Source organism: Acinetobacter sp., from assembly GCF_036659555.1.
GTDB lineage: Bacteria > Pseudomonadota > Gammaproteobacteria > Pseudomonadales > Moraxellaceae > Acinetobacter.
Window position 1 is genome coordinate 1 of record NZ_JAVXCI010000005.1, and the last position, 57,671, is coordinate 57,671.

The following is a 57,671-nucleotide window of genomic DNA, read 5'->3' on the forward strand; positions in this document are numbered from 1 at the left end:
CCACTTGCTTGACCAGATAACGCCGAATAATCAAATTAATTCTTCCAAAAAAGAGAGGGAATAAAACTAGCGCTAGTTTACCCGAATGCTGAAAATATAAAACCTATACCCTTGCCGCACATTGAAACCCTATTCATTAAAATGTTTCAATGGTTTAATGGTTTGAAAATTTTAAAAGGCACGAACACCGTCTATGAAACTAACAATTAGCACGTCCTTCCAAGCGCATGCGTCCAGCCCGTATTTGCTGATACTGGCCGATTCTGAACAGGTTCAAAATGCTGCCGATTTATATCAAATCAAAAACTTAGACAGCATTATTGAGGCTGCGCAATTCAAGGCCGGCCTGAATGAAATTCTGGCGCTGCTGGATTCAGCCCCAGCCTGCCGCAGCAGCGCGCTGGCCGGCATCGGCAAGGCCGCTGAATTAAAGCCGGCGCAGCTGGCAAAAATTGCGCAAACAATTATTAAAGCCTCACAAAAAAAATTCCAGCAGATCAGCATTGATATTTCTGCGCTGCCGCAGCAGCTGCATTACTTATTTGCATTAAGCCTGACGCAGGCCGCCTACGCTTTTGATGAATACAAGTCAAAAAAGAATGAATTCGCGCTGCAGCAGGTCAATTTAATTGCCGGCCAAACCGCGCTGACTGAACAGCAGCTCAGCCTGATCACCGCCATTCAGCAGGGCCAGAACTTCGCCCGCGATCTGGGCAACCGCCCGGGCAACATCTGCTTCCCGGAATATCTGGCGGAACAGGCGCTGGCTTTAGCGGCCGAGTTTCCAGAGCTGCTGCAGGTGACGGTGCTGGATGAAGCGCAGATGGCGGAACTGGGCATGGGCGCTTTCCTTGCCGTCAGCAAAGGCTCAGCGCGTCCGGGGCGCATCATTACCCTTGAATATTCAGCCGGCCGCCAGGAAGCGCCGGTGGTGCTGGTCGGCAAAGGCGTGACTTTTGACACTGGCGGCATTTCGCTGAAGCCGGGCCTGGGCATGGATGAAATGAAATTCGACATGTGCGGCGCCGCCTCCGTGCTGGGCGCGCTGCGCGCGCTGTGCGAAGCCAAACTGCCGATTCATGTGGTGGGCGCAATTGCAGCCGCTGAAAATATGCCGTCCGGCCATGCCACCCGCCCGGGCGACATTGTAACGACCATGAGCGGGCAAACCGTTGAAATTTTAAACACCGATGCCGAAGGCCGCCTGGTGCTGTGCGACACCTTGACTTACATCAAGCGCTTCAACCCTGCGCTGGTGATTGATATTGCGACCTTGACCGGCGCCTGTGTCGTGGCTTTAGGCTCAGTGCTGACCGGCCTGTTCACCCCGGATGATGAACTGGCGGCTGAACTGGCGGCTGCCGGCCAGAGCGCTTTTGACCGCGTATGGCGCATGCCGGTGATTGACGACTATCAGGAGCAGCTGGACTCGCCATTGGCCGATATCGCCAACATCGGCGGCCCGAAAGCCGGTTCTGTAACCGCCGCCTGCTTCCTGCAGCGCTTTACCCGCGACTACCGCTGGGCGCATTTGGATATTGCCGGCACAGCATGGAACTCCGGCGCGCAGAAAGGCGCAACTGGCCGCCCAGTGCCATTATTGATGCAGTTCCTGGCCAGCCGTGTGCAAGCGAATGGCTAAGCTCAGCTTTTACCTGTTTGAAAAAAGCCCTGAGCGGCAGGCCGAAAGCGCCTGCCGCCTGTGCCGCAAAATTCTGCGCCAGCCGGAGCGCATCTGGCTGTGGTGCGGAGATGCCGGCCTGCGCCAGCAGCTGGATGAGCGCCTGTGGAGTTTTGACGCCGCGGGCTTTATCCCGCACGGCATCGACCAGCAGGATGCGCAGGTCTGCATTTCCGCGCAGCTGCCGGCAGCCGCGGATTGGATCGTGTTTAATTTTAACAATCAAGCGCTTGAACAGTATGCAAAATTTAGCCACATTATCGAAATTATTGAAAACAATGAACCGGCTAAAATCATTGGCCGTGAAAAATTCAAGCAGTACCGCCGCTGGGGCATTGAACCGCAGACGTTCAAGCTCTAGGCGCCTGATTCATACTTAAGGAGATGCCGCCGTGGCATTAAATGTTGGTCCAGACTTCAAGCAGCGCTGGCTGAACGTGCCTGACGCAGTGCGCCAGACCTTTATTGATGACCTCGGGCGCATCTGCGGGGTGCTGCAGCCGGACAGCGATATTCAGCACTGGCTGGAAACCGATCAAGAGCAGCAGCAGCTGTCTTTGCAGCGGATTGAAGCCGCCTATGCGCAGCGCAAGGCGCAGCTGATTGAAGAGGCGCGCATCCGCAGGCAGCAGGCGCTGGAGCGCTCGCTGCAGGAAAAGCGCGCGGCGCAGCAAGCCTATGCGGAACAGCTGCAGCAGGATGAGCTGCGCCGGTTTGCCGAGCAGGCGCACACCTTGGCGCTGATCCGCCAGACCGTTGAGCATGACACCCTGACCTACACCTCGCGCTACCATAAAAACCCGGAAGGCAGCCCCTTTAATTTCGCCAAAGGCTTAGCGGTCGCTGATCATGAGATGCTTTCCGAGCTGGAAAGCGTGCGCATCCGCCTGGAGCTGGAGGCGGAAACCCAGATTGAGCAGGCTGTAGCCGCTTTCCGCGCCAAGCTGCAGGCAGCGGCGCAGGAAGAAATTGACTACATCCTGAAAAATTCAGATTTTTCCAGCGAAATAGCTGAAAATAAATCATAAGCTGCAGATTTATAAGCCAATGTCATAAAAATGACATATTTTTGCAGCACGATGTTCATATCCGCCCGGCAGCGCCAAGCGCCGGGCTCTCTCCTTTACCGGCGAATGCACCGTTTTGATCAGGAAACAGCTATGGACATCTTGAACCGAATTACCCGCAAAATTGCCGCCTTGCCTGCCGGAGAAGAATGCATCATCAGCGCGCAGGAACTATGGCTCAGCCGCGCTGATTTTCAGTCAGTCTCCGCATTTTTATCCCGTGAATCGGAAAAAGGCAACTTTTCAATCGCGGCTGCGGAAGATGCGCCGGCCCGCATCGGCAGCGCTTCGCTGCTGGTGACCAAGCATTAAAGACATAAAAAATTTTTAAATATTATTTGAGGGTGAGGAAGTCCGCTGCGGCGGGCTTTTTTTATTGCGCAGGCGCCTGGATGTTCAGACCAGATCCGCCACAGCGGAAACCGTATGCCCCAGGCCGTAGCCGATGCCGAGCAGCAGGCCCAGCCAGATCAGGCCGCCCACCACATTGTAAAAAGTGAAAGTGGTGATATTCATGTGCGCGGAACCGGCGGCAAAAGGCGCAAAAGAGCGCACGAAAGGCACAAAGCGCGCCATTAAAATGGTTTTGCCGCCATGCTTGACGAAATAGGCATTGGTTTTCACCATATAGGCTGGCTTAAAATAGCGCGCATGCTGATTGAAAAATTTCAGCCCCAGCAGGCTGCCGGTATAATAATTGACGGTATAGCCCAGCACCGAAGCGGCGAACAGCAGGCTGAACATATAATGCAGATGCACAGCGTCCGTCGTGGAGCATAAAGCGCCGACGGCGATCAGCAGGCTGTCTCCGGGCAGGAAGAACATGAACACTGAGCCGGTTTCCGCAAAAATCACCAGGAATAAAATCGCGTAAATCCATACGCCGTATTGTTCCAGCAGCATGGGCAGCCATTGCTCAAGGTTCATCAGGAAATCAATCATCGGCACCGGTCCAAATCATCTGTTCAAGTTCATCACGTGCAGCATTATGACCCGAAAATAAAAAAACAGTCTAATTTTTCAACCAGACTGTCCGTTTTATGTTCACTGCCGCTTATTTCAGGAAGCCATTCTCAGCCAGAAAATCCATGCTGATTTTTGACTGCTGGGTGGCTTCAGCGGCCTTGTCGCCCAGCAATAGGCGCTCAATATAGCGCGCCAGCACGTCCACTTCCAGATTGACTTTAGTTCCGGCTTTCCAGGTGCCGATATTGGTGCGCTCTGCGGTATGCGGAATCAAGTTCAGGCTCAGCACGCTGCCGCGCAGGTGGTTGATGGTCAGGCTGATGCCGTCTACCGTTACCGAGCCTTTTTCCGCCAGATATCTGGCAATAGCAGCCGGCGCGGCCACTTCATAATAGATCGAGCGCGCATCTTCGCGCACTACGGTAATCTCCCCGACCGCATCGACATGCCCGCTGACAATATGCCCGCCAAAACGGGTGGTCGGCAGCATGGCTTTTTCCACATTCACCGGCTGGCCGACTTTCCACTGGCCTAAAGTGGTGCGGTTCAGGCTTTCGCGCGAAACATCGGCGGCGTACCAGCTGTCGCCCCACTCAATAACGGTCAGGCAGATGCCGTTGGTGGCGATGGAATCGCCCAGATGCACATCCGACATATCCAAACCGGTTTGAATGCGCAGGCGCACATCGCCGCCAACGCTTTGTATGCTTTCAACTTTGCCTAAACTTTCAATAATGCCTGTAAACATAGCGGTACTCGATAATGTATGGATTTTACCACAGCGCCAATTGCGTGCTGACACCCGTGGTGTCTACACCGCCCAGCTCTGCGAAATGATGCAGCTGGCCTAAAAGCTGGCGGATCGGCGGCCCGGATTTGGCGTGCGTATCGGTAATCACGATAAACTCCAGCACGCGCGCGCGCTCAGACTGGCGCTGCTTGCTGACCCGGTAGCGCGGCACGTCCTGCGTCAGCAGCGTTACCCTGCCGCGCTTTAAATTGGCCTGCAGCAGGTCGGCAGCTTCAATATTGCCGTCCGTAGAATAGCTGGTCAGAATAAAGCGCGCATTAATTGTTTCCAGCAATTTTTCATAAGCTTCTTTGGCATGCTTGGAGGAATTATACGGGCTTGGGCGCTCTTTGCGCCATGCGCGGTCAATCCCGCTCTTAAAGCCTTTGGTGTCCGGAGTCGGCAAATCGGCCTGATCCCACAGCGTCAAGGCATTCAATACGTGGTAGTTGCTGCTGTAGGCATGCTGGTTATACGGCGGGTCAAGATAGGCCACATCCACTTCAAAGCCGCTCATCTGATTGGCCAGATGCTGCGCATCGACACACCACATTTCAGCTGCCGGGCGCTTGGCATCGCCAATTTCACAGAAGCGGCTTGGGGTCAGCCACAGCAGCGATTCAATGCGTTCCAGCGCCGTTTGGGTTTTGCCGCCCCAGCCGTGGTGGAAGCTTTTGAATACCCCGCTGGTGTTGCTGACAAAACTGGCGGAATACAGCAGCGGCGCCAGCAGCGCGCTCATCTCGACATCATCAATCGCGCCCTGCGCCTGCCATGCGGCGATCTGCTGGCGGATCGCATCAATGCGCATGCCGTTGCGGCGCTTGAAGAACAGCCGGTCACGGGCAGGGTCATAAATTTCGTCGTTGCGCGGGCACAGATTATGCGTCACCCAGCCTTTAACTTCGGGCAGGCGGTTCAGATAATCAATGGCTTTCTGATAGCCGCCCAGTTCCTTAAATGCCGGCGCATCGGTGCAGGATAAAATCGCGCTGTTCAAGGCATGGCTGTAGGGTTCCCAGTCATTGGCAATCACCCGGTAGCCGTTTTGCCGGGCAAGGCGCGAAACCACCCCGGAGCCGGCAAAAAAATCGGCAAAAATCGGCGCGCGGCCATCTTCACGGTTCAGCGTTCCAGTGCTTTCCAGCGCCTCCAAAATCAGATGCAGCAGGCGGCGCTTGTTCCCCAAATAAGGAACCAGCTGATGGAACAGGTATTCATCGGTAGTGCGGGCCGCATGGCGGCGCTTGTGATAAACCGGCGACTCTGGATTCATAGCGTCTCTTGTGAAGGAATGAGCCTTAAGCGCACATCTTCACCCACTTGCGTGACGTCGATGAGCTTAAAGCGGAGCTGCTCTGCCATGCGGCTGAAATCCGCATTGAACATTGCGCGCGCTGAACGGCCTAAAAATACCGGCGCAACATAGCTGATTAATTCATCGGCTAAATTTTCCTGCAAAAATGCAGTCGATAATGTCGCGCCGGCTTCCACCAGCACATCATAAATCTGATGCTGCTGCGCCAAAGCCTGCAGCAGCACTTTTAAAGGCTGCACGGCAAATTGCGCAACGCCTAAATCGGCAAGCTCCTGACGGAATGGCCCCATCACCATCACCTCTTCAGGCTGCGCTAAAATTTTCGCCGTCAGCGGCAGGCGGCCTTGGCGGTCTAAAATCAGCCGTTTCGGCTGCACCGCATGCGCAGCCGATGCATGGCCTTTCAGCTGGCGCACATTCAGCCGGCAGTCATCGGCTAAAACGGTGTTGATGCCGGTAATCACCGCGCCGGAAATGGCGCGCCAGTGCTGCACATCCAGACGCGCTTCCGGGCCGGTAATCCATTTCGATTCGCCCGAAGCCATCGCCGTGCGGCCATCCAGGCTGGAGGCGATTTTCAGGCGCACATAAGGCATGCCGGCAGCCATGGCTTTGAGAAAGCCCAAATTCAGCTGATGCGCTTCTTCCCAGCAGACGCCGGATTCAACCGCAATGCCTGCGTCCCGCAGGATTTGCATGCCTTTGCCGGCCACCAAAGGGTTCGGATCCGGACAGGCCACCACGACCCGGGCGACTCCGGCCTCGACCAGGCCTTTGGCGCAGGGCGGCGTGCGGCCGTAATGCGCGCAGGGCTCTAAAGTGACATAAGCGGTCGCGCCGCGCGCCAATGCGCCGGCCTGGCGCAGGGCAAAGACTTCCGCATGCGGCTGGCCTGCTTTGGGATGAAAGCCCTCGCCAGCCAGCTGGCCGTCTTTGACAATGACGCAGCCGACATTCGGGTTGGGCTTCGTGGAATACTGCCCAAGCCGCGCCAGTTCAATGGCGCGCTTCATCCAGATTTGGTCTTGGCTTAACTCAGGCATGCAAGGCGCTCATTCGTTGAAAATTCAGTGTTCACGCTGCTGCATTTGCTCAATCTGGCGCCGGAAGGCTTCAACATCCTGAAAGTCCTGATATACCGATGCAAAACGCACATAAGCGACATGATCCAAAGCGAACAGCGACTGCATGACGATTTCGCCAATGGTGCGGGATTTGACATCGCGCTCGCCCAGGCGGCGGATCTGCAGCTGAATGTCGCTTAAAACGGTTTCAATCTGCTCCTGCGTGACCGGGCGCTTCTGCAGGGCATGCATCAGTGAGCGGCGCAGCTTGGCCTCATCAAAGGGTTCGCTTTTGCCGTCGGACTTAATCACGCGCGGCATGACGACTTCATAGCTTTCAAAAGTGGTAAACCGCTCGCCACAGCTGATGCACTCGCGGCGGCGGCGGATTTGGCAGCCTTCCGCAGCCAAACGCGAATCGATCACTTTACTGTCTGCAGCGTTGCAGAATGGACAATGCATAGCGGTTTAATTGAACAAATCCTGACGGATTCAAAGTGTAGCAAAAATTATGCGCTTTGTAGAGCATTACGCAATATATGGAAAAAAAACAGCCCTTTCGGGCTGTTTTACACAATATATTGATATTGCAGGGCGGCGGCTGCGCGGGATGCTTATTCTATGCGCTCGCCGTGCTGGCTCAAGTCCAGCCCCATGCGTTCATCATCGGAGCCGACACGGATGCCGATCGCCAGATCAATCACTTTCAGGATTACGAAAGTCAGCACAGCGGAGTAAGCGGCGGTGGCCAAAACGCCTTCCACCTGCACCCATAATTGATGCATCACATCCGTTGGCGCCTTATCGCCCATAATGAACGGGCTGGCGAAAAATGCGGTTAAGATCGCGCCGACAATGCCGCCGACACCGTGCAGGCCAAAGGCGTCTAAAGAATCATCCGCTTTCAGCGCGCGTTTCAAGGCGGTAATGCCCCAGAAGCACACCACGCCGCCAATCAGGCCCATGGCCATCGCGCCGCCGACAGTGACAAAACCGGCTGCCGGCGTAATCACCACCAGGCCTGCGACTGCGCCGGATGCGCCGCCCAATACCGATGATTTGCCGCGCACCACTTTTTCAGTAATCAGCCAGGCCGCCGCGGCTGCCGCGGCCGCCACTTGAGTCGCCACCAAAGCATAGCCTGCTGAGCCGTTTGCGCCCAGAGCTGAACCGCCGTTGAAGCCGAACCAGCCCACCCAGACCAGGCTTGCGCCAATCACGGTCAGGGTTAAGTTATGCGGCGCCATAGACTCGCGGCCCAGGCCCATGCGCTTGCCCAGCATGTAGGCAGCCACCAGGCCTGCAACGCCTGAGTTGATATGCACAACCGTGCCGCCGGCGAAGTCCAGCGCGCCGTCGCTGCCGAGCCAGCCGCCGCCCCAGACCCAGTGGGTAACCGGCGCGTACACAACGACCGACCAGACGGTAATGAAAGCCACGAAAGCGCCGAATTTCATGCGTTCCGCAATCGAACCGGTGATGATCGCCACGGTAATGATGGCAAAGGTCATTTGGAAAATAACAAACAGAATTTCAGGAATGGTTCCGGTCAGCGCATCTGTGGTAATGCCGGCCAGCATCAGCTTGTCCAGGCCGCCGATAAATGCATTGCCCTCGCCGAACGCCAGCGTATAGCCAACCGCCACCCAGGTAATGCTGACAATGGCTGCCGCTGCAAAGCTGTGCGCCATCGTGCTTAAAACGTTTTTCTTGCGCACCATGCCGCCGTAGAACAGCGCTAAGCCCGGAATGGTCATGAGCAGAACCAGCGCGGTGGAAACCAGAATCCAGGCGGTGTCGCCGCTGTCCAGTTTCGGTTCTTCCGCTGCAGGCGCTGGCGCGGCTGCAGCCGGCGCTTCCGCTGCAGGAACTAAAGCAGCGCCATCAGCCGATGCGGCAATTTCTGAAGAGGCTGGCGCTGCTGCGGCTTGTTCAGCCCACGCAGCAGAGCCGCCTAAAAGTGCGCCAGACAAACTGAGCGCAAGCAGTATTTTTTTCATTCGTATCCCCCAACCTTATTTTGTGAGTTATTAGCTACTCAGCAAACTCCGTGCCAATCTCTTAGACTGCATCAGCGCCTGTTTCACCGGTACGGATACGGATGACCTGCTCTAAATTGGTGACAAAAATTTTGCCGTCACCGATCTTGCCTGTGCTGGCGACACGGGTGATGGATTCAATTACTGAATCGACCATTTCATCGCTGATCGCAATTTCGATTTTTACTTTAGGCAGGAAGTCCACCACATATTCCGCGCCGCGGTACAGTTCCGTATGGCCTTTCTGGCGGCCAAAGCCTTTAACTTCAGTGACGGTGATCCCTTGAACACCAATTTCAGAGAGCGCTTCGCGCACGTCATCCAATTTAAAGGGTTTTACAATTGCAGTTACGAGTTTCATGTCTGTTTTCCTTCGGCTTACTTCACCTGTAAGGTTTTATGTTCAATTTTCATGCCAAAGCTGCTCAGGTCGGGGGAAATGAACCGCCATCGGCATGAGTTTTATTTATAACCTATTTTAAGCGCTGAATGCTGCTTTTACAGGCGAAAAATAGACATATTTATCATAAGTATTGCCATTGCAGCGCTGGCAAGGCGCCATAATTTTATGTCAAATGCTATAGTCTCGCGCGGGGCAATGCTACACTGCCCGCTTATCTGCATTAGATGGACATAAAAAATGATTGAAACGCTACTGCACGCCATTTTGGAACAGGTTGAGCAGCCTAAAAAAGATCTGGAGCACAACCTGCGCGCCCTGCTGAATGAAGCGGTCAGCAAAATGGATCTGGTTTCCAAAGATGAAATTGAACGCCAGCGCACCGCGCTGAATAGCGCCAATGCGCGCTTAAATGAGCTGCTGAAGCAGATTGAAGCGCTGGAACAGCAGCTTAAGAATAAAAAATAAGCACTTCTTCGGTGCAGCATAAGACGCATAATGATTAAAAAAAATGCACTATAATGGAACAACAAAATGTCTTTTGCCAAAATTTATACCCGCGGGCTATTGGGCCTGCATGCCCCGCTGATTGAAGTTGAAGTCCACCTCAGCCACGGCCTGCCCTCCTTAACCATTGTCGGCCTGGCCGAAGCGGCCGTGCGTGAAAGCAAAGACCGCGTCCGGTCGGCTATTATCAACAGCGGCTTTCAGTTTCCCGCCAAGCGCCTGACCATCAACCTTGCCCCGGCGGATTTGCCCAAAGACGGCTCGCGCCTGGACTTGCCGATTGCGCTGGGCATCCTGATCGCCTCCGGCCAGCTGCCGGAACAGGCTGCGGAACAGCTGGAATTTACCGGGGAACTGGCGCTGGATGGGCATTTGCGCCCGGTCAGCGGCACGCTGAGCATTGCGATGGCCTGCCAGCACGCGCAGCGCCAGCTGATCCTGCCCGAACAGAATGCGCAGGAAGCCGCGCAGCTGCCGGACTTTGCCGTCTTTGCCGCCCGGCACTTAAAGGAGGTCTGCGAGCATCTGCGGCAGACTGCGCCGCTGGCTCAGTATGCATCCCCCGGCCGTTCAGGCATTGCCGGCTGCAGGTTTGACCTGGCCGATGTCAAAGGCCAGCTGCGCCCGCGGCGCGCTTTGGAAATCGCCGCCGCCGGCAGCCATTCCCTGCTGTTCAGAGGCCCGCCCGGCACCGGAAAAACCCTGCTGGCCTCGCGGCTGGCCGGCATTCTGCCGCCGCTGAATCTGCAGGAAAATCTGGAAGTCGCCAGCATTTACTCCATTGCCGGCGCCAAGCATGATTTTGGCCAGCGCCCGTTCCGCGCCCCGCACCATACGGCATCCGCGATTGCGCTGGTCGGCGGCGGCTCCAATCCCAAGCCGGGAGAAATTACTTTGGCGCATTTGGGCGTGCTGTTTTTAGATGAGCTGCCGGAATTTGACCGCAAAGTGCTGGAAGTCCTGCGCCAGCCCCTGGAGGCTAAAGAAATTGTGATTTCCCGCGCCTCGCGGCAGATGACTTTTCCGGCCAATTTCCAGCTGATCGGCGCTATGAACCCCTGTCCCTGCGGCTACGCCTTTAATCAGGATGCGCGCTGCCAATGCTCGCCGGACGCCATTAAGCGCTACCAGAACCGGATTTCCGGGCCGCTGCTGGACCGCATTGACCTGCATATTGATGTGCCGCCCCTGCAGGCGTATGAACTGCAGGATGCGCAGCCGGCTGAATCATCTGGCCAAGTCCGTGAACGGGTACTGCAGGCTTATCAGCTGCAGATGGAACGGCAGCAGATGGCCAATATGGCGCTCAGCCCCAAGCAGCTGGAGCAGCATGCGGTTTTGGACAGCGCAGCCCAGAACATGCTGCATATGGCGCAGCAGCGCCTGAATCTGTCTGCCCGCGCCTACCACCGCGTGCTGCGCGTGGCCCGCACCATTGCCGATCTGGCGCAAGCTGAAAACATTCAGAACCAGCATCTTTCCGAAGCGCTCTCTTACCGCGGGCAAATGCCCTGACTGCTGTGTGTAAATCGTCTTTCGGCCAAATAAAAAAGCCTCCAGAGAACTTCTCTGGAGGCTTTTTCAGCATTCAGCAGTTTAGAAGGTTTTGGTCAAGGTAAATACCGCGCCGGTTTCTACGCCGCGGGATGTAGGCTCATAAGCGCCATCTGTATCCATATTGGTGCCCACGGCAGCCAGTTCGGCGGTTGCGCCGGGAACTGATTTAAAGCCGTAAGTCAGGCCAACTTTCCAGTCCACATAGTTATCATCGCCATTGAATGAGTATTTTGCTGCATCATCAACCGCTGTATAGCCAACATTTGCAACCCCGCCGAAACCGCTTGAGCCGAATGGAACCGAGTAGCCCACATTGATATTCCAGCTGTCTGTGCTCACGCCCCCATAATCATTGGTATAGTTCAGATTGGTCAGCAGGCTGTCGCCTTCCGCAATTGCATTGGCGAAGGTCAGTTTTCCGTACAGCTCGGCCCAGTTGAGATCGCTGGCGCTTGGATAGTTATAGTACAGCACGCCGACATCCAGCACCGGCTTGCTGCTGAAGCTTTCCAGCTTTACTGCATAGCCGATTGAAGGGTCCAGTTCCAGGCTTGGCGTGCCGCTGCCGAAATTCACATTGGAACCCCAAAGCCCAAAATATAAGCCCGAAGCATGCCCCAGCGTAAAGCCGCCCTGCAGCGCAGGATCATTTTGAGTTTGCGTTACGCCGCGGAAGCGGTAGTCTGTTGTCAGCGCAGCATTGCCGCTGAAAGACAGGCCGAACGGCAATGCCGGCGCTTCTTCAGCAAATACAGCGCCAGAGGCTGCAGTTAAAGCCGCGGCAGCAAATATTTTCTTCAACATTTCAGGATCCCCCAATAGATTTTATTGACTTAAATAGCTATATAGCTATTAGCAAGCGCTGTGCCAACTTCAATCAGCTTCTGCAAAAAAGCGCCGCAGCTTGATGGAAAATCCGCAAAATCTAAAAATAACAAATTGTTTTTAAAAAATTTAATAAACTCATGCGCCCTTTAAGCGCGCCTGTCCGCCTAAGCGCAGTCTGGGCGCGGCAAATCCGGCGCCATTCAGTTTCCGCCCCGGCGCCGGCCAGCGCCATGGATAAAAAAACGCCTCTTTTTGAGTATGTTTTTTCACCAAACCTTGAGGCGCCGCACAAAAAAAGCGCACAGCCTTGCATTGATGCATATGAGGCCGCTTAGGATCCTGAATTCTAGCGGGGGATAAGAAATTGCCGTTTAAGCCATGGCCAGCCGCAGAATTCAGCCACAATTCACATAATTCATGGCCCTCAGCCAAGCAGCAGAATACAGCCTGCTTCAAACCTGAATTTTTATACTTTTTTTTAAAATAATTTGCATCGGCTGGCTATTTTCAGGTTCATCCGCAGCTGCAGCTCATAAGCCTGGCGCATAGAGTTTATGGCGATTTAATCTTCAGCTCAGCTGCGCTGAAAGCCCCGCAGCGCAGGCTTTTGATCAGATATTCGCCATTCAGTTGCGCCTGAACAGGCGCAAAACCGGGCGATTGTCAACCAAAAGTGAAAATTATGCTTTTGTTTTTACTAAAAATTCAAAGCAATAAATTTTTTAAAAAATTTCAGCGATATAAGCATGCATGCAGTTCATCTGAAAAGCGCATAACTTTAGTGTAATAAAGTCAATAAAAATGGTATGTTTTTAATTGATACTTATACAATTCAACTGCTATTTTACTATATCTTTTTTGCATGAGGCGCTCTCCCAATGCTAAAACCGCAACAGCTTACACTCGCGTTACTGATTAACGCTGCTTTAATTTCTACTGTATATGCAAGTGAACAAAGCGAAGCTAAAGGCTTTGTTGAAGATGCTGACGGCTCCGTGCTGTTCCGCACCGGCTATATCAACCGCGATAAAAAGCAAGGGGACGACCAAAGCTCATATGCGCAAACAGCAATTGTCAAGCTTGATTCCGGTTATACCAAAGGTATTGTAGGTTTTGGCGTGGGCGCTGTCGGTGACGGCTCTTTTAAATTGGGCAGCAACAACAACCATGCCAACGAAATGATCCCTTCGCATAACGATGGCTCTGCGTATGACCATTGGGCGCGCGGCGGCGCCAATGTAAAAGCGCGCATTTCCAATACTGAAGTGCGCTACGGTACGCAGATTTTAGACTTGCCGGTTCTTGCCAGCAACACCGCACGTTTAGTGCCTGAATATTTTGAAGGCGTGCTTGCCACCAGCCGTGAAATTAACGGCCTGGAACTGACAGCCGGTAAATTTACCAAAGATCAAATGTCGCACCAGATCAATACTGACGGCAACCATTTAGACCGCGCTGTGGTTTGGGGCGCAAAATACAAATTTAGCGATACCCTGAATGCCTCTTACTATGGCCTGGACAGCAAGAATGCGCTTGAACGCCATTATGTCAATGCCAACTATAAGCAAGCTTTGGCTAACGGCAGCTCTTTAACATGGGATGTTAGCGGCTACCATACAGAATTTGATAAGGATGCAAGCACTTATTCATACACTACAGCGGCCAAACCTGAAGACCGCAAAAATAATATTTGGGCAATCTCAAGCACTTATAATCAAGGTCCGCATAATGTCATGCTGGCTTACCAGCAGAACTCAGGCAATGTCGGCTATGATTATGGCCAGAATGCCGACGGTTTCCAAAGCATCTACCTGCCAAACTCTTACCTGTCTGACTTCGTCGGCAACCATGAAAAATCAGCGCAAGTTCAATACAACTTGGATTTCGGCAAATTAGGCGTTCCGGGCCTTAACTGGACCACTGCCTTTGTATATGGCTGGGATATTAAAACCAGTGCAGACACAGAAGCGCAAGAGCGTGAATTCTTTAACCAAGTGAAATACACGGTGCAAAGCGGTTTTGCCAAAGACGCCAGCCTGCGTGTGCGCAATTCCTACTACCGCGCAAGCGACAGCTATCAGCGCAATACGTATATCGGCGACACCAATGAATGGCGCCTATTCCTTGATATCCCTGTGAAATTGTTTTAATTCCCGGTGAATTAAGGCGGTAAAAAAACCTGCACAGTGTGCAGGTTTTTTTTATTCAGGCTTTGCAAAGCAAGCCGGAATTCAAAGCAATTATTTATTTGCTTCTTTATAGGCTTCGATTGAGCTCAGGACTTCCTGCTTAGCGACTTCAGAACCTTCCCAGCCGCTGAGCTTAACCCATTTGCCTGCTTCAAGGTCTTTATAATGGGCAAAGAAGTGCTCAACCTGCTTGATCAGCAGCTCAGGAAGGTCGGTGTATTCCTGAACATCTTTATACAGCGGCGTTAATTTTTCGTGCGGCACTGCAATCAGTTTCGCATCAATGCCGCCGTCATCTTCCATATTCAGCTTGCCTACCGGGCGGCAGCGGATCACTGAACCCGGCTCTACCGGATGCGGCGTGACCACTAGAACGTCTAACGGGTCGCCGTCAAGAGACAGCGTGTTCGGCACATAGCCGTAGTTCGCCGGGTAGAACATTGCCGTGCCCATGAAACGGTCTACGAATAATGCATCCGAATCTTTATCAATTTCGTATTTGATTGGCGCTGCGTTTGCAGGAATTTCAATGATGACATAGATGTCATTTGGCGCATCTTTACCCGCTGGGATATTGCTGTAGCTCATAGCATTGCTCTTTAACTAGTTGAATCTTTTAAACCGGCACAATTATAACGGTTTTTGCGCATTTTTTTTTGCTTTTGCATTTCTGCATCAAAATTTTCGCCGGAACCTGAACGTGGCTTAAGTTATTTTAATAATGATCAGCAGCAGGCAGACTGGGCAAAGCATGGACAGTGTCCAGACAATTGAGCGCAAAGCGGCCCAATCGGCCAAATAGCAGATGCCGTAAACAATCCGCAGCGCAATATAGGCGATGCCCAAAGTCATGATAAACGTTTGCGGAATCACCATGTACTCCGCCATTAAAACCGCGCCAACAAATAAAGGTAGGCTTTCAAAACTGTTCTGCTGCGCAGCATGCGCGCGGCTGGCCAGGCCCGTTGCCCGGGCCATAAATTCCCTTGGGTTCTGATTGTCCCGTGCGGTAAAGCCTGCAGCCTTTTTTGCAATGAAGGTAAAAACATAAGGCAGTAAGCAGGCGCCTAAAATGAGATAGATGATCCCACTTATGCTGTGCATGCGTTTTTTCTCTGAAAGATTTTATAAGCGCCATCATAGCATGGCAATTCAGCAATAAATTCTGTTAAATAGGGTGTTTTCATTAATTATGCAGGTAGGCCGGATATGGTCAGTCCAGATCAAAAAGAAATGCTCGATGTGCTGGAACAGCAGCGCCAGAATCAGCTGCAGGTTGACCGTGTTTTAAAAATTGTCATTCCAGTAACTGCTTTCCTGCTGACTGTCATTTGCGCCAATATGAATATCTGGTCCACCATTTTCACCTTCATTGTGCTGTGGGTGGCCTTCTATGCGGTATCCATCAAGCGCTGGCCCCTGTGGCACTGGGCAATTGCCATTGCCGTCTACTGCATCATTGACAATGCGCTCAGCCACGGCGCATTCAAGCAAAGCCAGTTTGGCCTGCAGTTTGGCGCCATGTTTATTTTTCTGGGAATTTTTGGCGTGGGCCGGCGCTATTTTGACCGCTGGCTGATGAAGAAATAAGCATAAAAAAAGCGCCCGGAGGCGCTTTTTTTATGCTGCATGAATTAGGCTGTTTTGCGCAAATCCTTGCGCAGGATTTTACCTACGTTGGATTTCGGCAGTTCATCCATAAATTCAACATAGCGCGGGCGCTTATAGCCTGTTAAGTTTTCTTTGGCGAATGCCAGCACTTCTTCTGTGGTCAGTGACGGATCTTTTTTCACCACAAACAGCTTCGGTACTTCGCCTGATTTCTCATCCGGCACGCCAATCGCAGCCACTTCCAGCACTTTAGGGTGCTGCGAAACAACTTCTTCAATTTCAGACGGGTAAACGTTAAAGCCGGACACCAGGATCATGTCTTTCTTGCGGTCAACAATTTTCACATAGCCGCGCGGGTCCATAACGCCGATGTCGCCGGTGCGGAAGAAGCCGTTGAACATGACTTTTTCAGTTTCGTCCGGGCGGTTCCAGTAGCCCTTCATCACTTGCGGGCCGCGGATTGAAATCTCGCCCTGCTCGCCCAGCGCCACTTCATTGCCGTCATCATCCAGAATCGCCACTTCAGTCAGCGGCAGCGGAATGCCGATGGTGCCGCTGAACTCCATGGATGCCGGCGGGTTCGCCGTTGCAACCGGCGAAGTTTCCGACAGGCCATAGCCTTCAATAATGTTGGTGCCGGTGACTCTTTTCCAGGCTTCCGCAGTGGATGCCAGCACCGCCATGCCGCCGCCCATCGCCATCTTCATTTTGCTGTGGTCCAGCTGCTTGAATTCTTCATTATTCACCAGCGCATTGAACAGGGTGTTCACTGCTGGGAAGAAGGTTGGCTGGTACTTGCGCAGCTCTTTAATCACCGCAGGCAGGTCGCGCGGGTTTGGAATCAGCACGTTGGCTTGGCCTTTGTACATGCCGTAAAGCGCGCACACCATGAAGGCAAAGATGTGATACAGCGGCAATGCGCAGAAAATCCGGTCGTCCGGCTGGCCGTCCTGATTGCCGAATTTACTTTGGAAAATGCCGTCGCACTGCAGCATATTCGCTACCAGGTTGCGGTGGGTCAATTCCGCGCCTTTCGACACGCCTGTGGTGCCGCCGGTGTACTGCAGCACCGCGGTATCGCTGAGCGTCAGGTTCGGGCGCTTGTAATTGCCAGCGCTGACTTTAGACATGGCAGCGTTAAAGCGGATGTGGCCTGGAATGTTCCATGCCGGAATCTGCTTGCGCACAGAGCGCAGCACAAAGTTGACTAAAGTGCCTTTCAGCGCGCCCAGCATATCGCCGACTGACGCCACAACCACATGCTTCACCGGGGTTTTGCCGATGATGGCTTGATAGACCGAAGCGAAGTTTTCAATAATCACCAGCGCTTCCGCGCCTGAGTCATTCAGCTGATGCTCCAGCTCGCGCGAGGTATACAGCGGGTTGACGTTCACCAGAACCAGGCCGGCGCGGAACACCCCTAAAGCGACAACAGGATACTGCAGAACGTTCGGCATCATTACAGCAACACGCGTGCCTTTGGCCAGGCCTAAGCTCTGCAGGTAGGTGGCGAATTTGCGGCTGGCTTCATCCAGTTCACTGAATGTCAGCACTTTATCCATAAAAATGAAGGCTTCACGTGAGCCAAATCTTTGAAAGTTGCGCTCAAAAATATCAATCAGCGATGTGTTTTCCGGCGGCAATTCTACAGTTTCCGGAATACCTGTTTTCCGGTATTCAGCGAACCAAATTTTTTCCATAGCGCCCGATTCTCCTGTCAGTAATCCTTAATAATTCAACTGTTTTTCTCAATATCAGGCAGCTCATTATTTAACTTGTTTGCGCCTAATATTGCATCCATTTCACGAATACTTTGCATATATAACGTATTTCGATCCATGGATGCTAGCATTATCTTTGAATGAACAGTTTATTTGCTTTTTGATAGCCGCGCGGCAGCAGAACGCCTTTCGAAGCGCGCTTGCCGATGTATTTCTGCAGGTCACCGCCCTTCAGCTTCAACTGCTGCTGACCTGCAACCAATTGAATTATTTCATCTAAATTCAATACCGTCATGCATGCAAGCTGCTCTTCAGGCTCCAGCTGCATCAATTTATTACCTTTGCCTTTATTCAGCGCCGGCAGTTCCGCCAGCTCAATCAGCAGCAGGCGCCCTGCTGAACTGAGCAGCGCAAGATGCGTGAACTGTGCAGCGGCCTGCAGATTCAGCGGCTGCGCGCCGTCAGGCAAACTCAGGAAGGCTTTGCCGGCTTTGGCATTGGTATCCAGCTGCCTGGCTTGAGTTTTAAAGCCGTAGCCTTTGCTGCTGACCGCCAAAAGCTCGGCGTCATCTTCGGCAATCAGCACCTGCTTAAAGCCGACGCCGCTGGCGGGCGCCAGTTTTGAACTGAGCGGCTCGCCCAGGCCGCGCGCCGAAGGCAGCGTATTGATGGCTAAAGCATAACTGCGCCCGGCATCATCCAGCACATACACGCGCTGATTGGACTTGCCCTGCGCATGGCTGAGGTACTGGTCGCCGGCGCGGAAGTTCAGGCTGGCCGCATCCACATCATGGCCTTTAGCCGCGCGGATCCAGCCGGCTTCAGACAGCACCACGGTGACCGGATCTGCCGGCAGCATGTCCTGCTCATTAATCGCCTGCGCGTCTTCACGCTTCACCATAGGCGAACGGCGGTCATCGCCGAATTTCTTCGCATCTTCCTTCAGTTCGCCGATGATCAGGCTTTTCAAAGACTCAGGATTGTCCAGCTGCTCGCGGATAATAGCCGCTTTGGCTTCCAGTTCGTCCTGCTCGCGGCGCATTTCCATTTCTTCCAGTTTGGCCAAATGGCGCAGCTTGAGTTCCAAAATAGCTTCGGCCTGAATTTCATCAATATTGAAGCGCTGCATCAGCACCGGCTTGGGCTGGTCTTCTTCGCGGATGATTTGAATCACTTCATCGATATTTAAAAACGCGGTGATCAGGCCCTGCAGAATATGCAGGCGCTTTTCAATTTTGCTGAGGTGATGCTGCAGGCGGCGCGTCACGGTGTTTTTGCGGATCTCAATCCATTCCAGCAGAATGCGCCGGATGGATTTCACCTGCGGGCGGCCGTCCGCGCCGATCATGTTCATGTTGACGCGGTAGCTGGATTCTAAATCCGTCGTCGCGAATAAGTGGCTCATCACCGCTTCCGCATCAATGCGGCTGGAGCGCAGCACAATCACCAGGCGCGTCGGGTTCTGATGATCGGACTCGTCACGCAGGTCGCTGACCAAGGGCAGCTTTTTGGCCTGCATCTGATCGGCAATCTGGGTAATGACTTTGGAGCCGGACACCTGATATGGCAATTCCGTAATCACAATTTCATTTTTTTCAATGCTGTATACGGCACGGGTGCGGTAGCTGCCGCGGCCTGTGGTTTGAATTTTCAGTAATTCCGCAGGCGCGGTAATAATTTCCGCCCTGGTCGGCAAATCCGGCGCGGGAATGTATTCCGCAACTTTTTCATCGCTCAGATTCGGGTTGCGGATCAGCGCAATGGTGCCTTTCACCACTTCGCGCAGGTTGTGCGGCGGAATATCCGTCGCCATGCCGACCGCAATGCCGGTGGTGCCGTTGAGCAGGATATTCGGCACGCGCGCAGGCAGATTCACCGGCTCTTTCATCGAGCCGTCAAAGTTGTCCTGCCAGTCGCAGGTGCCCTGCCCCAATTCGGCCAGCAGCAGGTCGCTGTAGGCCGACAGCTTGGCTTCGGTATAGCGCATGGCCGCGAAGGATTTCGGATCATCCGGCGAACCCCAGTTGCCCTGGCCCTCAATAAAAGGATAGCGGTAGCTGAACGGCTGCGCCATCAGCACCATGGCTTCGTAGCAGGCAGAGTCGCCATGCGGGTGGTATTTACCCAGCACGTCACCCACGGTGCGCGCAGATTTTTTCGGCTTGCCGGTTGGCTTCAGGCCCAGTTCGCTCATGGCGTACACGATGCGGCGCTGCACCGGCTTCAAGCCGTCGCTGATATGCGGCAATGCGCGGTCCATAATCACGTACATGGCGTAATTAAGGTAAGCTTGTTCGGTAAATTCCGCTACGGAACGGTTTTCTGTCGCATGATGCGCAAGGCTCGTCATAACAACCTGCAGTCCTGATCAAATATTTTTTCTTGGGTTCTTATGCTATGTCGCGCCTGCTCCCGGCACAAGGGCCGGAGCGGACGCGCCGCGACAAATCATGTCTTATGGCGGATCTACTGCCGTAAAATTATCCATTTTCCGGGAAATGTTCAACTGCTTATTTTGTTATTTTAACGGCGGAGGGCGGCGCAGGCGCCAATGCGCAGGGCCGCGCCATTGCGGCTTATAAGCCAATCGACTCCAGCGTCTTGCCTTTGGTTTCTTCGCCCAGCACTAAAATCACCGCCGCCACCGCCAGCAGCACCGCGGTAAACATGCTGAATACATAGCTGAAGCCGTTTTCCAGCACCATCATATGGGTCACCGCCAAAGGCGCCGCGATGCCGCCGATGCGCCCGATGGCCGCCGCCCAGCCTGAGCCGAAGGCGCGGATATTGGCCGGATACTGTTCCGGCGTATAGGTGTAGAGCACGCCCCATGCGCCCAGGTTGAAGAACGACATCAGGCAGCCCCAGAGCACAATCAGCGCCACCGTGTCCGCCTGCCCGAAGCAGTAGGCGGAAATGGCGCACATGCCGATAAAGCCGGCCAGCGTCGCTTTGCGCCCCAGCTTTTCCACCAGCCAGGCGGCGGCGATATAGCCCGGCAGCTGCGCCAGAATCATCACCAGCACGTATTCAAAGGACTGCACAATGCTGTAGCCCTGCTTCACCAGCAGGCTCGGCAGCCAGGTGAAAATGCCGTAATAGGAATACACAATGCCGAACCAGATCAGCCACAGCATGAGGGTGCGGCGCGCAAACACGCCGGACCAGAGCTGGCGGAATGAGATGCTCTGCTTTTCCGCAACCGGCTTGACCTGAAAAATTTCAATGACTTCCACACCGCATTGCGCTTCAATCCTTTTCACCAGAGCATGCGCTTCATCCAGCCGGCCGCGGTTGATTAAATACGGCACCGACTCCGGCACCATTTTCCAGATCACAATCGCGTACAGCGCCGGCAGGCCGCCGACCAGAAAGGCCGCATGCCAGTCATAATGCGGAATAATAAAATATGAAATCAGCGCGGCGCAGAGCCAGCCCAAGCCCCAGAAGCTTTCCAGCAGCACAATGAAGCGCCCGCGCACCTGCGCCGGAATGTATTCGCTGACCAGCGTCACCGCTACCGGCAGCTGGCCGCCCAGCCCCAGGCCCACCACAAAGCGGAACGCCAGCAGCCAGGCCAGATTCGGCGCAAAGGCGCAGGCCGCGGTGGCGATGCTGTAAAGCACCAGCGTAGCGGCGAAAACGGTTTTGCGCCCGATGCGGTCGGCCAATGCGCCGGAACACACGGCGCCAACCGCCATGCCGACAAAGCCGATGGACACCACCCAGCCTTTTTCTGCCGGGCTCATGGCCCAGTCTTCGGCCATTTTCGCCAGAATAAAGGAAATCAATCCGGTATCCATGGCGTCAAACATCCAGCCCAGTCCAATAACCCACAGCAGGGTGTAGTGGAACTTGCCGACCGGCAGGCGCTGTATCCGCGATACTAAATCCATAACGGTTTCTCTGCATCAGGTGAAAGTGGGAGATGCTGCTTTCACAACAGGAGTTATAGTTTTGCTTATTTTAATGCTGTTCAGCAAAGCCGGCTGCATTCAGGAATTAAGCGCCGGCCCTGCGCAAATCAGGCTTCATCCTTGGAAGAGGCCGACTGCGCATCATCATCCTTATAAATGAATTTCGGCATTTCCAGCCCGAAGTAAATCGCGATGCAGCGCAGCGAAAAGCCGAAGATCAGCGTGGAAATCACGGTGATTTCCAGCGACAGGCCGCCATTGATGCAGAGCCAGTAGAAAATCACCGCCACAAAGGAAATTGAAGCGTACAGCTCGCGCCGGAACACCAGCGGCACGTCGTTGCACAGAATATCGCGCAGGATGCCGCCGGACACGCCGGTCAGCACGCCGGCAACCGCCGACACCACAAAGCCGTGGCCCATCTGCAGCGCAATCTGGCAGCCGATGATGGTGAAGCCGATCAGGCCCAAGGCGTCCAGCAGCAGGAAGATGGAATGCAGGTGCTTCATCCATTTGGCAATCAGAATGGTGACTAAGGCTGCGCAGCAGGTCAGCACCAGATATTCCGGATGCTTGACCCAGGTCAGCGGATAATGCCCGAGCAGCACATCGCGCACCGAACCGCCGCCCAAGGCCGTTACGCATGCAATCAGAATTACGCCAAACCAGTCCATGCTGCGCCGTCCGGCCGACAGCGCGCCGGTCATGGCTTCCGCCGTAATTGCAATAATATAGATAACCGTAAGCAGCATTTCCCTTCATCCGCTGATGGGTAAAAGATGTGCGCTATTTTAAGCCATCTTCAGAAAAAAACTACAGGTATTGCGCGCAGCACTGCTTAAATTTTTTGCCTGAAGCGCAAATGCAGGGCTGTTTCATGCCGGTCTGCAGCGCTGCGGTCGGGTCAAGGAAGTACCAGGCGCCACCCTGCCTGACGAAATGCGAGACTTCATGATGCGCCTGCGCCTGCCGGCCGTCATGGTAATGCGCCCTGAATTCCACCTGCGCGTGGGTTTTATCCAGCTTTTTATTGGCCTGAATAATCTCCAGCCGCAGCCAGCGGTTCGACTTGCTCCAGTCGGCAATTGCAGGCACATCCAGGGCCGGCTGCTGGCCCAATGCCGCGGTTTTCACAATGTAATCGATTTCATGCTTGGCGAAAGCGCTGTAGCGCGAGCGCATCAGCTGCTGCGCGCTTTGCGCCTGAGCCAGCCCCGCATGCAGGGGCTGGCAGCAGCCGGCATAGCTTCCTTGGCCGCAGGGGCAGTGCATTTCCGGCATCATCATCTCAAATTAAAAATAGCCCGTATTGCGGGCTATTTTAGCGCAATCCTGCGCCGGGTTCAGCCTGAAGGCTTAATTTGGGCGCAAATTGCCGCCCACCGGCGTGACATGGACTTTTTCAATCTTATGCCCGTCCATAGTCACTACTTCAAAAATATGGCCGTCGGCGCTCAGCTTGGCGCCGTTTTCCGGCAGGCGCCCCAAATGGAACAAGATATAGCCGGATAAAGTTGAATACTGCTCCGATTCATCCACCAGATCGCGGCCCAGCAGCAGCGACACATGACGGATATCGGTCGAGCCTTCCAGCATCAAGGTGCCGTCTTCCAGGCTTTCGGCGGCGGTTTCCAGCTCGTCTTCATCCGGGAACTCGCCGGCAATCGCTTCCAGCACATCAATCGGCGTGGCGATGCCTTCAATCGAGCCGTATTCGTTCAGCACAATCGCCATCTGCAAAGGCGCCTGGCGCAGCTGTTCCATCACCATCAGCACCTGCGCATTTTCATGCACAATGACCGGTTCGCGCAGATGCTTTTCAAAGTTCAATACGCCGGTTTCAATGTATTCGTTCATGACTTTATGCGTCAGCACAATGCCGGCAATATTGTCCAACTCACCGCGCGCGATGATCAGGCGCGAATGGGTCATGCCCAGCAGCTGGTGCTTAATCGCGGCTTCATCTTCTTCCAGGTCAATCCATTCCAGCTCCGGGCGCGGCGTCATCACCGACTTCACCGGGCGCTCAGACAGGCCCAGCACGCCCTGCACCATCACGCTGTGGTACACGCCATTGTCTTCGGCAAAAACTTCATCGGCGAAAGCGCGGGTGGCCAGCACATCTTCCTGCTCATGTTCATGGCTTTCCGAAGTGCTTTTACCGCCGAGCATGCGCATCACCGCTGAAGCGGTGCGGTAGCGCAGGTCGGTCGTGGTGACGGTTTTTTCCTGATTATGGCGCATGGTCTGGTTCAGGAATTCAATCAGCACTGAGAAGCCGATGGCCGCGTACAGGTAGCCTTTCGGAATGTGGTAGCCGAAGCCTTCCACCACCAGCGAGAAGCCGATCATCATCAGGAAGCACAGGCAAAGGATCACCACCGTCGGATGGCGGTTGACGAAATTCATCAGCGGCTTGGAAGCCCAGAGCATGATGCCGACGGCAATCACCACCGCAATCATCATCACTGACAAATGCTTCACCATGCCCACTGCGGTAATCACGCTGTCCAGCGAGAAGACCGCATCCAGCACCACAATCTGAATGATCACCATCCAGAAGGCCGCATGCGCCGGGCTTTCTTCCTTATGCATGGGCCTGTGCTCCAGGCGCTCGCGCAGCTCCATGGTGCCTTTGAACAGCAGAAATACCCCGCCAAACAGCAGGATTAAATCCCGCCCGGAAAAAGGCTGAGCAAAAATATGGAACAGCGGGCTGGTCAGCGTGACCACCCATGCAATCGAGGCCAGCAGCACCAGGCGCATGCACAGCGCCAGCAGCAGGCCCACAATCCGCGCGGTATTGCGCTGTTCCGGCGGCAGCTTTTCCGCCAGAATGGCAATAAAGACCAGATTGTCAATGCCCAGGACTATTTCCAGCACCACCAAAGTCAGCAGGCCAACCCAGGCCGAAGGATCAGACATCCATTCAAAGATCATGCGTGCTTCTCCTGAGCGCGGCGCAGGCTGGCATGGCTTTGCGGAATATTCAGATAAGGGAAGGCGCGCGCCAAGGCGCCGGCTGGATTAAGTTCCAAGGAATGCATTAATGCGGAGCGACAACAACCACTGCCCATGACGGTTCATTTGTTGAAAAACAGGAATTAAGTATAGCAAGCTGAGTCAGAATTTCATCTTTTTTTAGCGCGCATAGGCGCAGGCCGGCAGCCAGAGCCTGCCGCGGGCAGCCGATGCATTATTCCTGTCATATTTCTGCGCTAAGCTGGAGCGGCCAAAAATAAAATGCTAAGGTGAATAAAACAATATGAATAGTGCATTAAAAATGACAGAACAATTAAACCTCTCCTCTCCTCAGACTACCCAGCCGCTGATCGCCCTGTACTGCGGCTCGCGCTCCGGCACTAACCCGATTTATCAGGAAAAAGCCATTGCGCTGGCCAAAGGCATTGCAGATCAGGGCTTCGGCCTGGTTTACGGCGGCGCCAGCATCGGCCTGATGGGCCAGGTGGCGGATGCTGTAGTGCAGAACGGCGGCGAAACGGTCGGGGTCATTCCTGAGTTTATGCTGGACTATGAAATTGCCCACAACAGCTTAACTGAGCTGTATATTGTGCGCACCATGCATGAGCGCAAAGCCATGATGGCCGAGCGCGCCAGCGCCTTTGTAGCCCTGCCGGGCGGGCTGGGCACCCTGGAGGAAATTCTGGAAATCGCCACCTGGGGGCAGCTGAACCAGCACCAAAAGCCGATGATGCTGTACAACGTCAATGGATTTTACAATGCGCTGATTGCCCAGCTGGATCATGCGGTGCAGGAAGGCTTCCTGCCGCCGCAGCACCGCGCCAAGCTGATTGTCTGCAATTCATCTCAGCAGATTTTCAGCGCCCTGCGCAATCTGGATTTCCCGGAGCATTTTGTGGTTTAAGCCCGGCGCCGGAAATAAAAAAAGCGGGAGGAAGCGCAAGCGCTTCCTCCCGCTGTTAACTGCTGAGGCTGCCTTCAGGCTGCTACAGCAGCTTCACTTCATACACGGCGGTGCTGCCGCTGACTTCATTGCCCACCACCAGCAGCGGCTTGCCGTTCGGCGATTTATCGGCTGCAATAAAAATCAGGCCTTCAGGGCCTAAGTCCCCCTGCTTGGCCGTGCCCGGCTGGCTCAAGCCGCGCGCATTGAAATACTGCACAAATTGAGCCTGCTCCGGGTTGCTGATGTCATAGACCATAATCCCGCTGGCGCGCTCCAAGCCAATAAAGGCAAAGGTTTTCCTGCCGATCTTCCCTAGCGCGACCCCTTCCGGCTCCGGGCCTTTATTGTCGCTGCGGTCATCAAACTTGAAGCTTTCATGATTGCTGTTGAACTGTTCCGGAAATAATGCCGCAATTTTCCGTTCAAACCCGCTGCCTGAATCCCAGACAATTTGCTTCGTCAGCGGGTCAATAATGCTGAATGAACGGCCGCCATAAGCATACAGCTTGGCATAAGTCAGCTTGCCGTCCGCATCCAGCAGGGGCTTGCCTGTTACAGGGTCTTTCTTGAAGCCCTGCGTCCAGCTGACGGTTAACCGGCCAATCTGCGCATCCTTAATCAGATTATCCGCACACACTTCTGCAGCTTCGGCTGTTTTGCATTCGCCAAATACCGCTGTATCCAGCTTCGCGCCTTTCACACCCGGAATCAGCGCGCGCAGATGCGCTGCATAATCGCCTTTACTGTCAAAACCGGCTTTTTTAAATAAATGCTTAATGCGGATTTCTTCGGCATAACCGGCATTCAAATCGCCGGCTTTAAAATACCCAGCTTCATCGGCCAGCCATTCACGCGCATCGCCTTCATTCGCGGTCACCAGATAGGCCTTGCCATTGGCTTGATACTGCGCAATCGCGTCCGGCATATACATGCCGTACAGCCCCGGCCATGCCTTGATGTTAATCATGCCTGCATCTTTCTCACACGGCGCAGCCGTTTGCCCCAAAGCATCCTGCCCTGGCGCGCAGTCACGGTCACTGCCGTCTAAAGCGTTTTCCGGCGTGCTGTGATCTTTGTAGCCCAGCGGGAAAATATCCGTGAATTCACCTTTGGTCAAATCCAGCACAGCAATTGCATTATTTTCCTGCAGGCTGACCCAAGCCGTTTTGCCGTCTGCGCTGACCGCAATGTATTCAGGCTCTAAATCTTTAGACACAGCCGCGGCCTGAATGCCTTTGGCAGCGGCATCGGCATACTGTGCAATGTCAGGCCCGAAAATACGCACGCCGGCATCCAGCAGCTCCTGCCTGCGTGAATCCCATGCCTTAAAGCCGGCAGTTTTGGCTGCCGGCTGCTGAATATTGCTGATATCAATAATGCTGACCGAGCCTTCCGGGTCAATTTGATAGCCCTCATTCGGTTCGCCCTCATTGGCCGCCAGCACTGTTTTGCCGTCTGGAGTAAAGGTCAGCATATCCGGCAAAGCGCCGACATCGACAGAACTGACCGGGCTTAAGTCACTGGCTTTATAGAAAGCCACTTTGCCTGGCTCTGTTTTATCGGCAGCCTGCACCGCAACCGCAACAATGCCCTGATGCACCGCAACACTGTTCGCTTCAGAACCCGGCAAGAGGCTATGCGTTGAAATAGACCCGATTTTTTCAGGCTTGGCGGGATCAGACAAATCCAGCACATCCAGTTCGCCGGCTTCGGCATTCACCACAAACAGGCGCTGGCTGCCGGCATCAAAAGCGGGAATTTCCGCTGCGCTGGCGCCGAATACGCCCGACTCATAAGCGCCGATCCGCACCAGCTGAATGGATGCAGGCGTGGCTTCCTCCGCGGCCGGAAGAGCTGCCGCCTCATCATTGCTGTCATTGCATGCGCTCAGCCCCAGTGACAGCATTGCCGCCAGCAGTGCGGAGATTTTAAAATTGGCCATTGCCTTCATTCTTCCACCCCAAATGCTGACCAATTTATAAGCAGGTAATTGCAGCGCGGTGACAGCGCCATGTCAGTTCAGCTGCACTTCAGCAGCGGCATGCGCCGGCGGATTCAGCTAAACTGCTTATAAATTTCAATTTTCTGACGCTATGACCGCCACCACTTCACATCAAGCGCTGCAGCCGGAATTCAGGCTGCTGGTTCTGCTGGTTTCCATCGGCTTTTTCATGCAGGGCCTGGACACCACCATTGTCAATACCGCCATTCCTTCCATGGCTGCGCATCTGCATGAAGACTCGCTGAACATGCACAGCGTGGTGGTGGCCTATGTGCTGTCTGCGGCGGCCTGCATTCCGCTCAGCGGCTGGCTGGCTGACCGCTTTGGCGTGCGCAATACTTATTTCGCCGCCATTATCATTTTTACTTTGGCCTCACTGGGCTGCGGCCAGTCCGGCAGCCTGAACGAGCTGCTGCTGTACCGGGTTCTGCAGGGCATCGGCGGCGCGCTGCTGCTGCCCGTCGGGCGCCTGGCCATGCTGAAAGTGATCCCGAGGGCGCAATTTCTGTCCGCCATGAGCCTGATGAGCCTGGCAGGCTTAATTGGCCCGCTGATTGGCCCCACGCTTGGCGGCTGGCTGGCTGAAGCCGCCACATGGCACTGGATTTTCCTGATTAATATTCCAATGGGCATTCTGGGCGGCCTGATCACCTTTAAAGCCATGCCGAATGTCACTGAACCCAGCGTGGCGCGCTTTGATTTTTTGGGATTCCTGCTGCTGCTGATTGCCATGACGGGTCTGTCTTTAGGCATTGAAAACATTGCCGGCGCGTCCCATTCGCTGTACTGGAGCATTGGCCTGACCGGTTCAGGCCTTCTGGCCTGCCTGCTGTATGCCCTGCATTCGCACAGCAGCCGCAATGCGCTGTTCCGCAGCCGGCAGTTTCAAAACCGGGTGTATGCCATCGGCATACTCGGCAATTTTTTTGCCCGGCTGGGCGGCAATGCCATGCCGTTTTTACTGCCGCTGATGCTGCAGGTGGCATTCGGCTTTGAGCCGTTTATCACCGGCCTGCTGATGATTCCGGCCGTTTTAGGCTCGCTGGCCTCCAAGCCACTGATCCGGCGGATTATTCAGCGCTTCGGCTACCGCCGGACGCTGCTGGCCAACACCCTGCTGGTCGGCGCCTGCATTGCCAGTTTTGCCCTCAGCTCGGCGGATACGCCGGCATGGCTGCGCGCGCTGCACTTCTTTGCCTTCGGCATGCTGAACTCCCTGCAGTTCGTGGCCATGAACACCTTGACCCTGAAAGACCTGCCGCAGCAGGATGCCAGCAGCGGCAACAGCTTCCTGTCGATGATCATGATGCTTTCCATGAGCATTGGCGTGGCTTTGGCGGGCACCTTGGTGAATGCCTTCAGCGCTTATTTCGGCGCCGGACAGATTGCCGCCGCCTTTCACGCCGCCTTAATCTGCCTCGGCTGCATCAACCTGATTGCTGCTGCGGTTTTCTGGCGGATTCCCAAAGGCGCTTCAGTTTAGGCAGCCGGCGCAGAAACGCCATAGTTTAGCCCGCCGGTTCGCGCTATCATGAAGCCCGGACATTCACCTGTATGCTGCACATGAAAAAACGCCAGCCGGCCCCTTCCGCTTTAAAGACTTGCAGCCTGTTCATTGGACTGCTGGGCTTTGCAGCCGCGGCGCTGCTGGGCTATGCGCTGCTGATGCCGCACCGCTTTGCATCGGCGGAAGAATATCCAGTCAAAGGCTTTGATGTCTCGCATCATCAGGGCGATGTGCAATGGCGGGAGATTTCCCCGCAGGCCTACCGCTTTGTGTATTTGAAAGCCACCGAAGGCGGCGATTTTAAAGACACAAAATTTCAGGACAACTGGCTGCAGGCGCGTGAACAGGGCTTTTTAGTCGGCGCCTATCATTTTTACCGGCTGTGCCGCGGCGGCGCCATTCAGGCGCAGAATTTCATTGAAACCGTGCCGAAAAAGGACGACGCCCTGCCGCCGGTGATTGATCTGGAATACGACAGCAAATGCATCAACACCTACAGCAAAGAGCAGCTGCTGCAGGAAATTCAGGCCATGCATGACCGGCTGCTGCAGCATTACGGCAAGCAGCCGATTTTCTATATTTCCAAATCCTTCTACAACATTGTGCTGGCCGGAGAGTTTAAAGCCACCCCGCTCTGGGTACGCGAATACCGGGGCAAGCCGGATTTAAAGAACAATCCTGACTGGCTGTTCTGGCAGCATACCAATCAGGGCCAGATTCAAGGCATTGCTAAAGCCGTGGATTTGAATGTCTTCAATGGCGCTGAAAAAGACTGGCAGGCCTTCCTGCTGCAAAACGGCTTAAGCCCGGCCGCGCCGGCGGAACAGGCTGCGGAAAAATAGCCGGATGCCGGCCCGCAGCTTTATCCAGTCAGCCTGTGTCGCGCTAAGCGCAATGGCCGCTGACCGCCGCCGGCAAGCTGTGCGATACTGCATGCATCAACCTATTCCGGCCATGCCGCTGCATGAGAAAAATCATTCATATTGATATGGATGCCTTTTATGCATCTGTAGAACTGCGCGAGCGCCCTGAGCTGCGGCATCTGCCTGTGGCGGTGTCCTCGAACCATCCGCGCGCGGTGATTTGCGCAGCCTCTTACCCTGCGCGCGAATTTGGCCTGCGCTCCGCCATGCCGATGAGCCAGGCCCGCAAGCTGTGCCCGCAAGTCACGGTCATTGAGCCGGATTTTGAAAAATACCGCGCCGTTTCCGCGCAGATTCATGCGGTATTTCAGCGCTATACCGCGCAGATTGAGCCGCTGTCGCTGGATGAAGCCTATCTGGATGTGACGGAAAACCTGCAGCATACCGCCAGCGCCACCGAAGCCGCCATGCGCATCCGCGCAGATATTTTTCAGGCTACCGGCCTGACTGCCTCCGCCGGCGTGGCGCCGAATAAATTCCTTGCCAAAATCGCGTCGGACTGGAACAAGCCGAACGGCATCTGCGTGATCAAGCCCTCCAAAGTTCAGGCCTTCATTCATGGCCTGCCGCTGCAGAAAATCCCCGGCGTGGGCAAAGTCACGCAGCAAAAGCTGCACAGCATGCAGCTGCAGACCTTGGGCGATTTGCAGGCCATGGAAGAAGCCGTGCTGATCCAGCATTTCGGCAAATACGGCCGGCAGCTGTTTTTATACGCGCAGGGCATTGATGAGCGCCCGGTTCAGGCCGAGCGCGAGCGCCAGCAAATTTCCAAGGAAACCACCTTTGATGATGACCTGACCTTGGAGCAGTGCGCCGCCTGCTGGGGCAGCCTGATTCAGCGGGTCTGGCTCAGTCTGGAAAAAAAGCGCCTGCAGGCGCGCGGCGTGACGGTCAAGCTCAAGCTTAAAAACTTTCAGGTGCTGCAGCACAGCAGGAGCTTTAAGCAGGCGCTCACTTCGCAGCAGGAAATGATGCAGGCCGTGCAGCTTTTATTGAAGGAAATGCAGATTCCCGCGCAGGATCAGTTCCGCCTGATTGGCGTCGGGCTGTATCAGCTTGCGGAACAGCAGGATGAAGCGCAGCTTTTGCTGTGGTAAAAAATAATCATTTAAGCCGAATCTTTGCCACTGCCTCAAATAAAGTGCAAAAGCGACTGCCTTTTGCGCAGGCAATGCCTTCCTTTTGAAGGATCAAAAGGAACAAAAATCCTCTGTTGGACAAAGGGCTCATCCATGCAGCCCTTGTCCAACGGGCGGCGTCCCTGCCGCCCTCCGCGGAAGCAGATGCTTTCTCAGAGCAGTTTGCTTATAAAAACACTCAATTAAATGCTGAACTTCATCACCCTTCAAAAGACTATTAAATAAACAAAAAAACATCTTTTCGACTAAATACTTACCCATCTGCTCAAAAAATAGCGTAATCTAGTCCGCGCAATGCATTACCCATGCAGCTGCCGAGATGCCGCAAGTCACCAATACTTGCAGCATGCTGTCCTGTAATTGGCGTGACGATCAAATCCGAATATTGCAGGGCGCTCAAACATAGACATGGGTAAGCGCCCGCTTCAAACCCTCCTGACTTTTCCCTGCCGCCTTCATACAGTTCATACAGACTTCACCTAAAGTTCATTCGCCTAAAAAAAATAATTTAAGTACACTGCAATTGATTCCATCAAATTCACAGGCCCATGAATAATAAAAGACAGATTCTGTGCGTAGAGGATGACGCCGCGATTCTCATGCCCCTGCGCTATGCCCTTGAGCGCGAAAACTGGCAAGTCAGCTGGGCCAGCGCCGGCCTGCAGGCCATTCAAATGCTGCAGCAGCAGGACTTTGATTTTATTATTTTAGATGTCGGCCTGCCGGATCTGAACGGCTTTGAAGTCTGCAGGAAAATCCGCAGCTTCAGCCACACGCCGCTGCTGTTCCTCACCGCGCGCGATGATGAAATTGACCGGATTGTCGGGCTGGAAATCGGCGCCGATGATTACTGCGCCAAGCCGTTCAGCTCGCGTGAAATTGTTTCGCGCATCAAGGCGATATGGCGCAGAATGGAACTGCAGGCGCAAAGCGCAGGCGCGCAGGCTTCGCCCTCAAGCCGCATGAATCCGGATGAAGCAGGCACTCTGCAGGCAGCGGCAAAAACATGGCGCTGCCTTGATGAAGCGCTGCAAATTCATTTTCTCGGCGCCGCCCTGCAGCTGACCCGCTACGAATACCGCCTGCTTAAGCTGCTGATTGACCATCCTGAACAGGTCTTCAGCCGCCAACAGCTGATGGACCACATCTGGGAACACCCGGAACACAGCCTGGAGCGCACCGTCGATACCCACATCAAAGGCCTCCGGCAGAAACTCAAGCAGGTTTCAGCCGCCCAGGACCCGATTGTGACGCACCGCGGTTTCGGCTACAGCCTGAAGCGGCTGGATTAGGCCGGCCGGCATGTCAATCTTCATCCGCATCTGGTTCTTCTTCGGCCTGGTGATCCTGCTCGGGCTCTGGTTCATGTCCTATGCCTTCAACCAGCAGGTCAAGCCGAATGTGCGCCAGGTGGTGGAAGACACCCTGGCCGAAAACGCCAATATCATCGCCATGCTGGTGGCGGAAGATGTCTACGCGCAGAAGGTTGCCACGGCGCAGTTCGATGAAAAAATTCAGAATGCGCTGAACCGGAAAATCAACGCCAATATCTGGCAGCATAATAAAAAGGAAATCAATCAGCAGATTTACATTACCGATGCGCAGGGCAAAGTAATTTATGATTCCCAGGGGCTGGCGGCCGGGCAGGACTATTCCCGATGGAATGACGTCTACCTGACGCTGCAAGGCAAATACGGCGTGCGCTCAACCCGCAGCAATCCCTATGACGCCGGCAGCAGCACCATGTACATCGCCGCCCCGATCTACCATCAGCAGCAGCTGATTGGCGTGGTCAGCATCGGCAAGCCGAATATTTCCGTGCAGCCGTATATCCAGCGCGCCGAAGACCAGCTGCTGCAGCAGGCTATCTGGATTGCCCTGCTCAGCCTGTTTCTGGCCAGCCTGGTGGCGTACTGGCTGAAACACAGCATTGACCGGGTGCGCAAATACGCTCAGGCGCTGGCCCCAGTGAATCAGACGCCGCATTTCCATTCCGCGAAGGAGCTGAATCAGGTGGCGCAGGCGGTTGAAACCATGCGGGAAAAGCTTGAAGACCGCGCCTATGTGGAACACTATGTCAACACCCTGACCCATGAGCTGAAAAGCCCGCTCACGGCGATTCAGGCCAGCGCGGAACTGCTGAATGAAGCGCTGCCGCTGCAGGACCAGCAGCAGTTCGCCGCGCATATTCATGCGCAGAGCCAGCGCCTGAGAAGCCTGATTGACCGCATGCTGCTGCTGACCCGGCTGGAAAAATCCAAGCATCCGCTGGATCTGCATGAGTTTGATTTGGCGCAGCTGATGCAGCAGGTGCTGGATCAGCAGGCCAGCCGGATGCAAAATAAGCGGATTGACTGCCGGCTGGAGCTGCAGCAGCCCTGCCGGATTCAGGCGGACCGCTTCTGGCTGCAGCAGGCGCTGTCCAACCTGCTGGACAATGCTCTGGATTTTTCCACCGAAGGGGCAAAAATGCTGATCCGGCTGCATGCCCGGCCGCTGCAGATCCAGATTTTCAATGAAGGGCCATGGATTCCGGAATTCGCCTTAAAGCAGCTGTTTGACACTTATTTTTCCCTGCCCCGGCCGGATACCCGGCAGCGCAGTTCCGGCATCGGGCTGAGCATTGTCAAGCAGGTGGTTGAACAGCATCACGGCCAGATCCAGATTCAGAACATTGATGAAAATCAAATCCATGAACTTGGCCCGCACCGGCAGGGCGTTGCGGTCAGCATGCAGCTGCCGCAGTTGCAGCATCCTTAGGCCCGCTGCTTAAAGCCAAGGCTGTTCCCGCTGCCCGCCTCCTGAACCTGATAAGCAGGGCTTCCGGCGGCTTCACCAGAACTTCACAGAAAAATCAACGCCGGCTCAAACAAAGCACACCGCCCTTGCGCACACTGTCGCCATCAGCAGCACATATAAGGAACAGCAATGCGGGCAAGCTTTATCAGCATCAAACTCATCGCCATCATTATTCTGATGGCGCTGTTCTGGATCGGCCTGTTTTTCATCTCAGGGCTGGTTTCAGAGCGGCAGGGCTATCAGCAGGCCTTCCTCAAGGATATTGCCCAGAACAATATCAGCCCGCAGATCATTATTTCGCCCTATATCCGTGTGCCCTATCAGGAACAAGGCGCCTGCCTGAATGAAAAAAATGAGCAGTATGCCTGCACCCTGGACCGCTTTGCGCTCATTGGCGCAGACAGCGCCGGCTGGACAGCGGAATTCAATGTTTCGGACCGCGCCTACAAGCGCACGATTTACCGCGCCGTCAGCTATCAGGCGGATTTAAGCGCGCAAGGCGTATTTCAGAAGCCGGAAATCTCCGGCCAGCAGTACCAGTGGGATAAAGCCGAAATCGTGCTGCCGGTGCATGATCCGCGCGGGCTGGACAGCAATCCCAGCATTAAAATCCTGAATAAAAGCTATCAGTTTGAAATGAGCCCGCAAGGCAGCGCCGGCTCAGGCTTTGATTTTATGGCCATCTCGGTGCAGCAGCGCCCCGAACTGCTGAGCGCCATTCAGAACGGCTTCAACTTCAGCCTGCAGGTCAACAGCGCCGGCTTGGGGAAATTCACCCTGATTCCGACCAGCCGGCAGGTCACTTATGCGGCCCGCGGCAACTGGGCGGATGCCAAGTACGACGGCCAAAGCCTGCCGTATGAAAAAACCAGCAGCCGGCAGCGGTTTACAGCGCAATGGAAGAATATCGCTTTAGGGCAGCAGAACCTGAATAAGCTGGCCAGCTGCAGCAGCAATGACTGCATCCGCCAGCTGGGCAATGCCGATGCATCCCATGAGGCAGCCTACAGCAGTGAAGGCCGCGCAGAAAAAACCGGCCTTTCCACTGAGTTTCTAGCGCCGGTCAATGCCTATACCCAGACAGACCGCGCCCTGAAATACGGCATCGCCATCATTCTGATCACTTTCGGCTGCTTCTTCCTGTTTGAAGTCCTGAAAGGCCTGCGCATCCACCCGGTTCAATATTCCCTGGTGGCGGTGGCGCAGGGCATCTTCTTTGTGCTGCTGCTTTCCATCAGTGAATACTATGCCTTCGCCTGGGCCTATGCTGCGGCGGCCGCCGCCTGCGTCAGCCTGATGACCTGGTACCTCTGCTTTGTCATGAACGGCATAAAAGCCGCGGCGCTGTTCGGCACCATCCTGAGCGCGCTGTACGCCGTCATGTACCTGCTGCTGCAGTCTTCAGGCAAAACTTTCCTGATCGGCTCGGTAATTTCCTTCATTGCGCTGGCCGCGGTGATGTTCCTGACCCGCCATGTGGACTGGTATCAGCTCAGCAGCCGGCCTGAACGCGGGCCGGAGCCTGATGCGCCACCGCAGCCCTGACCGCCAACCCGCGGATGCCCCATGCGCATCCGCCATTTCTGCAGAGGCCGAAAACATGCATCTCCATCCGCCATCCAGCAACGCCCTTCTGGCCTTAGAGCAGGCCTGCCCCGTGCACAGCTCAATTGCATTCTGCCTGAATCAGCTCAGGGCAGCGCATATTCAGTTTTTGAATCTGGGCAATTTGATCATCTGCCCCAGCCATAACGGCCTGATTATTTTCCAGTCCCGCCTGCTAGTCCGGATTGAAGCGCTGACGCTGCAGCAAAGCCGGCTTGCAGAACCGCCCTGATCACGTAAACTTAGCGCATAGCTTTTAAAACTCAGGATTGATCATGACTGTACAGCGACTGCATGTAGAAAAACGCTTTTCGGAAATCGCCATTTCCGGCAATCTGGTGCATTTGGCCGGCCAGCTGGCTGCAGACACCAGCTTAGATATTCAAGGCCAAACCCAGCAAACGCTGGACATCATTGACCGCTTTCTGGCGGATGCCGGCACCGACAAAAGCCATATCATGTCGGTGATGATTTTCCTCAAGGATATTGAACAGGACTATGCCGGCATGAATGAAGTCTGGGATGCCTGGGTCAGCGGCATGCAGGCCCTGCCCCGCACCTGCGTTGAAGCCAAGCTGTATGCGCCGGATGTGCTGGTTGAAATGACCGTGGTTGCGGTCAAGCCTGAATAGCAACCGGGCGCTGCTTTAAGCACCGGCTGGCTTATGCCGGTTCCGCCCGGCGCAGGCCATAAAAAAAGCATGCCGTTCCGGCATGCTTTTTCATTTCGGCTGCTCAGCTGAGCAGCTTGACTTTCTTGCGTTCCAGATCTGAATAAAGGTGGTATTTCTTCAGATCGCTTACCAGCGCAGCCGGGCGCAATTTGGCATGCTCGGGCAGAAAGTCTTCCCGCAGCTGATAATACTCCGGCACATCCTCATAGCGGATTACGCGGTAGCCAGCCATTTCCAGCAGCGCATCCTGATATTGCGCGCGCTGCGGGCGCTTCAGCACCATCGGATCATCCAAAGCGACAATGGCGGCCACCTGCTGATTTTTATCCAGCACTACAAAATCCGCCACCATATTGCGGTACTTATTGCGCGTGCGGTGATATTTGGTGGTCAGCAGCGCATCGAAAGAAACATGCGCCAAAACCGTATGGCTGGGCAGGATTTCTTTCAGGCGCGTATAGGCCAGCTGCTCATTAATACTGAAAATAGCGCGCTGCTTCAATGCGCTATCCTGCTGCTTGGCGTTATTTTCCAAACTGTTCCAAGCCATTATGAGCATGCAGCCAAGTAAAATACTCGCGATCACAATATAAATTGCCATCTCTCATAATCCTTTATCTTTCTTATAATCGTTTTTTAGCCGTAAACTTATGCCTTGCTCCAGTATACAGCCAGTCTTATTGTTAAAATTTCCAATTAAAAAAATTCCCTTCAACCTTACACCAAACATGCGTCAAAATTGACAATTCGCTACACAGCTGCCGCCATTTCTGGAATGTCCGGCGGTTAAGGTCAATAACCTTTAAGCGGCTATTCCGGCTAATGTATGCCATGCGCGGAAAATCTGGCAAGGCCGTTTCTGACGGCTGTCAGCCAATTCCGATAAGCTGTTACTGTTTTAGCACTATTCCTGCCCTGAAGTCAGCCTGAATTGCTGCAGTTTATGTCAATTGGCGCTTCACGCAGAAAAAAAGGATGCCTGAGCATCCTTCTTCATTCACTGATCAAAATTAAGCTTTCGATCGCGGCTTGGACTTGCCCTTTGGCTTGGCGCCGCCAAACGGTTTTTTATCGCCGGTTTCGCGCGGCGGCAGGCCGGTATGCTGAGTCAAAATCTGCCCTCTTTCTGGACGTTTTTTGGTATTTGACGGACGCGGTGCATTGCCGGCCTGATTGTTTCGGGCAGCATTGTCGCCCGCGCGCTTTTGCGAATCGCCGCCAACCGTGGAGTTTTTCTTGCGCGCTGACTGATACTGGCCATCAGCCGCTCCCGCAGGCTGATAGGTCGGAATCAGATGCTGCTTCGAGTTGCCGATCAGATCGGCGCGGCCCATTTCCTTCAGCGCCTCGCGCAGCAAAGGCCAGTTGTTCGGATCATGATAGCGCAAGAATGCTTTATGAATACGGCGGCGCTTTTCGCCTTTCACAATATCGACATTTTCGGTATAGCGCGCCACTTTCGCCAGCGGGTTTTTACCGGTGTGATACATGGTGGTCGCTGTCGCCATCGGCGACGGATAGAACGTCTGCACCTGATCAGCGCGGAAACCGTTCTTCTTCAGCCAAATCGCCAGATTCATCATGTCATATTCGGTCGTGCCCGGATGCGCGGCGATGAAGTACGGAATCAGGTACTGCTCTTTTCCTGCCTCTTTGCTGAAGCGGTCAAACATCTGCTTGAAGCGGTCATAAGTGCCGATGCCCGGCTTCATCATCTTGGACAATGGGCCTTTCTCGGTATGCTCGGGGGCAATCTTCAAATAGCCGCCGACATGATGCTGCACCAATTCTTTGACATATTCAGGGTTCAGCACCGCCAGGTCATAGCGCAGGCCTGAACCGATCAGGATTTTTTTAATGCCCTTGAGCGCGCGCGCCTTGCGGTACAGCTGGGTTAAGGGCGCATGGTCAGTATGCAGGTTCTGGCAGACGCCCGGATAAACGCAGGACGGCTTGCGGCAGTTCTTTTCAATTTCAGGGTCTTTGCAGTGCAGGCGGTACATATTGGCCGTCGGGCCGCCTAAGTCTGAAATAATGCCGGTAAAGCCCGGCGCAGTATCGCGGATTTTTTCCACTTCGCGCAGGATGGAATCTTCGGAACGGTTCTGAATAATCCGGCCTTCATGCTCGGTAATGGAACAGAAGGTGCAGCCGCCGAAACAGCCGCGCATAATGTTCACCGAGAATTTGATCATGTCAAAGGCCGGGAAGCGCGCATCGCCATAGGCCGGATGCGGCAGGCGCGCATACGGCAGGTCAAAGACATAGTCCATTTCTTCCGTGGTCAGCGGAATCGGCGGCGCATTCAGCCAGACATCGCGTTCGCCGTGCTTCTGCACCAGCGCGCGCGCATTGCCCGGATTGGTTTCCAGATGCAGAATGCGGTTGGCGTGCGCATACAGCACAGGATCAGCAGCCACGTCTTCAAACGCCGGCAGGCGGATCACCGCCAGCTCACGCGGCGGCAGCTTATGCTTGATGGCTTTGGAAGCCGGCTGCAGCTGCACAATCTGGGTATCGGCATCCAGATTGTCGCCTTCACGCACAATAGGGTTGGCAACCAGTTCTTTCTGGAAATTCTGGTACTGGGTTAAAGAATTGCCCTTATCTTTTTCAATTTCGCAGCCGTCCAGATCTTCCGTCATCACATAAGGGTTGATGATTGGATCGACGCGCCCGACGGCATCCACATCGTTGGAAGCGATTTCCACAAATTTGGCTTTGGAGGCGCGGTTATTTTTATTGACGATGAATGCGGTGCCGCGCACATCGGTAATTTCGTGGATTTTCTGGCCTTTGGCCAGGCGGTGCATGACTTCGACAATCGAGCGCTCGCCATTGCCGTACATCAGCAGGTCAGCCTTGGAATCCATCAGCACTGAACGGCGGACTTTGTCTGACCAGTAATCATAATGCGCAATGCGGCGCAGCGAAGCTTCAATGCCGCCCAGCAGCACCGGCACATCCGGAAAAGCCTCGCGGCAGCGCTGGCAATACACCGTCGCCGCGCGGTCCGGGCGCTTGTTCGGCACATTGTCCGGAGAATAGGCGTCATCCGAGCGGATTTTGCGGTCTGCCGTATAGCGGTTGATCATCGAGTCCATATTTCCCGCGGTCACGCCCCAGGCGATATTCGGCTTGCCCAGCGCGCGGAAGGCTTCAGCATTGGTCCAGTCCGGCTGCGAAATAATGCCGACGCGGAAGCCTTGCGCTTCCAGGGTGCGGCCGATAATGCCGGAACAGAATGAAGGATGGTCGATATAGGCGTCGCCGCAGACCAGAATAAAGTCACAGCTGTCCCAGCCGAGCTGATCCATTTCTGCACGCGACATCGGCAAAAATGGCGCAGGATCAAAACATGACGCCCAATATTTGTCGTAATCAAACAGCGCTTTAGGCGCTGTCTGCATGGTATAAGCAGTAGACATGGCTAGCAATTCTCGGCTGGCAGATGAAAGGCCTGAACATCAGGCCCAAGATGAAAGCCGGTCAGTTTAACATGAATTTCATTCATCTTGCTTGACGATAATTTATGCAATTCCGGCTGATTCATAATGGCTTCAGGCTGGCGCATCATCCCCAAAGCGCAGCGGCGGGCACCGCTGCCCCGCAGCCGGGTAAAAAGGCCTGCAGCATGCGCAGGGCATGATCTTTGGGCTGAGCATGCCGGCTTGCCTGCATGTAGCGGATCAGATCAGTCCGAAACTGTATTCTTGCCTTTGGCTTTGGCTCTGAACAGCGCCTCATCTGCCCTGGCCAGCAGCGCCATCCAGCTGGCCGCGCCAACCGCCACCCCTGCGCTGATCGACACATTCACTTCGGCCAGTTCTTCGCACTGCAGAATTTCCGACGCCAAAACCCCCTTGCGGATTTTCTCGGCAACTTTCAAGGCCGTTTCCTGGCTGATGTTTTCGATCAGCACCAGAAATTCATCGCCGCCGTAGCGCACCAGCAGATCGGACGCGCGCACGCAGCTTTTCAGGTTTTCCGCAACCGCCTGAATCACCCAGTCGCCGGCAATATGCCCGCAGCGGTCATTCACCTGCTTGAAATTATCAATATCAATAATCATCAGGCAGGTTTGCTTAAATTGGCTGGGCTGCTTTTCCAAAAGCTTAATGTATTCGTCCAGCGCAAAGCGGTTGGCAATGCCGGTCAGTGAGTCGGAGTGCGCAATATGCTTCAGCTGGAACTCCAAAGCTTCGCGCTGCTGCAGTTTTTTCTGCAGGCGGCTGATGGCGTCAAAGATGCTGCTGCCCTGCCGGTGCCGGCTGCTTTCCAGGGCCGGCCTGTCCTCCAGCTGCGCCAGCGCAAACAGCTGCCTGCGGGCAACAATCAAAGGCTCAAATACCCATTTCCGCGCGTAAATCATGGTCAGCACAACGGTCAGCAAAGAAACCAGCACAATTAAAATGGCGTAAATCAGCTTTTTTTTCGCCTGCTGCAGCTCCTGCCGGGCGGCGTCTACGCTGTACTGCAGAATATAGCTCTGCAGATCCACTACAGTGCTGAATTTTCCCACAATCGCCTGGGTCAGCTGCGGGCCGGTCATGCTGTAAGGCTGGCCCTTCAGGCTTTCATCCACCAGGCCGGCAATCAGCGGCAGGCCCTGATCCAGAAATCCGCTTTTCACCCGCCGGTGCAGCGCCTGAAACTCCGGGGTTTTATCATGCTCAGGCTGCACCACATTGACCAATTGCCATAAATACTGTGTTTGGCGCTGGGTCTGCATGAAGCGTGCCAAATTTTCTTCAGGAATCGGCTCATTAAAGCTTACCGCCGCCATAATATTTGATGCGGTTCTGCCTGCCTGATCGCGCAAATCGGCCAGCAGCAGAATTAAAGTATAATAATTGGATAATGCCGTATCTTTGCCTTTGGACTGGCTCACCACATGCTGCAGGACCGCGTGGCTTTGATCCCAGGCCATGAACATTGAGGCAATGGCCTGATCCAGCTGCTCCTGCCGCCGCTGCCCGTAAGGCAGGGCAATATAGCGGTCGACTGCCTGGCGCCCAAGCGCCAAGGCCGGCTTGAAATTCTGCTCCAGCTCGCGCGCAGCGCCGGCAAATCCCGTCCGCCTCAGCACCTCTGCAGCCTGCTGCATCTGAATATCGGCTTCTGCGCGGTATTTGCGCAAGGCGCCCAGCTGCTCCGGCAGTTCATCCTGCGGGCTGGACATGGCATTATTTGCCGGCGCGCGCTCTCTTGAAATCTTATTGGACAATTCCGCAACCATTTTCAGGCTTTGAATTTCCTGCAGCGCTTCCGAGCTTTTCTGATAGCTGCGGTAGCTGCTGACAATCAGCGGCAGGCTAATGAGGGCGACGGAGAGCATGATGACCAGCATCGCCAGCCATAAGCGCCTGCTGATATGTTCAGAGCGTAAAGCATTCATCGTATTGTTTTTTATGCCCCATTCTCAAACTGATTCATCGCCCAAAGGCGCAGCTGTTCCGCCAAGGCGCAGGCCAGATCAATGCATTGTGAACTGATGCCGGCAGCCATGGCCTCATATTATTATTGCTCCGCGCAGTATATTCAATTGCCCGGCAAAAGGCATTAGCCATTAATTATTTTTTACCTTATATTTCATTTAGATATAAAAAAAACAGCTATTTTTTATTCAGCCATTCCGGAATATATTTACACACGCTACAATTCAGTGCATAATGCACCTCATTAGGGCATTCTAAGGTTTTCCTCAGCAGAAATTTTAGATTTCCCGCAAATTTTGGCAGAAAAATCCCGGTTTTGCATAAAAACCGGGATTTTTTTTGCCTTGAATTTATTTCAGCCCCGCTTTTTCGGGAAATAGCGCACCATTAGCGTGCAGATTGTGCGCCTTTTATTTTAAACCGCGGCGGCGCCTGAATTCATCATGCCGGACGGCTGCAGGCAATTTAATTATGGCGGGTGAGCCAGTTTGCCCTGAGCCTGAGCCGCATGCGGCGCTGGAGAAAAAGAGGGATAAAACAGCCCTGCTGCGCAAAGCATTAACATGCACAGCCGGCAGGCTCTGGCCAGAATTCAGGCGCTGCCCAAACAGCCGGATGAAGTTCCAGACAAAAAAAAGCCCAACCTTGGGGAAAGCTGGGCGGATAAAAACAAAAATTGTGGAGAATCAGTCAAGGATCACAAAATGCGCCTGATCTGATAATTAGATTATGGGAACTATTGCAGAATAAGTAAAGTAGATTAATTTACTATGCTTTAAGATGCATCACATTTTACCATTATTTACGCCAAACAGTTGGCAATAAAATAAAAGAAGTGTCTTTTTTATGATCAACCGTCATTCCCTTAAACGGCTGATCCCGCTTGCTGCATAAAAAATGTGCAATAAAGCGCAGCCTCCCTGTTTAGATTGTTTAATACACAATTGTTATTTAAGATTGAAATCAACAATTAAATTGATTTTTACAATAATAAAACCGTTCTTTCCAGCCTTAAATCTGCGCTTTTTTGAGTAAAAGCCTTACAGCGAGCCATTGTTATGAATCAACTTTTTTCAGGTTGACAGCATTTTTACCATTTGGTGCAGATTTGAATAAAAAATAAACCGTTTACATATCTATAAAATAATCGCTTTAAAGATCATTGACTTAATAAAATGTTACAATACAATGCTCAATGTTTAATCCATTTGCAATAGAACTGGTATTTATCATGAAAAAACTCGGTTTAGCCTCTGCTTTACTTTTAGCCATGACCGGTGCACAAGCGTACCAAGTAGAAGTACAAGGTCAGTCAGAATTCATTGACAACACTGTAAATGACAAAAACTTTACTGGCGCTGTTCAGGGTACTTACTACTTTAAAAATGTTGATGCATCTAAAGGCCCATTGGCTGAAGCAGCTTTCTTAAATCAGGCTTCAAACGCGTCTTTAGCATATAACTACGGCGAATACGACGTAAATGCAGATGATGCTGACTACACTTCGCATACGATCGGCGCTAAAGCTGAAGCTTATATCCCGACTAAATTTGTTCCTGTATACGCCAGCGCGTCTTACAGCAACACAATCACTGACCATAAAGACGGCGAAGCTGACGATCACGGCGACCGCTATGCAGTTGAAGTCGGTGCGGTTGTTGTGCCTAACTTCCTGGTTGCTGTTGGCTACACCAGCGTGCCTAACCAAGTTTCTTATGACGCTTTCAACATTCTGTCTAACGGTGTTGTAAAAGCCGGCCTAGAATCAAATACAATTGCCCGTGACCAAGACGCAGTTACTGCGCGCGCTAAATACGTAGGCGCGATTGACGGCACCAACATGGCAGTTGGCTTTGAAACCAACCTGCTGCTTGCTGAATACAAAGCTTACGGCTTCAAAACTGATTTATTTGTAACCCCTAAATTAAGCGTTGGCGCATCTTATGCTGAATCCAGCTTTAAAGAGTCTCCAAACAAAGCTTGGGGCGCAAACGTAAATTACTTCATTACTCCAGCTGTTGCTGTTGGCGCAAACTACGTTAACGCAAATGCTGAAAAAGGTTCAGTACGTGATACTGAAACTGTTGGCGTAAACGCTAAATTCCGCTTCTAATTCATTTAGAAACCGAATTCAAAAAAAGGACGCATTTTGCGTCCTTTTTTAATGGCTTGTCCCGTCCTGAATTTTACTCAGGCAGACGCACCAGATTTAAAAAATGCAGATGGCGTTCATACTGGTCAATAATGTCCTGCAGCAGGTCTTCCTGCGTCCATTCCATCACATCATAGTTTTGCCCGCCTTCTTTTAAAAACACTTCGGCCTGATAGTATTCCGCATGCTCCGTCTGCACATCCGCCATAAAGCTCGGCGGCAGGGTTTCCCGCGCAATGACCTGATAAATGAAATTGCTTTCATTATGATGATCAACCCGCAGCTCCAGCCCCTCGTCCAGCCGGATAATTTCAACCGCCAGCTCACGGCGCTCAAATTCTTTCTGAATGCTGCGAAATGCATGCAGAACCTGAGCTTGAATAAACTGCTCCACCTCAGTTTTAGAATGCGGATAATGCATGATCAAGCCCAGCCGCTGCTGCCAGCTGCGCGGATTCTGAATGGCCCGGGGGGTAATGCGCGCGGCCTGCAGCGCCTGCATTTTAACCACATCCAGGCGCAGCGCCTTCAGCAGTCCCCAGCAAATCAGCAGCATAATCAAGGTGAACGGCAAGGCGCTGAGCATGGTCGCAGACTGCAGCGCGCCCAAGCCGCCTGCGAGCAGGAGCACAATCGCCAAAAGCGCCATCAGCACCGTCCAGAACAGGCGCTGCCAGACCGGAGAATTTTCAGATTTTGAAGTTAAATAGTCGGTGACCAGCGCGCCGGAATCGGCCGAGGTGACAAAGAACAGCATCACCAGCAAGGTGGCCAGCAGGCTCATAACGCCGGAAAACGGCAGCCCGTGCAGGAATTCGAACAGCGCCACCGAAGAGTCGCGCTGCACCGCCGCCACTAAGCCGGAATTGGCTTCATGCAGAATGCTGTGCAAGGCGGCATTGCCCATAAAGCCCATCCAGATCAGAGTAAAGCCTGACGGAATCAGCAGCACGCCGACAATAAACTCACGGATGCTGCGCCCTTCCGATACCCGCGCAATGAACATGCCGACAAATGGCGACCATGAAATCCACCATGCCCAGTACATGATGGTCCAGCCGCCAATCCAGCCGTCGGGCTGATAGGCATGCAGGTTGAAGGTCATGCTGAATAAATTGGAGATGTACTGGCCGGCATTCTGAATGGTGGTCTGCAGCAGGTAAATGCTGGGGCCGGCAAAGAACACAAACAGCAGCAGCGCCAAGGCCAGCACTAAATTCAGCTCGGACAGGCGCTTGATGCCTTTATCCAGGCCCAGAAAGATCGACAAAGAAGCCATGGCGCTGACGGCAATGATTAAAATAACCTGAGTCTGCGCAGACTGTTCAATGCCGGTCAGGTAATTCAGGCCGGAATTGATTTGCGTCACGCCGAAGCCCAGCGTGGTCGCCACGCCAAACACCGTGCCGATGGTGGCAAAGGTGTCGACGGCATCGCCAACCGGGCCATGAATTTTACTGCCGATCAGCGGATACAGCGCCGAACGGATTTTCAGCGGCAGCTGATGCCGGTAAGCGAAATACGCCAGCGCTAAGCCGACAAGCGTATAAATGGCCCACGCATGCAGGCCCCAATGGAAAAAGGTGACGCGCATGGCCTGCTGGGCAGCTGAAATGGTTTCCGGGTCGCCTGCAGGCGGGGAAACATAGTGCATCACCGGCTCCGCAACCCCGAAGAACATCAGGCCAATGCCCATGCCTGCGGTAAACAGCATGGCAAACCAGGAGGTGTTGCTGTAGGACGGCAGGCTGTGATCTTGCCCCAGCTTGATTTTCCCCATATCAGACAGGGCGATATAAATCAGCAGAATCAGGAAAATCGCCACAGACAGCACATAGAACCAGCTGAATGAGTCGGTCACCCACTGATTCAATTGCTTGGTGATCAGGTCAAATGAGTTTGGCGCCAAAATGACAACAGCCAGAAACACGCCGATAATAATGACCGTACTTAGAAACACATTGGGATTCACATTGGAATGCCAAGATGCAGATTTGGAAGACATAAAGACCCCATCTTGATTATTTTGTTTATCAGACAGACCCGAAGGTCAGGAAGCATTCACGTAAAGTGAACAAAAAGAAGAGTTCAGTAAACAGAAAAAACTCAACCGCATTATAAATTAATTATAAAAATAAATATGTTAGGCTCATGTTAATTTCTCGTAACATGGCTCAGCGTTCTTTATCCCGCTGCGTAGGCAAATGCGCAACATAATTCAGGGCGATCAGCCGGGATACAATCACCGCCAGATACATCACGCCGCAAAATATCTGCAGCATGGCTAAAACCCGCGCCGGCGCGCTGACCGGCATTAAATCGGACAGCCCTGTCGCCGACTGCAGGCTGAAACTCAGGAACAGCAGATCCAGCCATGACTGCTGCCCCGGAATAGAGGCATTGTAAAAGCTGCCGGGATAAGCCAGCTGGCAGACGCTGTAGAGAAAGGCAAAACCCCAGGCGATTAAAGTGAAGACTGCGCCGGCAGCAAACAGCTCATCGCGGGTTAAATAGCGGTCTGCAAACATATAGCGGAGCAGGCCGTAAGCCGCGCTGAAATACGCCAGAGCTTCAAAGCTGTGCGCAGTCATCTGAATCTTCGGATCGCTGGAGCCAAGGATCATCATGGCTGAAAAGATGACGGCGCCGCCGACAAAGCTTAATCCTAGAATAGTGAACATGGGCGTCTGCTGGATGACTTTGGCAATCAGCAGCAGAAGCAGCACGCCCAGCACCCAAAGCAGCGCGCGGTAGGTCAGGCTGAAATCCGGCACGGCGGTCAGCACAAGCACCAGCAGCTGAAGCAGCAGCAGCCACGCTGACGGCAGCATCTTAAAGCCTTTCCAGAAATCGCTGAATGCCTGCATGCCATCCTTCCTGCGCGCTGTTTTGAACCGCGCTGCTGTATTTTTATTGCAGTCCGCCATGAGCCAAGCAGGCCGCATGACAATGCGCTGGCTTTTGCTGTTCCTGCTTTCTAACTTAGCATGAAGCCGGCGCGCCGCGGTGAATAAATTCGCATGGACAGACAGAATGCGCAGCGCCTTGAGCTGCTGCATGGCGGATGAATTACAAAATCTGAAGCAAAGCCTGCTGTAAATTACACAGCAAAAGCGCACATTGAAAATCATTCCTGCGCATTTGAGTCCGCCCATGAATATCCGCCTGTTATTTCTTGCGCCGCTCTGCGCCCTGCTGATCAGCGCCTGCACGCAAACCGATCCCCTGCTGGAAAATCATCAAAGCTATATTGGCGCATGGAAAAATGAGCAAAGCGAATTGATCATCAAGGCTTCGGGCGAGGTGCTGTATTCGCATAAGGAATATGCGGCGCATCACCGCGCCAGAGAGGCCGGCAGCAGCAGCGCCTCGGTGTTTGTCAAAGCCAATATCAGCAGCTTTGACGGTCAAAGCTTCAGCATCGGCCAGGGCCAGGGCGAGCTGTCAAAGCGCTTTATCATTAACCGGGCGCCTTACCGGGAAAAAGGCCAATGGAAAATGACGCTCAACGGCGAACACTTCATCCGCCAGTAGCGCAGCGCTGCGAAGAAAGCCCCGCCCTAAAAAAAGCCCCTTGCGGGGCTTTCTTATTTTGGCTTAATCAGCAGATCAGTGATCTGATGCGCCGGAGATGCCGATGCCGGTCTGCGAGCGTACAAACTGCGCATCGAAAGCTTTGCGTTCAGCATGCGCCTGCGCAGAGCTGTCTGTGATGGAGAACAGCCAGCAGCAGAAGAATGACAATGGCATTGCAAAGATTGCCGGGCCATTGAATGGGTTAATCGGAGTATCAGAAATGCCCAAGGTGTCTACCCAAACCGCTTTCGCAAGCACAATCAATGTTACTGCAGTCACTAAGCCCACTACGCCGCCAACCACTGCGCCGCGGGTGGTTAAGCCCTTCCAGAACATTGACAGCACCAGCACCGGGAAGTTTGCGCAGGCAGCCACAGAGAATGCCAGGCCGACCATGAAGGCAACGTTCTGCTTCTCGAACAGAATGCCGAGGATCATTGCAAAGATTGCCAGGCCCAAAGTTGCGATTTTAGACATGCGCAGTTCAGATTCAGGCGTGGTCTGGCCTTTCTTGAATACATTTGCATACAGATCATGCGAGATTGCAGATGCGCCAGACAGCGTCAGGCCGGCAACAACCGCAAGAATTGTTGCGAATGCCACTGCTGAAATGAAGCCCATGAACAGGTCGCCGCCCACTGCATCAGACAGGTGAACCGCTGCCATGTTGTTGCCGCCAACCAGTTCCAGTTTGCCGGTAACCGCCATTTTCGCAACGTCAATGAACTGCGGATTGTTCGATACGTAAAGGATCGCGCCGAAACCGATGATGAAAGTCAGCAGGTAGAAGTAGCCGATGAAGCCGGTTGCAACCACAACAGATTTGCGCGCTTCTTTTGCGTCTTTCACAGTGAAGAAACGCATCAGGATGTGCGGCAGGCCGGCAGTACCGAACATCAATGCCAAGCCTAAGGAAATCGCGTCAATCGGATTAGCCGCCAGTTTGCCTGGGCCCATGATGTTGGCCGCTTCAGTCAGGCCGATGTCATGCACTTTAGAGAAGACTTGAATGGACTGTTCAAACATGTTGGTAAAGCTGAAGCCCACGCCTTTCATCACCATGAAAGCCATGAAAGTTGCGCCGGACAAAAGCATCACCGCTTTGATGATCTGCACCCAAGTGGTTGCCAGCATGCCGCCGAAGATTACGTAAGCCATCATCAGCAGGCCAACAATTACAACCGCGATGTTGTAGTTCAGACCGAACAGCAGCTTAATCAGCTGGCCTGCGCCAACCATCTGCGCGATTAAGTAGAATGCCACCACAACCAGCGAGCTGACCGCAGCCAAAGTACGCACCGGTTTTTCTTCCAGGCGGAATGAAACCACGTCAGATAAGTTGTATTTGCCTAGGTTGCGCAGGCGTTCCGCGACCAGGAACAGTACAATCGGCCAGCCGACCATAAAGCCCAGTGAATACAGCAGGCCGTCAAAGCCTGAGCTGAATACCAGTGCGGAAATGCCGAGGAATGACGCCGCTGACATATAGTCGCCGGCAATCGCCAGGCCGTTCTGGAAGCCGGAAATGCCGCCGCCAGCCGTATAGAAGTCCTGCGTGCTGGTGGTTTGGCGCGCAGCCCATTTAGTGATAAACAGCGTCAGGCCCACAAAAATTGCGAACATGATAATTGCATGCCAGTTGGTGGCCTGCTGCTCCGCTGCGCCTAAATCCGGGCCGGCCATCGCCATGCCTGACATCAGCAGGGCTGGCGCTGCCAGCGCCTGCGCTTTCAATGAATTCCATTTCATCTTAGTGCTGTCCTTTTTCTTGAGTAATCGCTTCAACTTCGCGCATTGCTTCTGCATTCAGCGGATCAAGCTTATTATTCGCAATATACGAATAAACACCGCATAAAATGAAAGACAATATAATAATGCCCAAACCTAATGGCATGCCGATGGTAGTCACGCCGCCGCTGAATGAACTCATTAAGAATTCTTTGTTGTAGCCGACTAAAAGCATGAAGCCGACATAGACAACCAGCATAATGATTGTCAATGTCCAGCTCAGCCTGCTTTTTCTGTTGACCATTTCTTTAAATTTTGGATTCTGTAGAATGCGATCTACCTGTGCTTCATCCATAACCCTGCTCCTGTTAACACCCAGCCGTGGGCGCAATTTTTAATTCGAATTATTTCGTTCCTAAAGTTACCAATCTTGCAGGGGTTTTGTAATTTAGACTTTGGTCGTTAAATTTTGATCAGCCCCCGCAGCATGCAGGCGGATAAGGTATCATGGGCCGAAGATTCAACTGCTGCGGGCACTATGAACAGCTGGCTTATCATGGGGGTGCTGGCCCTCTATATCGCATTACTTTTTATCTGCGCCTTTTTCGGCGAAAAGCACGCCAGCCGGCTCAGCACCCGCGGCCGCATGCTGCTGTTCAGCCTGACGCTGGGCGTGTACTGCTCCTCATGGACCTTTTACGGCGCCACAGGGGCTGCCGTGCGCGAAGGCATTATTTTCCTGCCGATTTACCTCGGCCCGCTGCTGTTTGTCGCGCTCGGCTATGACATCTGGCGCCGCCTGGGGCGCGTCCGCCAGCATCACGCCATTTCCTCGATTGCCGACTTTGTGGCGGCCCGCTACGGCAAAAGCGGCCCGCTGGCTTCGCTGGTGACCATTCTGGCGGTGATTGCGATCATTCCCTATCTGGCGCTGCAGCTGCGCGCCATTGCGCTCAGCGCTTCGGTGATTCTCGATCCGTCCGCCGGCATTACCGGCACCACCAACGGCGTGCTGTTTCTCACCGGCATTCTGGCCATTCTGGCGATGATGTTCGGCACGCGCCAGATCGCCAATACCGAACAGCACGGCGGCCTGATGCTGGCTGTGGCTTTTGAATCCTTCGTCAAGCTGTTTGCGCTGCTGGCGGTGGCATTTTTCTTTGTCTTTGAAGCGCCGCAAAACCTGCACCAGATCAGCGCGGACATCAGCTCAACCTTTCATGATGTGCAGCTGTTCGGCGTCCCGGAAAGCTTCTGGGTGCAGACCCTGCTGGCCGCGCTGGCGATTATCTGCCTGCCGCGCCAATTCCATGTGGCCGTGGTTGAACTGCGCGATGAAAAGCATATCCGCGGCGCGCGGCGCTGGTTTGCCGTTTACCTGATTTTAACCATTGTGGCGATTATCCCGATTGCCAGCTGGGCCCTGCACGCCGCGCCGGAATATCTGGCGATTCCCGACGTCGCCGTGCTGTCGCTGCCGCTGAGCTACAATCAGGACTGGCTGACCCTGCTGGCTTTCCTCGGCGGCTTCTCCGCATCCACCGGCATGCTGCTGGTGTCTTCGGTGGCCCTGTCGATTATGCTCAGCAACGACCTGATCATGCCGGCGCTGTGGCGCAGCAACCTGCTGTCGCGCCATGACAAGCGCCTGCCGCTGGTGCTGAAATTCACCCGCCGCGTGTGCATTCTGGCGGTGATGCTGCTGGGCTTCCTGTTCTTTCATTTTTTCAACGATATTGACCAGCTCTCAGTCTTTGGCCTGCTGGCCTTCAGCGCGGTGGCGCAGTTCTCTCCGGCGCTGATCGGCGGCCTGTACTGGCGCGGCGGCAGCAAGCAGGGCGTCTACGCCGGCCTGCTGACCGGCTTTGCCCTGTGGGCCTATACCCTGCTGCTGCCGACCGTGCTGCGCAGCCTGCCGGATCAGTTCAAGGCCTATACGCAAAGCGTCTTGAACTCCGGCCCGCTCGGCATCGGCTGGCTGCGCCCGGAAGCGCTGCTGGGCTTTGAATCCTTTGATCCCCTGACCCACGGCGTGGTCTGGTCACTGGGCTTGAATATCATTCTGTACATCTGGATTTCGCGGGTGTTCCGCCCCAGCATTGCCGAGCAGATTCAGGCAGAAAGCTTTTTCTATTATGAAACCAAGCCGCTGCCGTCGCACAATACCTCCAATGACATCAACTACCTGCACCACGACGTTGCGCGCCTGAAAGTCGGCGACCTGATCACGCTGGCCAAGCGCATTACCGGCGAAGGCGCAGCCACCCGCGCCTTTCAGCAGTTCTGCACGCAGAACAATGTCAGCCTGAATGAAAACAGCAGCGCCAACGGCATGTGGTGGCGCTTTACCGAGCAGTATCTGGCCGGCACCATCGGCGCGGCCTCCGCCCGCACCCTGCTGACCACCGCGATGGTCAATAACGGCCTGGCTTTGGGCCAGGTCGCCAACATTCTGGATCAGGCCTCGCAATGGCAGCGCTTCAACCAGAACCTGATCATGACTATGATTGACCACATGACGCAGGGCGTCAGCGTGGTTGATGAAAATATGTGCCTGGTGGCATGGAACAATCAGTATTTAAAGCTGTTTGATTATCCTAAAGACATTGTCTATGTCGGCTGCCCGATTGCCGACCTGATCCGCTACAACGCCGAACGCGGCGAATGCGGGCCGGGTTCGGTCGAAGAGCATGTGCGCAAGCGCATCCACTGGATGCAGGTCGGCAGTTCGCATGAATTTGAACGCATCCGCAAAGACGGCCGCGTGATTCAAATGCGCGGCAACCCGATTGAAGGCGGCGGCTTCGTTACCACCTTTGCCGACATTACCGCTTTCCGCGAAAATGAAGCGGTGCTGGAAGCGCGCGTGCAGGACCGCACCCAGCAGCTGGCCAACGCTTTGGCGGAGCAGCAGCTGGCGCGGGAAGTGGCCGACAAAGCCAATATGTCGAAAAGCCGCTTTATCGCCGCTGCCAGCCACGACCTGCTGCAGCCGATGCATGCCGCCCGCCTGTTCAGCACGGCGCTGGAGCAGAGCGTGCAAAGCGAAGAAGACCGCAAGACCCTGCAGCAGCTGGACCGCGCGCTGCACGGCGCGGAAAGCATGCTCTCCGCCCTGCTGGATATCGCCCGCCTCGAAGGCGGCACCATTCAGCCCAAGCGCCAGTCTTATCCGCTGCATGACCTGCTCAGCGACCTGGAGCTGCAGTTCAAATCCATCGCAGCCCAGCGCGGCATTAAATTCAGCGTGCATGATGCTCAGTTCTGGATTGACACCGACCCGCAGTGGATCCGCCGCATCATTCAGAACTTTGTCAGCAATGCGCTGCGCTATACCGCCCGCGGCCGGGTGATTGTCGGCGTGCTGCGCTCGGCCGCCCAGCCGGATCATATCCGCATCGGGGTGTGGGACACAGGGCCGGGCGTGGCCGAAGAGCAGCGCATCAAGCTGTTTCAGGAATTCGAGCGCTGCGGCCACACCTCGCCCTGGGGCGAACAGGGCCTCGGCCTAGGCTTGGCGATTGTGCAGCGCATGACCAGCCTGCTGGACTACCCGGTGCATGTCTATTCGGAACTGGGCAAAGGCTCCTGCTTTATGATTGAAGTGCCGATTGTCGAAGCGCCGAAAATCACCGCAGCGCCGATTCAGGCGGTGCCGCTGAAAACCAAAGCCTATAAGATTCTGTGCCTGGACAATGATGAAACCATTTTAGAAGGCATGTCGACCCTGCTGAGCAAATGGGGCTATCAGGTGTTTAAAGCCACGGAGCCGGAACAGGCGCTGCAGATGATTCAGCAGGAAAGCATTCAAGTTTGGCTGGTCGATCAGCACCTGAATGACGGCAAAGCCGGCCTGGATTTCATTTTAGCCAGCCGGCAGGAAAAAGTGCCGGTGGCGCTGATTACCGCAGACTCCGACCCGGAACTGCCGCAGCGCCTGAAGGAACTGAATATCGTGCTGCTGAAAAAGCCGCTGAAGCCGGCTTCACTGCGCTCATGGCTGTCCGGGCTGAAAATTTCAGGCAGCTGATCCGGCGCAAAACGGCTTGCCCTCAGCCCATTTCAGACGCATGGAATGGGCTTTCTTTATGCCGGGCCGGCCGCAGCTTGCGCCCGGCTGGCCGTTTTTTTTGACGCATAGGCAAAATGCCTCAAAAAGCGCCGCATCCGGCGCCAAAAAATTAGCCAAAAATATCAAATGCGCTTTGCCTATGGCAAAAACTGACCATTATTCAAGTGAACATTCGTATACTTAGTTACAATTAAAAAAGACTTTGTTTTTAATAAAAATAATATGATAGAAACCGCAAGCTAAAACTTTAGTCGTATTTTTATCCACCGCCTATCCAGCCTAAAAATAAGCCATGAAACGGTCAGTTTCCTGCTGCCTGAAAAGCGCGTGCTCCATTCGGAAAATGAAGCTGATCTGAATGCCTCAACCGGAGTTTGATTATGAACATTTATGAAACTGTCCCGCAAGGCGCCAGCAGCTCTCAGCAATTTCACCGCGAATACGGCGCCAATGCCCTGCTGCCGGACATTGACTGGGCCAGCGCCTTTAAATACAGCAAGCTGAATGACACCCATCTGCAGGCGCTGAATGCCCTGTATCAAAGCGCCGTTCCCCTTGCCCTGCAGGTTTTTGACGAACTGGAATTTGATGTTTTCGCGCCATCGGCCTATCAGCCGCATGGCCTGGGCCTGTTTGAGCGCTTGGCACAGCAGGAAGAAAAGCTGCTGAACCGCCTGGAAGCGGAAGCTCAGGACTTGAATGAGCCGGTGCGCCATCAGATCTGGAGCATGCTCCTGCGCGGCGGCGCGGTGCTGGTGTTCAAGGCATGGCTGGGCAAAGTCAAAACCGGCCAAGACCAGCTGGACACCTCGCAGTTTGATGAGCTGTCGGATCTGCTGTTCATTAAAACCTCGCCTTTTGAACTGGCGGAACGCCTGGATGTTGACCCCGAGTCGGCGCAGGATCATATCTTCCTGATGCATGGCAATGAAGTCTACCTCGACCGCTTCAACAGCCTTGAAACCGCAGCCTTGTTTGTCGATCTGGGCGTCTATGACGCCGCTTTCCTCAGCCTGCGCGATGACCGCGTAGCGGAATACTTAAAGCGCAAAGGCTATGTCACTGCAGAGCAGATTGATGAGCTGCAGTGCGCCCTGAACCCGCTGTTCTGCACAGACTTAACGCCTAAGCAGGACTGCATTGCCTAGCCGGATCCGCAAAAATTCATCAAAAAAGGCCTCAAATGAGGTAATGCTGATCAGTTAAGCGTAATTTCATTATTACTCATTAATAAATCTCCCCTAACCCCTCTTTACCAAAGAGGGGGAATACTTTTGAATTCAAGACTATCCTGAATTCAAAATACTCCCTCCTTTGAAAAAGGAGGGTTGGGGAGGATTAAAAAATTCTTAACTGACTGGCATTACTCAAATGAGGCCTTTTTAGCGCTGCGTGCAGCTTACATTTTCTTTTCTTCAATATTTAAGGCATTAATCGCCAGCACCGCCTGCGTGCGGTTCTGCACGCCCAGCTTGCGGAAAATTGCCGTGACGTGCGCTTTAATCGTGGCTTCAGAAACATCCAGCTCATAGGCAATCTGCTTGTTCAGCAGGCCTTCAGCCACCATCATCAAAACCCGGAACTGCTGCGGCGTCAAAGACTGAATGCGTTCCGCCAGCGCGGTTTCATCCGCTGCCCGCGGGTCAAAGCTGACATTGGCCGGCAGGTTAGGCGGCAGCCAGATTTCACCTTCCAGCACCTGGCGGATCGCTTCGCCAATATGGCTCGGATGCGCGGATTTCGGAATGTAGCCCATCGCGCCATGCGCAATCGCGCGCTGAATAATCGAGGTTTCTTCGTGCGCGGACACCACAATAATCGGCAGCGAAGGATACTGCGCGCGCACATGCACCAATGCGGAAAAGCCCGATGCGCCCGGCAAATTCAAATCCAGCAGCACCAGATCCGGTTCCGGACCGTTTTCCAGGCGTTCATAAAATTCATTTACCGCCGCCGTTTCATGAATTTGAGCTTGCGGCAGGCTGTAGCGGACAGCTTGAATCAAAGCATGGCGGAATAGCGGATGATCATCAACGATTAATATATTCATAAGCAGCGCGGAAAAATCCTGGGCACAGTGGCCCTATTTTAACCACACCTGCAGCCTTAAGGATATGCAAGTTATAACTATTTTTTAATTAATCTGCAGCTTTGCTGCACAAAATATTCAGTTTTCCTGATTTTCCGCAATTGTTGAATGCAAATCACTTTTTCATATAAATTTTATCTGCGCATGGACAATGCTTATCTGCATCTTTAATAACTTTAAAATTCAATTAATTAGATAAAGAAAAACCTTCAATATTTCACATAATCGCATATAGCTGAAAAACAGATAACTTCCGGCATTTTGCTTATTTTACAGCAGGCGGCGCGCTCAGGATTAATAGCAGGCATTCTCCATTAATCTCTATTTCAGGTTTTAAAAATGTCTATTTTAAATCAGCAAAAACCGCTGAATATTGTTGCAGTGTCAGGCGGACTTAATCATCCTTCAAAAACCGAAGCCTTGGTGCAGGCCATTATCGATGAGCTGGCTGAAGCCACACCGGTGCATGTGCATTTCATTAAATTCAGCGAAATTGGCCCTCTGCTGGGCGGCGCCATTTACCGCAGCCAGCTGCCGCAGCGCGTGCAGGATGACTTGGCCGCGGTTGAAGCTGCCGATGCCTTGATTGTCGGCACGCCGGTTTACCGCGCCTCATTCACGGGATTATTCAAGCATTTCTTTGACTTTGTGGAGCAGACTGCGCTGGCTGATGTGCCGGTGCTGCTGGCCGCTTCCGGCGGCAGCGACCGCCATGCCCTGGTGCTGGAGCATCAGCTGCGCCCGCTGTTCAGCTTTTTTCAGGCGCAAACCCTGCCGATTGGCGTATATGCCACAGACCGCGACTTCACCCCTGAATACAGCATTCACAGCGAATTGCTCCGCGACCGCATCACCTTGGCGGTGGCGCGCGCGCTGCCAATTGTGGAATGGGCGCCAGCCAAAGGCCAGCGTGCAGAAGCCGTGAAAGAGAAATCGCAGCAGGCCAGCCAGAACCTTGGCATCAATAAGCAGATTGAACAGGACGAAGTGCTGCCCTCGGCTGCTGTGCCAAGCCTGGACGCTGCCGAAGCGCGCCTGCATCATAAAAAGCCGAAAAACCAAGTGGCTTAAACCATACAGCATCCGGAGGATACGAATATGCCGCAGCCAGACCAGAATATTGCATTTGCCTATTGGGTGCCGAATGTCAGCGGCGGCCTGGTGGTCAGCAGCATTGAACAGCGCACCGACTGGAGCTATGACTACAATGTGCGGCTGGCGCAGGCCGCTGAAAAAAACGGGTTTGACTACGCGCTGACGCAAATCCGCTTTACTGCCGGCTATGGCGCGGACAATCAGCATGAATCGGTCAGCTTCAGCCATGGCCTGCTGGCCAAAACTGAAAAGCTGAAAGTCATTGCAGCCATTCTGCCGGGGCCTTGGAAGCCGGCGCTGGCGGCCAAGCAGCTGGCGACCATTGACCATTTAAGCCATGGCCGGATTGCCATCAATGTCGTCAGCGGCTGGTTCCGCGGCGAATTTGATGCAATTGGCGAAGAATGGCCGGAGCATGACCAGCGCTATGCCCGCTCTGAAGAGTTCATCCGCAGCTTGAAAGGCATCTGGACTCAGGATAGTTTCAGCTTCGACGGCCAGTATTATCAATTCAAGGACTACACCTTAAAGCCCAAGCCGGTGCAAAAGCCGCATATAGAGATTTTCCAAGGCGGCAGCTCCCGCGCCGCCCGCGATATGGCATCCCGCGTATCGGACTGGTACTTCACCAACGGCAATACCCCGGAAGAGCTGAAGAAGCAGATTGATGATATCCGCGAGAAAGCCAAAGCCAATCAGCATCAAGTAAAAATTGGCGTGAATGCCTTCATTATTGCGCGCGATACCGAACAGCAGGCGCGGGACGCGCTGCAGGAAATTATTGATAAAGCCAAGGTGCAGGCGGTAAATGCTTTTGGCGAGGCCACCCGCGAGGCCGGCGCATCCACGGCCGAAGGCGAAGGCAACTGGGCAAAGTCATCTTTTGAAGATTTGATTCAGTATAACGACGGCTTTAAGACCAATTTAATCGGCACGCCGCAGCAGATCGCGGAGCGCATTATTGAGCTGAAAGCAGCCGGCGTGGATCTGGTGCTGTCCGGCTTTCTGCACTTTATTGAAGAAGTGGAATACTTCGGTGAAAAAGTGCTGCCCTTGGTTCGTGAACTGGAAGCGCAGCGCGCTGATGCGGCCAAATCCGCTTAAGCTTTCATCTGAGCGGATTTCACGAAACACAATAATAGCCATAACGCAGGCAGTGGCTATTTTCCTCCAAGGCTCGGCTTGGGGGATTTTTTATTTCTCAGATTTTTCTGGCTTAATGCTGGCCTATTCAGCCGCCTAGCGCTGACTCAGGCAGCCGAACGGCGCATCCAATCAAGCCTGGCAAA

At 53.9% G+C, this 57,671-nt stretch carries 48 protein-coding genes; 23 read left to right on the forward strand and 25 right to left on the reverse strand.

Features of this window, described 5'->3' with window-relative positions:
• The first annotated feature begins 193 nt into the window (after nucleotides 1–193).
• The 4 genes from RSA72_RS01295 (at nucleotide 194) to RSA72_RS01310 (ending at nucleotide 3,060) form a co-directional block, all read left to right on the forward strand.
• The gene (locus RSA72_RS01295) at nucleotides 194–1,642 is read left to right on the forward strand and encodes a leucyl aminopeptidase (protein WP_332621913.1); all 1,449 of its coding nucleotides are present in this window, start codon (nucleotides 194–196) and stop codon (nucleotides 1,640–1,642) included.
• Nucleotides 1,635–2,042 carry a DNA polymerase III subunit chi gene (locus tag RSA72_RS01300; RefSeq protein ID WP_332621914.1) on the forward strand — a complete coding sequence of 136 codons (408 nt, stop codon included), beginning with the start codon at nucleotides 1,635–1,637 and terminating at the stop codon, nucleotides 2,040–2,042. The genes RSA72_RS01295 and RSA72_RS01300 overlap by 8 nt, the downstream gene beginning before the upstream one ends.
• Nucleotides 2,043–2,073: 31 nt before the next feature.
• Nucleotides 2,074–2,709: a cell division protein BlhA gene (blhA, locus tag RSA72_RS01305; RefSeq protein ID WP_332621915.1), complete on the forward strand. Its 636-nt coding sequence runs from the start codon at nucleotides 2,074–2,076 to the stop codon at nucleotides 2,707–2,709.
• Nucleotides 2,710–2,841: 132 nt separating this feature from the next.
• Complete coding sequence (locus tag RSA72_RS01310) at nucleotides 2,842–3,060, forward strand: hypothetical protein (protein ID WP_332621916.1); 219 nt, start codon at nucleotides 2,842–2,844, stop codon at nucleotides 3,058–3,060.
• 84 nt (nucleotides 3,061–3,144) lie between these two features.
• Here RSA72_RS01310 and RSA72_RS01315 read toward each other — a convergent pair whose 3' ends face one another.
• The 7 genes from RSA72_RS01315 to glnK form a co-directional block, all read right to left on the reverse strand.
• Nucleotides 3,145–3,690: a VTT domain-containing protein gene (locus RSA72_RS01315; protein ID WP_332621940.1), complete on the reverse strand. Its 546-nt coding sequence runs from the start codon at nucleotides 3,688–3,690 to the stop codon at nucleotides 3,145–3,147.
• A gap of 112 nt (nucleotides 3,691–3,802) precedes the next feature.
• Nucleotides 3,803–4,462 carry a riboflavin synthase gene (locus RSA72_RS01320; RefSeq protein WP_332621918.1) on the reverse strand — a complete coding sequence of 220 codons (660 nt, stop codon included), beginning with the start codon at nucleotides 4,460–4,462 and terminating at the stop codon, nucleotides 3,803–3,805.
• A gap of 25 nt (nucleotides 4,463–4,487) precedes the next feature.
• The gene (locus tag RSA72_RS01325) at nucleotides 4,488–5,780 is read right to left on the reverse strand and encodes a DNA adenine methylase (protein WP_332621920.1); all 1,293 of its coding nucleotides are present in this window, start codon (nucleotides 5,778–5,780) and stop codon (nucleotides 4,488–4,490) included.
• Complete coding sequence (gene ribD, locus RSA72_RS01330) at nucleotides 5,777–6,865, reverse strand: bifunctional diaminohydroxyphosphoribosylaminopyrimidine deaminase/5-amino-6-(5-phosphoribosylamino)uracil reductase RibD (protein WP_332621921.1); 1,089 nt, start codon at nucleotides 6,863–6,865, stop codon at nucleotides 5,777–5,779. Before ribD ends, RSA72_RS01325 begins: the two co-directional genes overlap by 4 nt.
• 24 nt (nucleotides 6,866–6,889) lie before the next feature.
• Nucleotides 6,890–7,348 (reverse strand): transcriptional regulator NrdR, encoded by a 459-nt coding sequence (gene nrdR, locus RSA72_RS01335; protein WP_332621922.1) that lies wholly within the window; start codon nucleotides 7,346–7,348, stop codon nucleotides 6,890–6,892.
• Between the two features lie 152 nt (nucleotides 7,349–7,500).
• Nucleotides 7,501–8,886, reverse strand: coding sequence for an ammonium transporter (locus RSA72_RS01340; RefSeq protein WP_332621924.1), 1,386 nt, complete (start codon nucleotides 8,884–8,886; stop codon nucleotides 7,501–7,503).
• Nucleotides 8,887–8,947: 61 nt separating this feature from the next.
• Nucleotides 8,948–9,286, reverse strand: a complete 339-nt coding sequence (gene glnK, locus RSA72_RS01345) for a P-II family nitrogen regulator (RefSeq protein ID WP_004650081.1) — start codon at nucleotides 9,284–9,286, stop codon at nucleotides 8,948–8,950.
• Nucleotides 9,287–9,565: 279 nt separating this feature from the next.
• On the opposite strand from glnK, the gene RSA72_RS01350 reads away from it, so the two are divergent.
• Together RSA72_RS01350 and RSA72_RS01355 are read left to right on the forward strand one after the other, a co-directional pair.
• Nucleotides 9,566–9,793, forward strand: a complete 228-nt coding sequence (locus tag RSA72_RS01350; protein WP_332621927.1) for an accessory factor UbiK family protein — start codon at nucleotides 9,566–9,568, stop codon at nucleotides 9,791–9,793.
• Nucleotides 9,794–9,859: 66 nt separating this feature from the next.
• Nucleotides 9,860–11,347, forward strand: a complete 1,488-nt coding sequence (locus RSA72_RS01355) for a YifB family Mg chelatase-like AAA ATPase (RefSeq protein WP_332621928.1) — start codon at nucleotides 9,860–9,862, stop codon at nucleotides 11,345–11,347.
• A gap of 81 nt (nucleotides 11,348–11,428) precedes the next feature.
• On the opposite strand, the gene RSA72_RS01360 is transcribed toward RSA72_RS01355, so the two are convergent.
• Nucleotides 11,429–12,193, reverse strand: coding sequence for a TorF family putative porin (locus RSA72_RS01360; protein WP_332621929.1), 765 nt, complete (start codon nucleotides 12,191–12,193; stop codon nucleotides 11,429–11,431).
• Nucleotides 12,194–13,095: 902 nt separating this feature from the next.
• Between RSA72_RS01360 and RSA72_RS01365 the strand changes: the two genes are divergently transcribed.
• Complete coding sequence (locus tag RSA72_RS01365) at nucleotides 13,096–14,367, forward strand: OprD family outer membrane porin (protein WP_332621930.1); 1,272 nt, start codon at nucleotides 13,096–13,098, stop codon at nucleotides 14,365–14,367.
• A 90-nt stretch (nucleotides 14,368–14,457) separates the two neighbouring features.
• On the opposite strand, the gene ppa is transcribed toward RSA72_RS01365, so the two are convergent.
• Nucleotides 14,458–14,994 (reverse strand): inorganic diphosphatase, encoded by a 537-nt coding sequence (gene ppa / locus RSA72_RS01370; protein WP_068908012.1) that lies wholly within the window; start codon nucleotides 14,992–14,994, stop codon nucleotides 14,458–14,460.
• Between the two features lie 117 nt (nucleotides 14,995–15,111).
• Nucleotides 15,112–15,510, reverse strand: coding sequence for an MAPEG family protein (locus RSA72_RS01375; protein WP_332621932.1), 399 nt, complete (start codon nucleotides 15,508–15,510; stop codon nucleotides 15,112–15,114).
• A gap of 105 nt (nucleotides 15,511–15,615) precedes the next feature.
• Between RSA72_RS01375 and RSA72_RS01380 the strand changes: the two genes are divergently transcribed.
• Entirely contained in the window at nucleotides 15,616–15,996 is a 381-nt protein-coding gene (locus RSA72_RS01380) for a hypothetical protein (RefSeq protein WP_332621933.1), read from the forward strand.
• 44 nt (nucleotides 15,997–16,040) lie between these two features.
• Here RSA72_RS01380 and RSA72_RS01385 read toward each other — a convergent pair whose 3' ends face one another.
• The 6 genes from RSA72_RS01385 to RSA72_RS01410 form a co-directional block, all read right to left on the reverse strand.
• Nucleotides 16,041–17,717 carry an AMP-binding protein gene (locus RSA72_RS01385; protein WP_332621934.1) on the reverse strand — a complete coding sequence of 559 codons (1,677 nt, stop codon included), beginning with the start codon at nucleotides 17,715–17,717 and terminating at the stop codon, nucleotides 16,041–16,043.
• 151 nt (nucleotides 17,718–17,868) lie between these two features.
• On the reverse strand, nucleotides 17,869–20,088 hold the full coding sequence (gene parC / locus RSA72_RS01390) for a DNA topoisomerase IV subunit A (RefSeq protein WP_332621936.1): 2,220 nt from the start codon (nucleotides 20,086–20,088) through the stop codon (nucleotides 17,869–17,871).
• 226 nt (nucleotides 20,089–20,314) lie between these two features.
• Nucleotides 20,315–21,634 carry a niacin transporter NiaP gene (gene niaP / locus RSA72_RS01395; RefSeq protein WP_332621938.1) on the reverse strand — a complete coding sequence of 440 codons (1,320 nt, stop codon included), beginning with the start codon at nucleotides 21,632–21,634 and terminating at the stop codon, nucleotides 20,315–20,317.
• 128 nt (nucleotides 21,635–21,762) lie between these two features.
• Nucleotides 21,763–22,407 (reverse strand): trimeric intracellular cation channel family protein, encoded by a 645-nt coding sequence (locus RSA72_RS01400; RefSeq protein WP_068907999.1) that lies wholly within the window; start codon nucleotides 22,405–22,407, stop codon nucleotides 21,763–21,765.
• A gap of 61 nt (nucleotides 22,408–22,468) precedes the next feature.
• On the reverse strand, nucleotides 22,469–22,936 hold the full coding sequence (locus RSA72_RS01405; RefSeq protein WP_332621561.1) for a YchJ family protein: 468 nt from the start codon (nucleotides 22,934–22,936) through the stop codon (nucleotides 22,469–22,471).
• 75 nt (nucleotides 22,937–23,011) lie between these two features.
• A complete protein-coding gene (locus RSA72_RS01410; RefSeq protein WP_332621559.1) occupies nucleotides 23,012–24,595 on the reverse strand; it encodes a TerC family protein in 1,584 nt (527 codons plus the stop codon).
• 325 nt (nucleotides 24,596–24,920) lie between these two features.
• On the opposite strand from RSA72_RS01410, the gene RSA72_RS01415 reads away from it, so the two are divergent.
• A complete protein-coding gene (locus tag RSA72_RS01415) occupies nucleotides 24,921–25,541 on the forward strand; it encodes a TIGR00730 family Rossman fold protein (protein WP_332621557.1) in 621 nt (206 codons plus the stop codon).
• 82 nt (nucleotides 25,542–25,623) lie between these two features.
• Here the strand turns inward: RSA72_RS01415 and RSA72_RS01420 are convergent, their stop codons facing one another.
• Nucleotides 25,624–27,525 (reverse strand): choice-of-anchor I family protein, encoded by a 1,902-nt coding sequence (locus tag RSA72_RS01420; protein WP_332621555.1) that lies wholly within the window; start codon nucleotides 27,523–27,525, stop codon nucleotides 25,624–25,626.
• 151 nt (nucleotides 27,526–27,676) lie between these two features.
• On the opposite strand from RSA72_RS01420, the gene mdtD reads away from it, so the two are divergent.
• The 8 genes from mdtD (at nucleotide 27,677) to RSA72_RS01460 (ending at nucleotide 36,190) form a co-directional block, all read left to right on the forward strand.
• Nucleotides 27,677–29,068 carry a multidrug transporter subunit MdtD gene (gene mdtD / locus RSA72_RS01425; protein WP_332621553.1) on the forward strand — a complete coding sequence of 464 codons (1,392 nt, stop codon included), beginning with the start codon at nucleotides 27,677–27,679 and terminating at the stop codon, nucleotides 29,066–29,068.
• 80 nt (nucleotides 29,069–29,148) lie between these two features.
• Nucleotides 29,149–29,934, forward strand: a complete 786-nt coding sequence (locus RSA72_RS01430; RefSeq protein ID WP_332621552.1) for a glycoside hydrolase family 25 protein — start codon at nucleotides 29,149–29,151, stop codon at nucleotides 29,932–29,934.
• Nucleotides 29,935–30,056: 122 nt separating this feature from the next.
• Nucleotides 30,057–31,112, forward strand: coding sequence for a DNA polymerase IV (gene dinB, locus RSA72_RS01435; protein ID WP_332621550.1), 1,056 nt, complete (start codon nucleotides 30,057–30,059; stop codon nucleotides 31,110–31,112).
• A 590-nt stretch (nucleotides 31,113–31,702) separates the two neighbouring features.
• On the forward strand, nucleotides 31,703–32,446 hold the full coding sequence (gene creB / locus RSA72_RS01440; protein WP_332621549.1) for a two-component system response regulator CreB: 744 nt from the start codon (nucleotides 31,703–31,705) through the stop codon (nucleotides 32,444–32,446).
• 10 nt (nucleotides 32,447–32,456) lie between these two features.
• Nucleotides 32,457–33,914, forward strand: coding sequence for a two-component system sensor histidine kinase CreC (gene creC, locus RSA72_RS01445; RefSeq protein ID WP_332621547.1), 1,458 nt, complete (start codon nucleotides 32,457–32,459; stop codon nucleotides 33,912–33,914).
• A gap of 168 nt (nucleotides 33,915–34,082) precedes the next feature.
• On the forward strand, nucleotides 34,083–35,498 hold the full coding sequence (gene creD, locus RSA72_RS01450; protein WP_332621545.1) for a cell envelope integrity protein CreD: 1,416 nt from the start codon (nucleotides 34,083–34,085) through the stop codon (nucleotides 35,496–35,498).
• A gap of 55 nt (nucleotides 35,499–35,553) precedes the next feature.
• On the forward strand, nucleotides 35,554–35,790 hold the full coding sequence (locus RSA72_RS01455; RefSeq protein ID WP_332621544.1) for a hypothetical protein: 237 nt from the start codon (nucleotides 35,554–35,556) through the stop codon (nucleotides 35,788–35,790).
• Nucleotides 35,791–35,833: 43 nt separating this feature from the next.
• Nucleotides 35,834–36,190, forward strand: coding sequence for a RidA family protein (locus RSA72_RS01460; RefSeq protein WP_332621543.1), 357 nt, complete (start codon nucleotides 35,834–35,836; stop codon nucleotides 36,188–36,190).
• Between the two features lie 103 nt (nucleotides 36,191–36,293).
• Here the strand turns inward: RSA72_RS01460 and RSA72_RS01465 are convergent, their stop codons facing one another.
• The 3 genes from RSA72_RS01465 to RSA72_RS01475 all read right to left on the reverse strand — a co-directional run bounded on the left by RSA72_RS01465 (nucleotide 36,294) and on the right by RSA72_RS01475 (nucleotide 41,630).
• Nucleotides 36,294–36,833, reverse strand: a complete 540-nt coding sequence (locus RSA72_RS01465; protein ID WP_332621541.1) for a DUF2726 domain-containing protein — start codon at nucleotides 36,831–36,833, stop codon at nucleotides 36,294–36,296.
• Nucleotides 36,834–37,242: 409 nt separating this feature from the next.
• Nucleotides 37,243–39,660 (reverse strand): YgiQ family radical SAM protein, encoded by a 2,418-nt coding sequence (locus RSA72_RS01470; protein WP_332621540.1) that lies wholly within the window; start codon nucleotides 39,658–39,660, stop codon nucleotides 37,243–37,245.
• A gap of 266 nt (nucleotides 39,661–39,926) precedes the next feature.
• Nucleotides 39,927–41,630: a GGDEF domain-containing protein gene (locus RSA72_RS01475; protein WP_332621539.1), complete on the reverse strand. Its 1,704-nt coding sequence runs from the start codon at nucleotides 41,628–41,630 to the stop codon at nucleotides 39,927–39,929.
• Between the two features lie 1,271 nt (nucleotides 41,631–42,901).
• Here RSA72_RS01475 and omp33-36 point away from each other — a divergent pair.
• The gene (omp33-36, locus tag RSA72_RS01480; RefSeq protein ID WP_332621538.1) at nucleotides 42,902–43,783 is read left to right on the forward strand and encodes a porin Omp33-36; all 882 of its coding nucleotides are present in this window, start codon (nucleotides 42,902–42,904) and stop codon (nucleotides 43,781–43,783) included.
• 73 nt (nucleotides 43,784–43,856) lie between these two features.
• On the opposite strand, the gene RSA72_RS01485 is transcribed toward omp33-36, so the two are convergent.
• Both RSA72_RS01485 and RSA72_RS01490 read right to left on the reverse strand, forming a co-directional pair.
• Nucleotides 43,857–45,827, reverse strand: coding sequence for a BCCT family transporter (locus tag RSA72_RS01485; protein WP_332621537.1), 1,971 nt, complete (start codon nucleotides 45,825–45,827; stop codon nucleotides 43,857–43,859).
• 169 nt (nucleotides 45,828–45,996) lie between these two features.
• Nucleotides 45,997–46,689, reverse strand: a complete 693-nt coding sequence (locus RSA72_RS01490) for an ion channel (RefSeq protein WP_332621535.1) — start codon at nucleotides 46,687–46,689, stop codon at nucleotides 45,997–45,999.
• A 286-nt stretch (nucleotides 46,690–46,975) separates the two neighbouring features.
• Here RSA72_RS01490 and RSA72_RS01495 point away from each other — a divergent pair, with 286 nt between their 5' ends.
• Nucleotides 46,976–47,356 (forward strand): hypothetical protein, encoded by a 381-nt coding sequence (locus tag RSA72_RS01495; RefSeq protein WP_332621533.1) that lies wholly within the window; start codon nucleotides 46,976–46,978, stop codon nucleotides 47,354–47,356.
• 75 nt (nucleotides 47,357–47,431) lie between these two features.
• On the opposite strand, the gene RSA72_RS01500 is transcribed toward RSA72_RS01495, so the two are convergent.
• A complete protein-coding gene (locus RSA72_RS01500; protein ID WP_332632655.1) occupies nucleotides 47,432–49,147 on the reverse strand; it encodes a cation acetate symporter in 1,716 nt (571 codons plus the stop codon).
• A gap of 1 nt (nucleotide 49,148) precedes the next feature.
• A complete protein-coding gene (locus tag RSA72_RS01505) occupies nucleotides 49,149–49,481 on the reverse strand; it encodes a DUF485 domain-containing protein (protein ID WP_332623453.1) in 333 nt (110 codons plus the stop codon).
• Between the two features lie 183 nt (nucleotides 49,482–49,664).
• Here RSA72_RS01505 and RSA72_RS01510 point away from each other — a divergent pair, with 183 nt between their 5' ends.
• Both RSA72_RS01510 and RSA72_RS01515 read left to right on the forward strand, forming a co-directional pair.
• Entirely contained in the window at nucleotides 49,665–53,156 is a 3,492-nt protein-coding gene (locus RSA72_RS01510) for a PAS domain-containing hybrid sensor histidine kinase/response regulator (RefSeq protein WP_332623452.1), read from the forward strand.
• A 422-nt stretch (nucleotides 53,157–53,578) separates the two neighbouring features.
• Nucleotides 53,579–54,346 carry a hypothetical protein gene (locus tag RSA72_RS01515; protein ID WP_332623451.1) on the forward strand — a complete coding sequence of 256 codons (768 nt, stop codon included), beginning with the start codon at nucleotides 53,579–53,581 and terminating at the stop codon, nucleotides 54,344–54,346.
• A gap of 251 nt (nucleotides 54,347–54,597) precedes the next feature.
• On the opposite strand, the gene RSA72_RS01520 is transcribed toward RSA72_RS01515, so the two are convergent.
• On the reverse strand, nucleotides 54,598–55,248 hold the full coding sequence (locus RSA72_RS01520; protein WP_005006791.1) for a response regulator: 651 nt from the start codon (nucleotides 55,246–55,248) through the stop codon (nucleotides 54,598–54,600).
• Between the two features lie 378 nt (nucleotides 55,249–55,626).
• Between RSA72_RS01520 and msuE the strand changes: the two genes are divergently transcribed.
• Together msuE and sfnG are read left to right on the forward strand one after the other, a co-directional pair.
• Complete coding sequence (gene msuE, locus RSA72_RS01525; RefSeq protein WP_332623450.1) at nucleotides 55,627–56,358, forward strand: FMN reductase; 732 nt, start codon at nucleotides 55,627–55,629, stop codon at nucleotides 56,356–56,358.
• 27 nt (nucleotides 56,359–56,385) lie between these two features.
• Nucleotides 56,386–57,486: a dimethylsulfone monooxygenase SfnG gene (gene sfnG, locus RSA72_RS01530; protein WP_332623449.1), complete on the forward strand. Its 1,101-nt coding sequence runs from the start codon at nucleotides 56,386–56,388 to the stop codon at nucleotides 57,484–57,486.
• Nucleotides 57,487–57,671 lie beyond the last annotated feature (185 nt).

What these genes read in the sequence shown, in the direction of transcription:
- RSA72_RS01295 (WP_332621913.1), top strand. Translation starts at nt 194, where the DNA reads ATGAAACTAACAATTAGCACGTCCTTCCAAGCGCATGCGTCCAGCCCG.
- RSA72_RS01300 (WP_332621914.1), top strand. Translation starts at nt 1,635, where the DNA reads ATGGCTAAGCTCAGCTTTTACCTGTTTGAAAAAAGCCCTGAGCGGCAG.
- RSA72_RS01310 (WP_332621916.1), top strand. Translation starts at nt 2,842, where the DNA reads ATGGACATCTTGAACCGAATTACCCGCAAAATTGCCGCCTTGCCTGCC.
- RSA72_RS01315 (WP_332621940.1), bottom strand. Translation starts at nt 3,690, where the DNA reads ATGATTGATTTCCTGATGAACCTTGAGCAATGGCTGCCCATGCTGCTG.
- RSA72_RS01320 (WP_332621918.1), bottom strand. Translation starts at nt 4,462, where the DNA reads ATGTTTACAGGCATTATTGAAAGTTTAGGCAAAGTTGAAAGCATACAA.
- RSA72_RS01325 (WP_332621920.1), bottom strand. Translation starts at nt 5,780, where the DNA reads ATGAATCCAGAGTCGCCGGTTTATCACAAGCGCCGCCATGCGGCCCGC.
- ribD (WP_332621921.1), bottom strand. Translation starts at nt 6,865, where the DNA reads ATGCCTGAGTTAAGCCAAGACCAAATCTGGATGAAGCGCGCCATTGAA.
- nrdR (WP_332621922.1), bottom strand. Translation starts at nt 7,348, where the DNA reads ATGCATTGTCCATTCTGCAACGCTGCAGACAGTAAAGTGATCGATTCG.
- RSA72_RS01340 (WP_332621924.1), bottom strand. Translation starts at nt 8,886, where the DNA reads ATGAAAAAAATACTGCTTGCGCTCAGTTTGTCTGGCGCACTTTTAGGC.
- glnK (WP_004650081.1), bottom strand. Translation starts at nt 9,286, where the DNA reads ATGAAACTCGTAACTGCAATTGTAAAACCCTTTAAATTGGATGACGTG.
- RSA72_RS01350 (WP_332621927.1), top strand. Translation starts at nt 9,566, where the DNA reads ATGATTGAAACGCTACTGCACGCCATTTTGGAACAGGTTGAGCAGCCT.
- RSA72_RS01355 (WP_332621928.1), top strand. Translation starts at nt 9,860, where the DNA reads ATGTCTTTTGCCAAAATTTATACCCGCGGGCTATTGGGCCTGCATGCC.
- RSA72_RS01360 (WP_332621929.1), bottom strand. Translation starts at nt 12,193, where the DNA reads ATGTTGAAGAAAATATTTGCTGCCGCGGCTTTAACTGCAGCCTCTGGC.
- RSA72_RS01365 (WP_332621930.1), top strand. Translation starts at nt 13,096, where the DNA reads ATGCTAAAACCGCAACAGCTTACACTCGCGTTACTGATTAACGCTGCT.
- ppa (WP_068908012.1), bottom strand. Translation starts at nt 14,994, where the DNA reads ATGAGCTACAGCAATATCCCAGCGGGTAAAGATGCGCCAAATGACATC.
- RSA72_RS01375 (WP_332621932.1), bottom strand. Translation starts at nt 15,510, where the DNA reads ATGCACAGCATAAGTGGGATCATCTATCTCATTTTAGGCGCCTGCTTA.
- RSA72_RS01380 (WP_332621933.1), top strand. Translation starts at nt 15,616, where the DNA reads ATGGTCAGTCCAGATCAAAAAGAAATGCTCGATGTGCTGGAACAGCAG.
- RSA72_RS01385 (WP_332621934.1), bottom strand. Translation starts at nt 17,717, where the DNA reads ATGGAAAAAATTTGGTTCGCTGAATACCGGAAAACAGGTATTCCGGAA.
- parC (WP_332621936.1), bottom strand. Translation starts at nt 20,088, where the DNA reads ATGACGAGCCTTGCGCATCATGCGACAGAAAACCGTTCCGTAGCGGAA.
- niaP (WP_332621938.1), bottom strand. Translation starts at nt 21,634, where the DNA reads ATGGATTTAGTATCGCGGATACAGCGCCTGCCGGTCGGCAAGTTCCAC.
- RSA72_RS01400 (WP_068907999.1), bottom strand. Translation starts at nt 22,407, where the DNA reads ATGCTGCTTACGGTTATCTATATTATTGCAATTACGGCGGAAGCCATG.
- RSA72_RS01405 (WP_332621561.1), bottom strand. Translation starts at nt 22,936, where the DNA reads ATGCCGGAAATGCACTGCCCCTGCGGCCAAGGAAGCTATGCCGGCTGC.
- RSA72_RS01410 (WP_332621559.1), bottom strand. Translation starts at nt 24,595, where the DNA reads ATGATCTTTGAATGGATGTCTGATCCTTCGGCCTGGGTTGGCCTGCTG.
- RSA72_RS01415 (WP_332621557.1), top strand. Translation starts at nt 24,921, where the DNA reads ATGAATAGTGCATTAAAAATGACAGAACAATTAAACCTCTCCTCTCCT.
- RSA72_RS01420 (WP_332621555.1), bottom strand. Translation starts at nt 27,525, where the DNA reads ATGGCCAATTTTAAAATCTCCGCACTGCTGGCGGCAATGCTGTCACTG.
- mdtD (WP_332621553.1), top strand. Translation starts at nt 27,677, where the DNA reads ATGACCGCCACCACTTCACATCAAGCGCTGCAGCCGGAATTCAGGCTG.
- RSA72_RS01430 (WP_332621552.1), top strand. Translation starts at nt 29,149, where the DNA reads ATGAAAAAACGCCAGCCGGCCCCTTCCGCTTTAAAGACTTGCAGCCTG.
- dinB (WP_332621550.1), top strand. Translation starts at nt 30,057, where the DNA reads ATGAGAAAAATCATTCATATTGATATGGATGCCTTTTATGCATCTGTA.
- creB (WP_332621549.1), top strand. Translation starts at nt 31,703, where the DNA reads ATGAATAATAAAAGACAGATTCTGTGCGTAGAGGATGACGCCGCGATT.
- creC (WP_332621547.1), top strand. Translation starts at nt 32,457, where the DNA reads ATGTCAATCTTCATCCGCATCTGGTTCTTCTTCGGCCTGGTGATCCTG.
- creD (WP_332621545.1), top strand. Translation starts at nt 34,083, where the DNA reads ATGCGGGCAAGCTTTATCAGCATCAAACTCATCGCCATCATTATTCTG.
- RSA72_RS01455 (WP_332621544.1), top strand. Translation starts at nt 35,554, where the DNA reads ATGCATCTCCATCCGCCATCCAGCAACGCCCTTCTGGCCTTAGAGCAG.
- RSA72_RS01460 (WP_332621543.1), top strand. Translation starts at nt 35,834, where the DNA reads ATGACTGTACAGCGACTGCATGTAGAAAAACGCTTTTCGGAAATCGCC.
- RSA72_RS01465 (WP_332621541.1), bottom strand. Translation starts at nt 36,833, where the DNA reads ATGGCAATTTATATTGTGATCGCGAGTATTTTACTTGGCTGCATGCTC.
- RSA72_RS01470 (WP_332621540.1), bottom strand. Translation starts at nt 39,660, where the DNA reads ATGTCTACTGCTTATACCATGCAGACAGCGCCTAAAGCGCTGTTTGAT.
- RSA72_RS01475 (WP_332621539.1), bottom strand. Translation starts at nt 41,630, where the DNA reads ATGAATGCTTTACGCTCTGAACATATCAGCAGGCGCTTATGGCTGGCG.
- omp33-36 (WP_332621538.1), top strand. Translation starts at nt 42,902, where the DNA reads ATGAAAAAACTCGGTTTAGCCTCTGCTTTACTTTTAGCCATGACCGGT.
- RSA72_RS01485 (WP_332621537.1), bottom strand. Translation starts at nt 45,827, where the DNA reads ATGTCTTCCAAATCTGCATCTTGGCATTCCAATGTGAATCCCAATGTG.
- RSA72_RS01490 (WP_332621535.1), bottom strand. Translation starts at nt 46,689, where the DNA reads ATGCAGGCATTCAGCGATTTCTGGAAAGGCTTTAAGATGCTGCCGTCA.
- RSA72_RS01495 (WP_332621533.1), top strand. Translation starts at nt 46,976, where the DNA reads ATGAATATCCGCCTGTTATTTCTTGCGCCGCTCTGCGCCCTGCTGATC.
- RSA72_RS01500 (WP_332632655.1), bottom strand. Translation starts at nt 49,147, where the DNA reads ATGAAATGGAATTCATTGAAAGCGCAGGCGCTGGCAGCGCCAGCCCTG.
- RSA72_RS01505 (WP_332623453.1), bottom strand. Translation starts at nt 49,481, where the DNA reads ATGGATGAAGCACAGGTAGATCGCATTCTACAGAATCCAAAATTTAAA.
- RSA72_RS01510 (WP_332623452.1), top strand. Translation starts at nt 49,665, where the DNA reads ATGAACAGCTGGCTTATCATGGGGGTGCTGGCCCTCTATATCGCATTA.
- RSA72_RS01515 (WP_332623451.1), top strand. Translation starts at nt 53,579, where the DNA reads ATGAACATTTATGAAACTGTCCCGCAAGGCGCCAGCAGCTCTCAGCAA.
- RSA72_RS01520 (WP_005006791.1), bottom strand. Translation starts at nt 55,248, where the DNA reads ATGAATATATTAATCGTTGATGATCATCCGCTATTCCGCCATGCTTTG.
- msuE (WP_332623450.1), top strand. Translation starts at nt 55,627, where the DNA reads ATGTCTATTTTAAATCAGCAAAAACCGCTGAATATTGTTGCAGTGTCA.
- sfnG (WP_332623449.1), top strand. Translation starts at nt 56,386, where the DNA reads ATGCCGCAGCCAGACCAGAATATTGCATTTGCCTATTGGGTGCCGAAT.